Origin of the sequence: Devosia alba (assembly GCF_039938915.1) — a bacterium.
GTDB classification, from domain to species: domain Bacteria; phylum Pseudomonadota; class Alphaproteobacteria; order Rhizobiales; family Devosiaceae; genus Devosia; species Devosia alba.
On the sequence record NZ_JBDUUI010000010.1, the window covers coordinates 1 to 56,808 of the forward strand.

At 62.4% G+C, this 56,808-nt stretch carries 51 protein-coding genes, 2 tRNA genes and 1 pseudogene (1 of these 54 only partly in view); 34 read left to right on the plus strand and 20 right to left on the minus strand.

Features of this window, described 5'->3' with window-relative positions; genetic code table 11:
• Window positions 1-576 precede the first annotated feature (576 nt).
• Together hisN and ABFY71_RS14300 are read right to left on the minus strand one after the other, a co-directional pair.
• On the minus strand, window positions 577-1,365 hold the full coding sequence (gene hisN, locus ABFY71_RS14295; RefSeq protein WP_347946693.1) for a histidinol-phosphatase: 789 nt from the start codon (window positions 1,363-1,365) through the stop codon (window positions 577-579).
• Window positions 1,366-1,454: 89 nt separating this feature from the next.
• The gene (locus ABFY71_RS14300) at window positions 1,455-2,351 is read right to left on the minus strand and encodes an N-formylglutamate amidohydrolase (protein WP_347946694.1); all 897 of its coding nucleotides are present in this window, start codon (window positions 2,349-2,351) and stop codon (window positions 1,455-1,457) included.
• 191 nt (window positions 2,352-2,542) lie between these two features.
• Between ABFY71_RS14300 and cpdR the strand changes: the two genes are divergently transcribed.
• The 3 genes from cpdR (at window position 2,543) to ABFY71_RS14315 (ending at window position 3,313) form a co-directional block, all read left to right on the plus strand.
• Entirely contained in the window at window positions 2,543-2,902 is a 360-nt protein-coding gene (gene cpdR / locus ABFY71_RS14305; protein WP_046105558.1) for a cell cycle two-component system response regulator CpdR, read from the plus strand.
• A gap of 232 nt (window positions 2,903-3,134) precedes the next feature.
• A tRNA-Val gene (locus tag ABFY71_RS14310) sits at window positions 3,135-3,209 on the plus strand.
• Window positions 3,210-3,238: 29 nt separating this feature from the next.
• A tRNA-Val gene (locus tag ABFY71_RS14315) sits at window positions 3,239-3,313 on the plus strand.
• A 62-nt stretch (window positions 3,314-3,375) separates the two neighbouring features.
• Here ABFY71_RS14315 and ABFY71_RS14320 read toward each other — a convergent pair.
• Window positions 3,376-3,990 (minus strand): pyridoxamine 5'-phosphate oxidase family protein, encoded by a 615-nt coding sequence (locus ABFY71_RS14320; protein ID WP_347946695.1) that lies wholly within the window; start codon window positions 3,988-3,990, stop codon window positions 3,376-3,378.
• A 103-nt stretch (window positions 3,991-4,093) separates the two neighbouring features.
• On the opposite strand from ABFY71_RS14320, the gene msrB reads away from it, so the two are divergent.
• Window positions 4,094-4,498 (plus strand): peptide-methionine (R)-S-oxide reductase MsrB, encoded by a 405-nt coding sequence (gene msrB / locus ABFY71_RS14325; RefSeq protein WP_347946696.1) that lies wholly within the window; start codon window positions 4,094-4,096, stop codon window positions 4,496-4,498.
• Window positions 4,499-4,537: 39 nt separating this feature from the next.
• On the opposite strand, the gene hrpB is transcribed toward msrB, so the two are convergent.
• The gene (gene hrpB, locus ABFY71_RS14330) at window positions 4,538-6,994 is read right to left on the minus strand and encodes an ATP-dependent helicase HrpB (RefSeq protein WP_347946697.1); all 2,457 of its coding nucleotides are present in this window, start codon (window positions 6,992-6,994) and stop codon (window positions 4,538-4,540) included.
• 48 nt (window positions 6,995-7,042) lie between these two features.
• A complete protein-coding gene (locus ABFY71_RS14335; RefSeq protein ID WP_347946698.1) occupies window positions 7,043-8,554 on the minus strand; it encodes a helicase HerA domain-containing protein in 1,512 nt (503 codons plus the stop codon).
• A gap of 243 nt (window positions 8,555-8,797) precedes the next feature.
• Here ABFY71_RS14335 and ABFY71_RS14340 point away from each other — a divergent pair, with 243 nt between their 5' ends.
• The 4 genes from ABFY71_RS14340 (at window position 8,798) to ABFY71_RS14355 (ending at window position 13,872) form a co-directional block, all read left to right on the plus strand.
• Entirely contained in the window at window positions 8,798-10,420 is a 1,623-nt protein-coding gene (locus tag ABFY71_RS14340) for an ABC-F family ATP-binding cassette domain-containing protein (RefSeq protein WP_347946699.1), read from the plus strand.
• 199 nt (window positions 10,421-10,619) lie between these two features.
• Window positions 10,620-11,921: a Gfo/Idh/MocA family protein gene (locus ABFY71_RS14345; protein ID WP_347946700.1), complete on the plus strand. Its 1,302-nt coding sequence runs from the start codon at window positions 10,620-10,622 to the stop codon at window positions 11,919-11,921.
• A 105-nt stretch (window positions 11,922-12,026) separates the two neighbouring features.
• The gene (locus tag ABFY71_RS14350; RefSeq protein ID WP_347946701.1) at window positions 12,027-12,704 is read left to right on the plus strand and encodes a GntR family transcriptional regulator; all 678 of its coding nucleotides are present in this window, start codon (window positions 12,027-12,029) and stop codon (window positions 12,702-12,704) included.
• A 193-nt stretch (window positions 12,705-12,897) separates the two neighbouring features.
• Window positions 12,898-13,872: an aldo/keto reductase gene (locus ABFY71_RS14355; RefSeq protein WP_347946702.1), complete on the plus strand. Its 975-nt coding sequence runs from the start codon at window positions 12,898-12,900 to the stop codon at window positions 13,870-13,872.
• Window positions 13,873-13,874: 2 nt separating this feature from the next.
• Here the strand turns inward: ABFY71_RS14355 and ABFY71_RS14360 are convergent, their stop codons facing one another.
• Together ABFY71_RS14360 and ABFY71_RS14365 are read right to left on the minus strand one after the other, a co-directional pair.
• Window positions 13,875-14,108 carry a BrnA antitoxin family protein gene (locus ABFY71_RS14360; RefSeq protein WP_347946703.1) on the minus strand — a complete coding sequence of 78 codons (234 nt, stop codon included), beginning with the start codon at window positions 14,106-14,108 and terminating at the stop codon, window positions 13,875-13,877.
• Window positions 14,098-14,394, minus strand: a complete 297-nt coding sequence (locus tag ABFY71_RS14365) for a BrnT family toxin (protein WP_347946704.1) — start codon at window positions 14,392-14,394, stop codon at window positions 14,098-14,100. The genes ABFY71_RS14360 and ABFY71_RS14365 overlap by 11 nt, the downstream gene beginning before the upstream one ends.
• 197 nt (window positions 14,395-14,591) lie before the next feature.
• Here ABFY71_RS14365 and ABFY71_RS14370 point away from each other — a divergent pair, with 197 nt between their 5' ends.
• From ABFY71_RS14370 to ABFY71_RS14390, 5 genes are all read left to right on the plus strand, one after another.
• On the plus strand, window positions 14,592-17,501 hold the full coding sequence (locus tag ABFY71_RS14370; protein ID WP_347946705.1) for an insulinase family protein: 2,910 nt from the start codon (window positions 14,592-14,594) through the stop codon (window positions 17,499-17,501).
• Window positions 17,502-17,572: 71 nt separating this feature from the next.
• Window positions 17,573-18,160 (plus strand): exopolysaccharide biosynthesis protein, encoded by a 588-nt coding sequence (locus tag ABFY71_RS14375; RefSeq protein WP_347946706.1) that lies wholly within the window; start codon window positions 17,573-17,575, stop codon window positions 18,158-18,160.
• Between the two features lie 3 nt (window positions 18,161-18,163).
• Window positions 18,164-19,159, plus strand: a complete 996-nt coding sequence (locus ABFY71_RS14380; RefSeq protein WP_347946707.1) for a ligase-associated DNA damage response exonuclease — start codon at window positions 18,164-18,166, stop codon at window positions 19,157-19,159.
• A complete protein-coding gene (locus ABFY71_RS14385) occupies window positions 19,156-20,733 on the plus strand; it encodes a cisplatin damage response ATP-dependent DNA ligase (RefSeq protein WP_347946708.1) in 1,578 nt (525 codons plus the stop codon). Before ABFY71_RS14380 ends, ABFY71_RS14385 begins: the two co-directional genes overlap by 4 nt.
• Window positions 20,734-20,744: 11 nt before the next feature.
• Window positions 20,745-21,032 (plus strand): UvrB/UvrC motif-containing protein, encoded by a 288-nt coding sequence (locus tag ABFY71_RS14390; protein ID WP_347946709.1) that lies wholly within the window; start codon window positions 20,745-20,747, stop codon window positions 21,030-21,032.
• Here ABFY71_RS14390 and ABFY71_RS14395 read toward each other — a convergent pair.
• Together ABFY71_RS14395 and ABFY71_RS14400 are read right to left on the minus strand one after the other, a co-directional pair.
• A complete protein-coding gene (locus ABFY71_RS14395; RefSeq protein ID WP_305576922.1) occupies window positions 21,029-21,421 on the minus strand; it encodes a MerR family DNA-binding protein in 393 nt (130 codons plus the stop codon). The genes ABFY71_RS14390 and ABFY71_RS14395 overlap by 4 nt on opposite strands.
• Window positions 21,418-23,127 (minus strand): long-chain-fatty-acid--CoA ligase, encoded by a 1,710-nt coding sequence (locus ABFY71_RS14400; protein ID WP_347946710.1) that lies wholly within the window; start codon window positions 23,125-23,127, stop codon window positions 21,418-21,420. The genes ABFY71_RS14395 and ABFY71_RS14400 overlap by 4 nt, the downstream gene beginning before the upstream one ends.
• Window positions 23,128-23,473: 346 nt before the next feature.
• On the opposite strand from ABFY71_RS14400, the gene ABFY71_RS14405 reads away from it, so the two are divergent.
• The 9 genes from ABFY71_RS14405 (at window position 23,474) to ABFY71_RS14445 (ending at window position 35,528) form a co-directional block, all read left to right on the plus strand.
• Window positions 23,474-26,029 (plus strand): acyl-CoA dehydrogenase, encoded by a 2,556-nt coding sequence (locus tag ABFY71_RS14405; protein ID WP_347946711.1) that lies wholly within the window; start codon window positions 23,474-23,476, stop codon window positions 26,027-26,029.
• Window positions 26,030-26,185: 156 nt separating this feature from the next.
• A complete protein-coding gene (locus tag ABFY71_RS14410) occupies window positions 26,186-28,147 on the plus strand; it encodes a 3-hydroxyacyl-CoA dehydrogenase NAD-binding domain-containing protein (protein WP_347946712.1) in 1,962 nt (653 codons plus the stop codon).
• A gap of 118 nt (window positions 28,148-28,265) precedes the next feature.
• Entirely contained in the window at window positions 28,266-29,549 is a 1,284-nt protein-coding gene (locus ABFY71_RS14415; protein ID WP_347946713.1) for an acetyl-CoA C-acetyltransferase, read from the plus strand.
• Window positions 29,546-29,707, plus strand: coding sequence for a hypothetical protein (locus ABFY71_RS14420; protein ID WP_305576932.1), 162 nt, complete (start codon window positions 29,546-29,548; stop codon window positions 29,705-29,707). The genes ABFY71_RS14415 and ABFY71_RS14420 overlap by 4 nt, the downstream gene beginning before the upstream one ends.
• A gap of 253 nt (window positions 29,708-29,960) precedes the next feature.
• Window positions 29,961-31,577, plus strand: a complete 1,617-nt coding sequence (locus ABFY71_RS14425) for a peptide ABC transporter substrate-binding protein (RefSeq protein ID WP_347946714.1) — start codon at window positions 29,961-29,963, stop codon at window positions 31,575-31,577.
• Window positions 31,578-31,682: 105 nt separating this feature from the next.
• Window positions 31,683-32,606: an ABC transporter permease gene (locus ABFY71_RS14430; protein ID WP_347946715.1), complete on the plus strand. Its 924-nt coding sequence runs from the start codon at window positions 31,683-31,685 to the stop codon at window positions 32,604-32,606.
• A complete protein-coding gene (locus ABFY71_RS14435; protein WP_347946716.1) occupies window positions 32,606-33,526 on the plus strand; it encodes an ABC transporter permease in 921 nt (306 codons plus the stop codon). The genes ABFY71_RS14430 and ABFY71_RS14435 overlap by 1 nt, the downstream gene beginning before the upstream one ends.
• A gap of 2 nt (window positions 33,527-33,528) precedes the next feature.
• Window positions 33,529-34,512, plus strand: coding sequence for an ABC transporter ATP-binding protein (locus tag ABFY71_RS14440; protein WP_347946717.1), 984 nt, complete (start codon window positions 33,529-33,531; stop codon window positions 34,510-34,512).
• Window positions 34,512-35,528, plus strand: coding sequence for an ABC transporter ATP-binding protein (locus ABFY71_RS14445; RefSeq protein ID WP_347946718.1), 1,017 nt, complete (start codon window positions 34,512-34,514; stop codon window positions 35,526-35,528). The genes ABFY71_RS14440 and ABFY71_RS14445 overlap by 1 nt, the downstream gene beginning before the upstream one ends.
• Here the strand turns inward: ABFY71_RS14445 and ABFY71_RS14450 are convergent.
• Window positions 35,525-36,025 (minus strand): HIT family protein, encoded by a 501-nt coding sequence (locus ABFY71_RS14450; protein ID WP_347946797.1) that lies wholly within the window; start codon window positions 36,023-36,025, stop codon window positions 35,525-35,527. The genes ABFY71_RS14445 and ABFY71_RS14450 overlap by 4 nt on opposite strands.
• Window positions 36,022-36,528 carry a response regulator gene (locus ABFY71_RS14455; protein ID WP_347946719.1) on the minus strand — a complete coding sequence of 169 codons (507 nt, stop codon included), beginning with the start codon at window positions 36,526-36,528 and terminating at the stop codon, window positions 36,022-36,024. The genes ABFY71_RS14450 and ABFY71_RS14455 overlap by 4 nt, the downstream gene beginning before the upstream one ends.
• A gap of 209 nt (window positions 36,529-36,737) precedes the next feature.
• Between ABFY71_RS14455 and ykgO the strand changes: the two genes are divergently transcribed.
• Together ykgO and ABFY71_RS14465 are read left to right on the plus strand one after the other, a co-directional pair.
• On the plus strand, window positions 36,738-36,863 hold the full coding sequence (gene ykgO, locus ABFY71_RS14460; RefSeq protein ID WP_046105532.1) for a type B 50S ribosomal protein L36: 126 nt from the start codon (window positions 36,738-36,740) through the stop codon (window positions 36,861-36,863).
• A 279-nt stretch (window positions 36,864-37,142) separates the two neighbouring features.
• A complete protein-coding gene (locus tag ABFY71_RS14465) occupies window positions 37,143-37,541 on the plus strand; it encodes an SRPBCC family protein (protein WP_305576955.1) in 399 nt (132 codons plus the stop codon).
• Window positions 37,542-37,610: 69 nt separating this feature from the next.
• On the opposite strand, the gene pyk is transcribed toward ABFY71_RS14465, so the two are convergent.
• Window positions 37,611-39,047, minus strand: coding sequence for a pyruvate kinase (pyk, locus tag ABFY71_RS14470; protein ID WP_305576957.1), 1,437 nt, complete (start codon window positions 39,045-39,047; stop codon window positions 37,611-37,613).
• Window positions 39,044-39,652: a DUF1036 domain-containing protein gene (locus ABFY71_RS14475; RefSeq protein ID WP_347946720.1), complete on the minus strand. Its 609-nt coding sequence runs from the start codon at window positions 39,650-39,652 to the stop codon at window positions 39,044-39,046. Before ABFY71_RS14475 ends, pyk begins: the two co-directional genes overlap by 4 nt.
• 129 nt (window positions 39,653-39,781) lie before the next feature.
• On the opposite strand from ABFY71_RS14475, the gene ABFY71_RS14480 reads away from it, so the two are divergent.
• Complete coding sequence (locus ABFY71_RS14480; protein WP_137153141.1) at window positions 39,782-40,042, plus strand: DUF2312 domain-containing protein; 261 nt, start codon at window positions 39,782-39,784, stop codon at window positions 40,040-40,042.
• 64 nt (window positions 40,043-40,106) lie between these two features.
• Here ABFY71_RS14480 and ABFY71_RS14485 read toward each other — a convergent pair whose 3' ends face one another.
• Window positions 40,107-40,334, minus strand: coding sequence for a hypothetical protein (locus tag ABFY71_RS14485; RefSeq protein ID WP_347946721.1), 228 nt, complete (start codon window positions 40,332-40,334; stop codon window positions 40,107-40,109).
• 120 nt (window positions 40,335-40,454) lie between these two features.
• A complete protein-coding gene (locus tag ABFY71_RS14490; RefSeq protein ID WP_347946722.1) occupies window positions 40,455-41,000 on the minus strand; it encodes a dihydrofolate reductase family protein in 546 nt (181 codons plus the stop codon).
• A 127-nt stretch (window positions 41,001-41,127) separates the two neighbouring features.
• On the opposite strand from ABFY71_RS14490, the gene ABFY71_RS14495 reads away from it, so the two are divergent.
• The gene (locus ABFY71_RS14495; RefSeq protein ID WP_347946723.1) at window positions 41,128-41,610 is read left to right on the plus strand and encodes a winged helix-turn-helix transcriptional regulator; all 483 of its coding nucleotides are present in this window, start codon (window positions 41,128-41,130) and stop codon (window positions 41,608-41,610) included.
• A 141-nt stretch (window positions 41,611-41,751) separates the two neighbouring features.
• Here the strand turns inward: ABFY71_RS14495 and dxs are convergent, their stop codons facing one another.
• The 3 genes from dxs to ABFY71_RS14510 form a co-directional block, all read right to left on the minus strand.
• Window positions 41,752-43,683, minus strand: a complete 1,932-nt coding sequence (gene dxs, locus ABFY71_RS14500) for a 1-deoxy-D-xylulose-5-phosphate synthase (RefSeq protein ID WP_347946724.1) — start codon at window positions 43,681-43,683, stop codon at window positions 41,752-41,754.
• Window positions 43,684-43,820: 137 nt separating this feature from the next.
• Window positions 43,821-45,473, minus strand: a complete 1,653-nt coding sequence (locus tag ABFY71_RS14505) for a peptidoglycan L,D-endopeptidase MepK (RefSeq protein WP_347946725.1) — start codon at window positions 45,471-45,473, stop codon at window positions 43,821-43,823.
• A gap of 190 nt (window positions 45,474-45,663) precedes the next feature.
• Window positions 45,664-47,358, minus strand: a complete 1,695-nt coding sequence (locus ABFY71_RS14510) for a L,D-transpeptidase family protein (RefSeq protein ID WP_347946726.1) — start codon at window positions 47,356-47,358, stop codon at window positions 45,664-45,666.
• 337 nt (window positions 47,359-47,695) lie between these two features.
• Between ABFY71_RS14510 and ABFY71_RS14515 the strand changes: the two genes are divergently transcribed.
• On the plus strand, window positions 47,696-47,926 hold the full coding sequence (locus ABFY71_RS14515) for a hypothetical protein (protein ID WP_305576969.1): 231 nt from the start codon (window positions 47,696-47,698) through the stop codon (window positions 47,924-47,926).
• 66 nt (window positions 47,927-47,992) lie between these two features.
• On the opposite strand, the gene ABFY71_RS14520 is transcribed toward ABFY71_RS14515, so the two are convergent.
• Window positions 47,993-49,477 carry a sigma-54-dependent transcriptional regulator gene (locus tag ABFY71_RS14520; RefSeq protein ID WP_347946727.1) on the minus strand — a complete coding sequence of 495 codons (1,485 nt, stop codon included), beginning with the start codon at window positions 49,475-49,477 and terminating at the stop codon, window positions 47,993-47,995.
• 255 nt (window positions 49,478-49,732) lie between these two features.
• Between ABFY71_RS14520 and ABFY71_RS14525 the strand changes: the two genes are divergently transcribed.
• From ABFY71_RS14525 to ABFY71_RS14545, 5 genes and pseudogenes are all read left to right on the plus strand, one after another.
• Entirely contained in the window at window positions 49,733-51,535 is a 1,803-nt protein-coding gene (locus tag ABFY71_RS14525; RefSeq protein ID WP_347946728.1) for a M3 family oligoendopeptidase, read from the plus strand.
• Window positions 51,536-51,599: 64 nt separating this feature from the next.
• Entirely contained in the window at window positions 51,600-51,767 is a 168-nt protein-coding gene (locus tag ABFY71_RS14530) for an aa3-type cytochrome c oxidase subunit IV (protein WP_347946729.1), read from the plus strand.
• A 64-nt stretch (window positions 51,768-51,831) separates the two neighbouring features.
• A pseudogene (locus tag ABFY71_RS14535) lies at window positions 51,832-53,094 on the plus strand (Re/Si-specific NAD(P)(+) transhydrogenase subunit alpha); the annotation flags it as partial.
• A 261-nt stretch (window positions 53,095-53,355) separates the two neighbouring features.
• The gene (locus ABFY71_RS14540) at window positions 53,356-53,718 is read left to right on the plus strand and encodes a proton-translocating transhydrogenase family protein (RefSeq protein ID WP_305581097.1); all 363 of its coding nucleotides are present in this window, start codon (window positions 53,356-53,358) and stop codon (window positions 53,716-53,718) included.
• 4 nt (window positions 53,719-53,722) lie between these two features.
• Window positions 53,723-55,153 (plus strand): NAD(P)(+) transhydrogenase (Re/Si-specific) subunit beta, encoded by a 1,431-nt coding sequence (locus ABFY71_RS14545; RefSeq protein ID WP_371136226.1) that lies wholly within the window; start codon window positions 53,723-53,725, stop codon window positions 55,151-55,153.
• Window positions 55,154-55,210: 57 nt separating this feature from the next.
• Here the strand turns inward: ABFY71_RS14545 and ABFY71_RS14550 are convergent, their stop codons facing one another.
• A complete protein-coding gene (locus ABFY71_RS14550) occupies window positions 55,211-55,417 on the minus strand; it encodes a SlyX family protein (RefSeq protein WP_305581095.1) in 207 nt (68 codons plus the stop codon).
• Window positions 55,418-55,649: 232 nt separating this feature from the next.
• On the opposite strand from ABFY71_RS14550, the gene ABFY71_RS14555 reads away from it, so the two are divergent.
• A complete protein-coding gene (locus ABFY71_RS14555; protein WP_347946731.1) occupies window positions 55,650-56,216 on the plus strand; it encodes a tryptophan-rich sensory protein in 567 nt (188 codons plus the stop codon).
• A gap of 73 nt (window positions 56,217-56,289) precedes the next feature.
• Window positions 56,290-56,808, plus strand: the 5' portion of a protein-coding gene (locus tag ABFY71_RS14560) for a DsbA family oxidoreductase (protein ID WP_347946732.1). Its footprint extends 120 nt past the window's final position; only the first 519 of its 639 coding nucleotides appear in the window; its start codon is at window positions 56,290-56,292; the stop codon falls past the right edge of the window.

Below are 56,808 nucleotides of genomic sequence, written 5' to 3' on the forward strand. Positions count from 1 at the left end.
TGAAACCGAGACCACGCCGCACCCGCCCTCCCGCGAAGCGGGTTCGTGCATGGGGTCGTTTGCTGCCGTCCCTCCCATTTCGATCCCGATATCGCGCCACCCACCGGTCGTTACCCTCGGGCTTGACCGGAGGGCCATGGACTTCAAGGTGCTCGGATGAGAAGCGGTCCGAAAGCCACGAAAAGCCACGAATGGCGCAATCTCCGCGTTGGCATCGGCACGTGAAGACCCCTCGGGTCAGGCCCGAGGGTGACGCGCGGTGGGGTAGCAGGCAATCGAAATTGCGGCAGGTTTCAGCGCACCAAAGAATGCTGCAAGCCGAAACGGGGTCGGCAGTTGCTGTTAGCACTCATGTTGACATGGTCACGCAGGCATCTCGGGATGGAATCCGGGCTGCGCCGGAATGACCCGGCGGGCGGGCGTCTTGAGCGCGCTCCGCCTTCTTTGCTTGCGGGCAGACTTGTGGGGGGATGTGTGACCACCGGCTGCGCTGTTGCATCCCCAATACGCCCCCTGCGAGGCCACCCTCCCCGCACGGGAGAGGGATTGTGGCGGCGGGTTCGAAGCGGGGCAGCGCTAGTTGGCGTTGACCAGCGCCAGTGCCTTTTCCAACAGCTCAGGCGTGGCGGCGGCCACGACATTGCCGCCGCCGGTGGGCTCGCTGCCGTCCCAGCAGGCGATGGCGCCGCCGGCCTGGCGGATGATCGGCACCAGGGCGGCGATGTCATAGGTGTTCAGGGACGGCTCGATGACGATGTCGGCGTGACCGGCGGCGAGCAGGGCGTAGCCATAGCAGTCGAGGCCGAAGCGCTGCAGGCGCGTAGCGGCCTCCAGCGCCTGCCACTTGGCCAGCAGTTCAGGCGAATTGAACAGCGATGGCGTGGTGGTAAACACCCGGGCTGACGCCAGTTCGGTCAGGCCGCTGGCGCGCAGGGGTTGGGTCTGTCCGTTGCGGCGATAGGTGGCGCCGCCGGGCGTGGCCAGAAAGGTCTCGCCGATGAAGGGCTGGCTCATCAGGCCGGCAATGGCGACGCCATTGTGGGCAAAGCCGATCAGCGTGCCCCAGACCGGCGCCCCGGTAATGAAGGCGCGGGTGCCATCGACCGGGTCAATGATCCAGGTGAATTCGCTCTCGCCGGAACTGCCCCATTCTTCGCCGATAATGGCGTGGTCGGGAAAGGCCTGGGCGATGACGGCGCGAATGGCGGTTTCGGCGCTGCGGTCGGCCTCGGTGACCGGATCAAAGCCGGCAGCCAGCTTGTTGTCGATGCCCAGATCGGTGCGGAACAGGGGCAGGGTAACAGCGGCGGCGGCGTCTGCAGCGGCCAGCAATGTGGTCTGGATCTTGGCGATGTCGAGGGTCATGGGGCAATCATAGCAGGGGCCTACACCGTGCCACGACCGCGTGGTTCGACAGGCTCGCCATGAGGTCTACTGAAATATGGTGACGTTGACTACTCGGCGGCGGCCTTTTCGGGCGGGGCCCGGCGGCCAACCAGCGAGACCAGATCGAGGCCGATCAGGGCGAAGATCAGCCGTTCCACCACATCGCGAATGGCCTCAAAGCCCTCGTTCTTGTTCAGGGTGACTTCGTTCATATAGAGGTGGCGGCTGATTTCGATCTGCAGCGCGTGCACGCCATGCTGAGGGCGGCCATAGGTGCGGGTGGCAAAGCCGCCGGCATAGGGGCGATTGCGGGCGACGCGCAGGCCGGCGCTGGTGAAAATGGTTTCCGTCAGCTCGACCAGACCGGGAGCGCAGGTGGTGCCATAGCGATCACCCAGCACGATATCGGGCGCAGCCTTGTCATGGGCGCGGGTAATGCGCGGCATGGAGTGACAATCGATCAACAGGGCCACGCCAAAGGCATTGACCGCTTCGCTGAGCAGGCGTTGCAGGGCGGCGTGATAGGGATGGTAGATGCCATCGATGCGCATGTGCGCATCTGCCATGCTCAGCCGGTCGCGATAGATCGGCTTGTTCTCGGCGACGACGCGCGCCAGCGTGCCCAGCCCAGCGGCTACGCGGGGCGAGGTGGTGTTGAAGCGATCCGATAGCGGCTCGATAAACATGGTGGGATCGAGTTCCCACGGTTCGCGATTGACGTCGAGATAGGCGCGCGGGAAATGCGCCCGCAGCATGGGGGCGCCAAGATGGGGGGCCCGGGCAAACAGCTCGTCAACCCAGGCATCTTCGGATTGGCGGATCGACAGGTGATCCAGCCGGGTCATGGCCAGAAAGCGCTCGGGATAGACGCGGCCGGAATGGGGTGAGTTGAACACCAGTGGCGCCAGCAGCCGGCGTGGCCGGATGGTTTCAAATGCCGGCCGATCCCAATAGTCAGACCGCATATGCCTCCCCGAACTGGCGCGAAATAGCTGCGCGTCGCTGATTTGCCGGCCCAGTGTCGCCGTTTGTGACAGAATTGTCCACAATTGCGGTATTTTACCAACGGGAATCGGGTTGATGTTGCAGAAGCGCAAACTTCGCTTAAACATCCCGCTCTAGAATACGACTCATGCCCAACGGCCGGAGAGACTTGATGAAGCGAATTCTGCTCGCAGAAGACGACAATGACATGCGCCAGTTTCTGACGCGCGCTCTGAAGAATGCGGGCTATGAGGTCGTTTCCTTCGACAATGGCCTGTCGGCCTATGAAAGGCTGCGCGAGGAGCCGTTCTCGCTGCTGCTGAGCGATATCGTGATGCCGGAAATGGATGGTATCGAACTGGCACGCCGCGCCACCGAGCTCGATCCCGACCTCAAGGTGATGTTCATCACCGGCTTTGCCGCCGTGGCGTTGAACCCCGATAGCGACGCCCCCAAGGACGCTTCGGTGCTCAGCAAGCCGTTCCATCTCAAGGACCTGGTCAATGAGGTCGAGCGGCTGCTTGCCGCCTGAGACCACGCGTAGACTCTCCTGTGGCGACCACCTGAAGCGGGCTTCTGCGCTTCCGCTATTCACGTAGCGATGTACGCTCCGCTCCGGTTCTCGAACCCCGTTCCATCTGACTCGCTACAGCGAGTTTCCACATGATCTCAGAAGTTCAAATAGAGTACTTGACCCCCCAGCGGGTTTCATGGTCTATCCGCGCCACTGGCAGAGCTTTACGGTTCTGCCTTCCCGGAGAGATGGGCGTATAGCTCAGCGGGAGAGCACCTCGTTGACATCGAGGGGGTCACAAGTTCGATCCTTGTTACGCCCACCATCTCTCTGAACAAACTCGCCAATGGCGATGGGAGTATAGCTCAGCGGGAGAGCATTCGCTTCACACGCGAAGGGTCACAAGTTCAATCCTTGTTACTCCCACCATTTGCCTTCGATCCCGGTGAAGGCGGTCTGCAAATACCACATTGCTGCGCTTCTTGTGCACATCACCACATGGTCTGTCTGGCACGTTCGGGCCAGGCGGTGTCATAGGCCTGGCCGCCGACCTGGTTGTCGGTCATGGCGGCGAGGATCTCGCCGGGGCTCGGCAGCGTGGCGGGATCGATATGCCGGTCCGGGTTCCACAGCTCGCTGCGCACGATGGCGCGGGCGCACTGGAAATAGAGTTCGTCGATTGCCATGACGATGACCGAGCGTGGCGGCTTGCCCTCGACGGCAAAGCTGTCGAGCAAGTCGGGATCGACACTGATATGGGCCCGGCCCTGGGCGCGGAAAGTGGTGCCGCTGCCCGGCAGGAGGAAGAGAAAGGCGCAGCGCGGATCGCGCACGATATTGCGCAGCGAATCGATGCGGTTGTTGCCGCGCCGGTCGGGCATCATCAGCGTCTGGTCATCATGGATGCGGACAAAGCCGGGCTGATCGCCTCGGGGCGAGCAGTCGATGCCTTCCGGGCCAACCGTGGCCAAGGCGGCAAAGGGGCTGGCTTGGACCAGGCGCCGGTATTGCGGCGTCATCTGTCTGGCCACTTTGACGGTCGAGGCGGCGGCCGGAGCCGGCATGTAGAGCGCTTCAAGCTGCGCGATGGACGTGACAATGGTCATGGTATGTCCCAAGAGGGGGACACGCTTTCGCGTGCATGGTTTCGTCGCTGTGTAACTGATCCTATATTGCGCGCGAATGACAGGGTGACAAAGGAGTAAAGCGATGGATAGCCATGCCTTCAAGGTAACCCGCACGGATGCAGAATGGCGGGCCAGGCTGAGCCCGGAGCAGTATCAGGTGATGCGCCAGCATGGTACGGAGCGGCCTGGCAGTTGCGCGCTGCTGCACGAGACGCGCCAGGGCGTGTTTGCCTGTGCTGGCTGCGATACGCCGCTGTTTCAATCAACGCTGAAATTCGAGAGCGGCACCGGCTGGCCGAGCTTTAATGACCCGCTGCCGGGTTCGGTGGAAACCTCCACTGACACCAGCCACGGCATGAGCCGCACGGAATGCCATTGCGCCATCTGCGGCAGCCATCTGGGCCATGTGTTCCCGGACGGCCCACCGCCAACCGGCCTGCGCTACTGCATCAATGGCGTGGCGCTGAATTTTCTGCCAGCCGAATAGACCAGAGGCCCCGGCGTGATCCGGGGCCTTTTTTCCGTCCTAGGTTCCCCTTGGCTTGGCCCGCGCCGTGGGGCGGGCTTTGGCGGGGTCGTCGGGCCAGGGGTGGCGCGGGTAGCGACCCTTGAGATCCTTGACCACGTCGGCCCAGGAACCGGACCAGAAGCCGGGCAGGTCGCGGGTGGTCTGGATGGGCCGGTGGGCGGGCGAGAGCAAAACCAGCAGCAGGCGAATGCGGCCATTGGCGATGGAGGGGTGGCGCGTGAGGCCGAAGAGTTCCTGGACGCGGATCTCTATCGCGGGGCCGCCTTCGACCGCATAGTCGATGGGCACGGCGTTGCCGGTGGGGGCGGTGAAATGGCTGGGCAGCAGGGCCTCGATAGCCTGGCGTCGGGCATAGGGCAGCAGCAGGTCGAGCGCGCTGCGCAGATTTTCGCCATTGATTTCAGAGAGTTTGTTCAGCCCAAACAGGGCGGGGGCGAGCCACTCGTCCACCCGCGGTGCCAGGGCCTGAGCGCTCAGGTCGGGCCAGTCCTCGCCCAACGTGGCGTGGAGGAAACTGGCACGGGCGCGCCAGGCGGCCTGGTCGCGGCTCCAGGGCAGCCCATCAAGACCGCGGCGGGCGGCAGCCTGGGCGAGCAGCCGCGCGGCGGCCTCGGGATCATCGACGGGCACGGGCTCGTCGGCCAGCTTGAGCGCATCAAGCTGGCGGCTGCGTCGGGCGCGGACGCTGGCGGATGCCGGATCGTAGGTCAGCGTCGTGGTGGAGGTGATGCGGTGGGCGAACAAGGTTTCAAGCTCGGCACGATCCAACGCGGCGGCGGCGCGAATGCGGCCGGTGGCGGCGGCGCCGGTGATGTCGGTGACGACGAGAAAGGGTTGGCCGGCAAGCGCGTCAGTGGTCTCGAGGCTCGCCTGGCGGCCATTGGCGAGGCGGAAGCGGCCCCGGGGCCCGGCGGCCTGGGCGATGCGGTCGGGGAAGGCGCGGGCCAGATGGTGGCCGGGCGATTGCGGATTGTCATTGTTGCCGCCAGCGGCCCTGGCCCAGCGCTGCGCGAGGCTTTTGGCATCGGCGGCGCGCTTGCCGGAATCGCGGCGGAAGCGTTCCAGGCGGTGTGCCAGATCGGTGCCGTCGCCACCAAGACCGCGCTCCCCGATCAGCATGGCGAGCTGGGCGGCGGTCAGGGCGTCGTCCTCGGCAGCAGCGGCGACCACCATATGGGCAAGGCGGGGATGCAGCGGCAGGCGGGCCAGCGCCTTGCCCTCGGGCGTGAGATGGCCGCTGGCGTCGAGCGCATCCAGACGCTGCAGCAAGGCGGTGGCTTCGGCCCAGGCGGGGGCGGGCGGAGGATCGAGAAAAGGCAGTTTGGCCGGGTCGCTGACGCCCCAATTGGCGAGGTCGAGCACCAGATTGGCCAGATCGGCGGCGAGAATTTCGGGGGTGTCGAAGGGCGCCAGCGCCGCGGTCTGGCCTTCGTTCCACAGCCGGATGCAGATGCCGGGGGCGGTGCGGCCGGCGCGGCCCCGGCGCTGATCGGCGCCGGCGCGGGAGACGCGGCGGGTGTCGAGGGTGGTCAGGCCCGTCCCTGGCTCATAGACCGGGATGCGGCGGAAGCCGGAATCGATGACGATGCGGACGCCATCAATGGTGAGCGAGGTTTCGGCAATCGCGGTGGCGAGCACGATCTTGCGGCGACCGGGTTCGGCGGGGCGGATGGCGCGGTCCTGTTCGGCCGGGGTGAGCTGGCCATAAAGCGGCGCAATATCGGTATTGGCTGGCACGCGACCAGTCAGGCGTTCGGCGACGCGGGTGATTTCGCCCTGGCCGGGCAGAAACACCAGTGCCGAGCCGTCATGCTCACGCAGCGCGGCGAGAATGGCGGCGGTGACCTGATCCTCGAGGCGTTGCAGCGGATCAGGCTCGCGGTGGATGGTCTCGACCGGAAAGGCGCGGCCGAGGCTCTCGATGACCGGGGCATTGTTGAGCAATCTGGCGACGCGGGCGCCGTCAATGGTGGCGGACATCACCAGCACGCGCAGATCGGGGCGCAGGGCAGCGGCGTCCAGCGTCAGGGCCAGCCCCAGGTCACCATCAAGGCTGCGCTCGTGGAATTCGTCGAACAGGACGGCGGCGGTGCCGATGAGCTCGGGATCGTCGAGCAGCATGCGGGTGAAGACGCCTTCGGTGACGATTTCGACGCGAGTCCTGGCTGAGACCCTTGTGTCCATGCGGACGCGATAGCCGATGGTCTGGCCGACCTCCTCGCCGAGCAGCCGGGCCATCTGGCCAGCTGCGGCGCGGGCGGCGAGGCGACGCGGTTCGAGCATGATGATGCGCTTGTCGCCCAGCCAGGGGGCTGTGAGCAGCGCCAGGGGGACCCGCGTGGTCTTGCCGGCGCCGGGCGGCGCGACCAGCACGGCATAGGGACCAGCCACCAGCGCCGCCTGCAGGGCGGGCAGGGCGTCATCGATGGGCAGGGGCGGCAGTGAGAGGCGCATTGCCGGTTCATGGCGGATCGGCGCAGGCAGGGCAAGAGGCCGCGTCCGCTATTCGGCGGCGCCGCGTTCGTCGGTCATGGTATCGGGGCCGTTGGGGTCGCCGGGGGCGGTTTCTGCGTTGAGATCGGGGAAGGCGACGACGCGATTGTTGCGGAAATCGAGCCGCACGACGAGCAGGCCGCGCTCCTCGAACCAGGTGAGCAGGCGGCGGGCGCGGCTGGCCGAATGGGTGCCGTAGAGCCGGGCCAGGGTGGCGTCGGAGGGACAGGGCGCGCCGCTGAGGGCGGCCTGGGCCAGGACGAGGAACACGCCCTGCACATCGTCAGTGAGGGTTTCGGACAGAATCAGGGCCTGCTGCCAGCCAGCGGACTGGGCGGTTTCGGTGTCGGGGGCAACGCGGGCCACGGCCAACTTGCGCTTGAAGGCCGGCAGGGCCGGCGGTTCGCCGGGCACCCGGCGAATGCGGCAGCGCACCAGAAAGTCCTGATACAGGACGGCCACGGTGCGGAAGCTGGCATCGGGATCGCCCAGCAGTTCGGCCATGATGGCGTCGATCTGGCTATTGCGCTCAGCCTCGTCGATCTCGGGGAACAGCGATTGCGGCGCGGCCTCGGCTTCGGGCCTGGGGCGCGACAGTTGAGCCAGCAGTTCATTGGTCGAGGGCGGGGCGGGCGGCGGCGGACGGCGCACGACTGGACGGGCGATCTCATCGGCAGAGGCGGTGAAGATCAGGTCGGCAGCGTCAACCGGCGCCTCGGGCAGCGGGGTCAGCTTGGGGCTGGTGGAGCGGGCCTGGGTTTCCACATCGCCAACGGTGACGGGCAGTGGGCGGCGGGAAATGGCGGGGCCCAGCGCAATGAAGTGGCCCCGGGCCAGATCGCGGAATTGCTCGGCGGTGCGCTTTTCCATGCCCAGAAGATCGGCGGCGCGGGCCATGTCGATATCGAGAAAGGTGCGGCCCATCAGGAAATTGGAGGCTTCGGCGGCGACGTTCTTGGCCAGCTTGGCCAGACGCTGGGTGGCGATAACGCCGGCTAGGCCACGTTTGCGGCCGCGGCACATCAGATTGGTCATGGCGCCGAGCGAGAGTTTTCTGGCCTCGTCGCTGACTTCACCACCAATAGCGGGGGCAAACAGCTGCGCCTCATCGACGACGACAAGCACGGGATACCAGAAGTCGCGGTCAGCATCGAACATGCCGCCGAGAAAGGCCGCGGCGGCGCGCATCTGCTGCTCGACATCGAGCCCTTCGAGATTGAGCACGACGGAGACGCGATGCTGGCGCACGCGGGCGGCGATATTGGTGAGTTCGGCTTCGGTACGGGTGGCGTCAATCACCAGATGGCCAAACTTCTCCGAAAGGGTGGTGAAATCGCCCTCGGGATCGATAATGCACTGCTGCACCCATGGCGCGGATTGTTCAAGCAGACGGCGCAGCAGGTGGGATTTGCCGGAGCCGGAATTGCCCTGGACCAGCAGTCGGGTAGCCAGCAATTCTTCGAGGTCGAGCGTGGCGGGCGTGGTGCCAGCGCTCATGCCCATGTCGATTGCTACCTTCATCTGGTCTCCGGAGGGCGGCCAGTGCCTCATTTGATCGGGCGGCCGCAGGTTGGTCAAAGTGCTGGCCTGTGCGTTAGCACATTGGCGGCCCGATTCGGGGCAGGTGCGCTGATCAAACCACAGCTTTGGATTTTGGGCGCCTGCACCGTTGTGCCGACTTGCGCGGACGCGCCGTGGATGCTTAACCCAGCGCCATTCGTCAGCCGCACCATCGCGCGGCCGCCAGCCCAGGTCCATACAAGCATGATTCGTCTCGAGAGCATTGGCAAGCAGAACGGCAAGCAGATTGTCTTTATCGAGGCGTCGGCGGCGCTGCAGAAGGGCGAGAAGATCGGCCTGGTCGGGCCCAATGGTGCCGGCAAGACCACATTGTTCCGCATGATCACTGGCGAAGAGCAGCCTGATGAAGGCCAGGTCTCGGTGGATCGTGGCATCCAGATTGGCTACTTCAGCCAGGATGTCGGCGAGATGGCCGGCCGCAGCGTGGTCGCCGAAACCATGAATGGCGCTGGCCCGGTCAGCGAGTTGATGGCCGAAATGCGGGTGCTGGAAGCTGATATGGGCGATCCGGACAAGGCCGACGAGATGGACGCCATTATCGAGCGCTATGGCGAGGTGCAGGCTCGCTTCGAGGAATTGGACGGCTATTCGCTGGACGGCCGGGCGCGCGAAGTGCTGGACGGGCTGGGGTTCAGCCAGGAAATGATGGATGGCGATGTCGGCGCGCTGTCGGGTGGCTGGAAGATGCGGGTGGCGCTGGCCCGCATTCTGCTGATGCGGCCGGATGCACTGCTGCTGGACGAACCGAGCAACCATCTTGATCTGGAAAGCCTGATCTGGCTCGAAGCGTTCCTCAAGAATTACAGCGGTGCCCTGCTGATGACCAGCCATGACCGCGAGTTCATGAACCGCATCGTCAACAAGATCGTCGAGATCGATGCCGGGTCGCTGACAACCTATACCGGCGACTATGAATTTTACCAGCAGCAGCGGGCCATCGCCGAGAAAAACCAGCAGGCGCAGTTCGATCGGCAGCAGGCCATGCTGGCCAAGGAAATTGCCTTTATCGACCGCTTCAAGGCGCGGGCCAGCCATGCGGCACAGGTGCAGAGCCGGGTGAAAAAGCTCGACAAGATCGACAAGGTGGAGCCGCCCAAGCGGCGGCAGACCGTGGCGTTCGAGTTCCGTCCGGCGCCACGCTCGGGCGACGACGTGGTGGTGATCAAGAGTGTGGACAAGGCCTATGGCAGCCGGAGCATCTATGATGGCCTCGACTTCCACGTCCGCCGCAAGGAGCGCTGGTGCATCATGGGCGTCAATGGCGCCGGCAAATCGACACTGCTCAAGCTGGTGGCGGGTGAATCCAAACCCGACAATGGCACGGTAGCGGTCGGCGCCAGCGTGAAGATGGGGTATTTTGCCCAGCACGCCATGGATGTGCTCGATGGCGACCGGACGGTGTTCCAGAGTCTGGAAGACCATTTTCCGCAGGCCGGGCAGGGGCCGTTGCGGGCGTTGGCGGGCGCGTTCGGGTTCTCAGGCGACGAGATGGAAAAGAAGTGCCGGGTGCTGTCGGGCGGCGAAAAGGCCCGGCTGGTGATGGCGCTGATGCTGTTTGATCCGCCCAATTTCCTCGTGCTGGACGAGCCGACCAACCATCTCGACATTGCCACCAAGGAAATGCTGATCCAGGCGCTCAGCAGTTTTGAGGGCACCATGCTGTTTGTCAGCCATGACCGCCATTTCCTGGCGGCGCTATCCAACCGGGTGCTGGAACTGACGCCCGAGGGCGTACATACCTATGGCGGCGGCTATACCGAATATGTGCAGAGCACGGGCCAGGAAGCGCCGGGGCTGCGGAGCTAGGTTTTTTTTGGCGCTGGCGTGCTGGGCCATCCTGCCTTGGCCAGTGCATCACGGGTGCGATGTCGACCTGTGGCGATTGCGGTGAGGCGGCTCTACTTTGGTCAATCCAACATTGACACCAGCGGTCATATGGCCGATCTTGTATGGAAGATGTAGCGAGCCGGTTCGGCTTTTTTCCAGCAGCAAGAATTAGCAGTATATGACCAAGAAATTTGCCATTGTCGGCACGGGTGGCCGCCATCAGATGTTCCGTGACGCGGTTGCCATCACCCATGCCCAGAGCGCCGAACTGGTCGCCTTGTGCGACGTCAACCAGAGCCGGCTGGCACTATCGGCGCACAAGGTGCCCGACAGGACCGGCAATGGCATTGCCACTTATCTGGCCGAAGACTTCGACACCATGCTGGCCGAGCAGGACCCCGATACGGTGATCGTGACGGTGCCCGACTATCTGCATGACGAATATATCGTGCGGTCGCTCGAGGCCGGCCGCAATGTGATGACCGAAAAGCCGATGACCATTGATGTGGCCCGGCTCAAGCGCATTCTCGACGCGCAGCAGGCCAGCGGCAAAAAGGTCACCGTCACTTTCAACTATCGTTATTCGCCGGCCCGCACCCAGCTCAAGGACATCTTGCAGAGCGGGGTGATCGGCGAGATCACTGCGGTGGACTTCCGCTGGTATCTCGACCGGGTGCATGGCACCGACTATTTCCGCCGCTGGCACCGCTACAAGGACAAATCCGGCGGCCTGCTGGTGCACAAGTCGACCCATCATTTCGATCTGCTGAACTGGTGGGTGGGCTCAACGCCCAAGAGCGTCTCGGCCATCGGCAAGCGCGATTTCTATACCCCGGAAATGGCAATCCAGCTGGGTCTGGAAGGCCATGGCGAGCGTTGTCACACCTGTCCGGTAGCGCACAAATGCGCCTTCCGCATGGATCTGGAGGCCGACGAGGCGCTCAAGGAGCTCTATCTCGACGCCGAGGAGGATGACGGCTACTGGCGCGACAAATGCGTATTTGCCGCTGACATCACCATCGAGGACACCATGCAGGTGCAAGCGCAATATGCTTCGGGCGCCTCGCTGAACTACACGCTGGTGGCCTATTCGCCATGGGAAGGGCTGGAAGTGAAGTTCCACGGCACCAAGGGCGAACTGACGCACAAGCATATCGAAGTGCATGGCGTGTTTGCCGGTGGCCATCGCGAGCGCGACGAGACCGAGGCGATGTTCACTGAATTGCATGTCGCCGGTGGATTGCCGCAGAAGATCGATGTTTGGACCGGCAAGGGCAGCCATGGCGGCGCCGACCCGATCATGCTGGGCTATCTGTTTGATCCGGACAATATGGAAGCGGATAAATATGGCCGTGCCTCCGACCAGATAGCGGGCGCCTGGTCGATCCTGACCGGCATCGCGGCCAATCAGTCGATTGCCCAGAATGGCGCGCGGGTGTTTGTCGATGCCATGCTGGCCGAGGCGGGAATCGTGCTTTAGCCACAGCCCTGGGGGCCGCAAGCCTGCAGAAATCTGTGGATGGCACTCAGTCGGGGGGCGTAATCGCCCGCTTATCCGGCCAATGGTCGGAGAGGGAAAACAATAATGGTGTCTGCCCAGGTGCTTGATGTGACCGAACAGACCATGGCGATGCGCGTGGTCAGCGCGCTGCGCGACGAGATTGTGACGATGGCGCTCAAGCCGGGCGACATCATCTCCGAGAGCGATATTGCCGGCCGCTACGGCGTGTCGCGCCAACCGGTGCGCGAGGCATTTATCCGGCTGGCGCAGCAGGGACTGCTGATGATCCGCCCCAAGCGGGCGACCGTGGTCAAGAAAATATCGCCCGAAGGGGTGCGGCAGTCGCGCTTTATCCGCGAATCCATCGAGGTGGAGATTGTGCGGCGACTGGCCACCAATCCGGGCGATGCGGCCGATGTGCTCAAGGGGTTGATCGCCGATCAGGAAGAGGCGTCGGCCGCCAATGACAGCCGGCGCTTTCATACGCTCGATGAATTGTTTCACCGCACCATGGCTCGCCTGGCGGGCGTGGAATATGCGTGGCAATTGATTGACGATCACAAGATGCAGCTCGACCGGGTGCGCTATCTGACGCTGGGGGCATCCTCGTCGCGGGTGGCCACTGACGAACACGTGCTCATCACCAAGGCCGTCGCCGCGGGCGATGTGGCGGGTGCCGAAGCGGCGATGCGGGCGCATCTGGCACGGGCCGAGGTGCTGCTGGCTCAAACCATTGCCGAGCACCCGGACTATTTCGAGTAGCGCCGACGGCGCGGCTTGACCGGCGTAACCTGGCGCGTCAGGTTCGGGTCGTATGGGGCCACATGCGCTGCGCCGAAATCTGGCTGGCTGCGGATCGGTTGGCTATTCTGCACATTATCCAGGCGTGACGGGCGTAAGGCGCCTGTCGACGCGGCCGATGCGCTGGACCAGCAAGCAACAAGGATTGTACGGCATGAAGAAGCGGCGATTGGGCAAGACGGGCTTTGAGGTTTCCGAAATCGGGCTGGGCTGCTGGCAGTTGGGCGGGGATTTCGGGCCGGTGGGTGACGAAACCGCGACGGCCATTCTGGATGCGGCCAATGCGGCTGGCGTGACCTTCTGGGACACGGCGGACGTCTATGGCGACGGCCTGAGCGAGAGCCGGATCGGCCGCCACGCCAAGGGCGCTGGCGTGCATGTTGCGACCAAATTGGGCCGCGGCTCCGGGCTCTATCCCGATCACTATTCCAAGGACGGGATTCGCAGGAGCCTGGAAGGCTCGGCCGAGCGGCTGGGTTTGACGGCGCTCGACCTAGCGCAACTGCATTGCGTGCCGACGGCCGTGCTGCAGGATGGCGCCATCTTTGGCTGGATGGATGAGCTGAAGGCCGAAGGGCTCATCCGCCATTGGGGCGCCAGTGTGGAAACCATCGAAGAAGGGCTGCTGTGCCTGGAGCAGCCCGGGTTGGCGACGCTGCAGATCATTTTCAACCTGTTCCGGCAGGACGCGGCCGAGGCACTGCTGCCCATGGCAGCGGAAAAAGATGTCGGCATAATCGTGCGCCTGCCGCTGGCCAGCGGATTGCTCAGCGGCAAGTACGACAAGGATACGCGCTTCGATGCGACCGACCATCGCAATTACAATGCCGACGGGCAGGCATTTTCGGTGGGCGAGACGTTTGGCGGCATCGAGTTTACGCGCGGCATTGAACTGGTGAACGAGCTCAGGGGGCTGGCGCCGAGCGGCATGCCGATGAGCCAGTTCGCGCTGCGCTGGATTTTGGACCACCCGCAGGTGTCGAGCGTCATTGCCGGGGTGAGCAAGCCGGAACAGCTGGCCGACAATGTCGCCGCCAGCGAGCAGAAAGGTCTGTTCCCGGCGCTGATGGGGCAGTTGATGGCGTGGTATAAAAAGGAAGTGAAGCCGGAAATCCGCGGCGGGGTGTGAGGCTACTTGCCGTGGCCCTGATGGGCTTTGACATAGGCCTTGAGGACTTCCTGCATACGGGTGATATGGCCTTTTCCCTGACTCTTGAAGTAGGCGAAGACTTCGGGGTCGAGCTTGAGGTGGACTGAGGTTGTTCCCTGAGGTTCCACCCAGACAGCGTTGGCCCAGAAATCGGGGCCGAGTTCGGGGCCATCAGGGGCATTGTGACTGTCGTAAAAGTCACCTTCATCCTTCATGCGACGAAGGTCTTCCAATGTGTACCGCTTGATATTTTCGTCGGTCACGGCGACCACCTTTCCACGCAGAAATAAGCCTGACAACGTTGTCGCGTTCCGTATGAACCACGACAAAATACTCGTCCTCAACGAGGCCTATGCTCAAATACCGTTGCTCGCCATAATCCCGACGCGTGTCGGGAATTTTGAGCACAGGGCCCTCAAAGATAAACGCTGCAATACGAAAATCGACGCGATGCTTGTCGATATTCGTCTGCCGCTTGTTCTCGTCCCACTCGTATTCCACAGCGAGCTCCGATTGGCTTGATTCTCCGCATCACCGTTTCTCCGTAAAATCATGTCAATCGTCGCGGACGAGGCACGTTACCTCAAGTGTCGTGTACACTAAAAGTGTACACTTGTCAAAAGGCCCAACGCCCCCTAGCGCACCCAGCTGCGCGTCCCTACGTTGGGCGCAACAACAAAACACTGCCGAGTATTGTCATGAGCTATCACGAAGCCTTCGAACTGATCCGCGACGAGCATATCGCGGAGGCCAATTCGCGGGCGCAGTTGTTCCGCCACAAAAAGACCGGGGCGGAGGTGCTCAGCCTGATCAATGACGACGAGAACAAGGTGTTTGGCATCACCTTCAAGACGCCGCCGACCGATTCCACCGGCATTGCCCATATCCTTGAGCATTCAGTGCTGTGCGGCAGCCGGAAATACCCGGTCAGGAAGCCGTTTGTGGAGCTGATCAAGGGAAGCCTGAACACGTTCCTCAACGCCATGACCTTCCCGGACAAGACCGCCTATCCGGTGGCCAGCCAGAATTTGAAAGATTTCTACAATCTGGTGGATGTGTATCTGGACGCGGTGTTTTTCCCGCTGCTGACCGAAGAGACCTTTCTGCAGGAAGGCTGGCACTACGAGCTTGAGGATACCAGTGCGCCGCTCGTCTACAAGGGCGTGGTGTTCAACGAGATGAAGGGCGTGTTCTCCTCGCCCGACGCGGTGATGCGCGACATTGCACAGCGCTCGCTTTATCCCGACGTGACCTATGGCAAGAGCTCGGGCGGCGATCCCAAGGCCATTCCCGACCTGACCTACAAACAGTTCCGGGATTTTCACGCCAAGTACTACCACCCGTCCAACACAAGGGCGTTCTTTTCCGGCGATGACGATGCTGGCGAGCGGCTGGCGATTCTGGACGCCTATTTTTCCCAGTTCGAGCGGGCGCCGGTGGATGCCGAGGTCAAGCTGCAGCCGCGCTTCAACGCGCCGCGGCAGATCGAGGCCAGCTATGCAGGCACCAGAGAAGTGGGCAAGGCGCGCGACGGCATGGTGTCGGTGAACTGGCTGATTGATCCGCCGGTCGACCGCACCGAGGCGCTGAGCAATGGCATGCTGAGCTATCTGCTGGCCGGCAATCCGGCGGCGCCACTGCGCAAGGCGCTGACCGAGAGCGGGCTGGGTGAAGGCATGACCGGGGGCGGCATTGGCAATGGCCTGCGCCAGCCCATGGCCAGCTTTGGTATGAAGGGGATCGACCCGACCGAGGCTGGCAAGGTGGAAGCGCTGATCCTCAATACCCTCGAAGAGCTTGCCGAAACCGGCTTTTCATCCGAACAGCTCGAAGCGGCGGCCAATACGTTCGAGTTCTCGCTGCGCGAGAACAATACCGGCTCCTATCCACGCGGCATGGTCTACATGTTCAACGCGCTGGGCAGCTGGCTGCATGAGGGCGACCCGATCGCGCCGCTGGCCTTTGAGGAGGCGCTGAGTGCGCTCAAGGACAAGGCCGGGCAGGGGCACTTTGCCAGGGAAATCCGTCGGCTGTTCCTCGACAATACCCACCGTACCACGGTGACCCTGCGCGCCGACCCTGAACAGGGGGCGCGCGAAGCGGCTGATGAAGCAGGCATTCTGGCCAAGGTGCGGCAGGGATTTGATGCCGAGGCGCTGGCGGCCACCAAGGCCGAGACCGATCGGCTGAAGGCACTGCAGGAAACCGTGGATGATCCGGCGCTGCTGGCTAAAATTCCAACGCTGACGCTGGCCGACCTGCCGCGCGAGAGCCGCACCGTGCCGATCGATATCGGTACACTGGCCGATACCCGGTTATTCTACCATGACCTGCCGACGCTGGGGATCGTCTATCTCGATCTGGGGTTTGACCTGCATGTGCTGGACAAGGGCCTGCTGCCCTATCTGCCGCTGTTCGGCCGGGCGCTGCTGCAGACCGGCACCAGCAAGGAAGATTTTGTCAGCCTGACGCAGCGCATTGGTCGCTCGACCGGTGGGATTGCCCAGCACCGCGGACTGTCTTCGCGCCAGGGCGACAATGGCAGTGCCGCCTGGTTCTTCCTGTCGGGCAAGGCCGTGCCGGACAAGATCGCGGAAATGCTGGCGATCGTGGGCGACCTGCTGGGCGATGCCCGGCTGGATAATCGCGCCCGCTTCAAGCAGCTGGCGCTGGAGGAGAAGGCCGGCTTTGAAGCGCGGATGATCCCTTCGGGCAATGCAATGGTTGATACGCGGCTGAAGTCGAGCCTGACCGAGGCGAGCTGCATTGGCGAACAGATTGGCGGGGTGAGCTATCTGCAGTTCCTGCGCGAACTGGTGGCGCGGATTGACAGTGATTGGGATAGCGTGGAAGCGGCGCTGAAACGCATTCGTGACACGCTGTTCAATCGCGGTCGCATGGTGGTCAATGTGACCGCCGATGGTTTGCTGTGGAACCGTGCCAAGGGCGAGATCGAGGGTTTTCTCAAGACCCTGCCCGACGCCAGGCATGATTTTGCTGACTGGAATGTGGATTTTGCGCCGAAGTCAGAAGGGCTGATCATTCCGGCGCAGGTCAATTATGTCGGCAAGGGCGCCAATCTGAAAGCGTTGGGGTTTGAGCTGACCGGCGCTTCAAGCGTGGTGCTGAAGTTCCTCAACACCACCTATCTGTGGGACAAGATCCGTGTCCAGGGCGGGGCCTATGGCGGCTCGGCCCGGTTCGACCTGACGAGCGGCAATTTCAGCTTTCTGAGCTATCGTGACGCCAATCTGCTCAAGACGCTGGACGCCTATGACGGGGCGAGCAAGGCGCTGCACGCGGCGATTGGCGCTAATGATCTGACGCGCTCGATCATCGGGGTGATCGGCGATGTCGATGGCTATGAATTCCCCGATGCCAAGGGCTATTCTTCAATGTGGCGGCAGCTGACCGGCACGACCGATGCGCTGCGCCAGCAGCGGCGCAATGAAATTCTTGGCACGACCGCCGCGGACTTCAGGCGCATGGCGGAAGCGGTGGAGGCGGTGGCCCGGCATGGACATGTCGTGGTGCTCGGTGGCGAGGCGGCGATCGCTGCAGCAAACGAGAAGCGGCCGGGACTGCTCGCAGTCAGCAAGGTGATGTAGCGTCCGGCCAAGGCACGCGCGGAACGCGGTGCATCCGGCAGGCGTTACTATCGCAAAGGAGCGCTTTGTGAATGGGAAATGCCAGGGATGGGGCGTTGGGCGAGATTGTTGCCAAGGTAGAGCAGCGGGTCGCAGACGGCGAAAAAATCTCCATCGGCATGATCCAGGCCGTTGCCGGGCAGCGGATGGCCGGACCGATGCTGCTGTTTCCTGCCCTCATCGTGGTGTCGCCGCTCAGCATTATTCCGGGATTGCCGAGCCTTGTGGGCCTCACCACAATCCTGGTCGCCGGCCAGGTGGTGTTGGGTCATGAAAAGATCTGGCTGCCGCGCTGGCTGACAGAGCGTTGCCTGTCCTCGCGCCAGGCGGAGCGGTTGATGAGCTTCCTCAAGCCGGTGTCAGCCACCATAGATGCGATGTCGAAGCGGCGCTGGCATGCACTGGTGTCCCAGCCGATACGGCGCGCAGGTGCGGTCGTCTGCGTGCTCGTCGGTGCGATCATGCCCTTCCTCGAACTCATTCCCTTCACCTCGACCGGCGCTGGCGCGATCATCGCTCTGTTCGGGCTGGCGCTGACCGCAAGGGACGGAATGGTGGCACTGGCCTGGATCGGGCTGGTCACTGGCATGATTGGCGTTGCCGCCTTACTTCTGGTGTGACCGATGCTGCTGGACCGTAACCTTCACATCCGTGCCATCGACACCTTCATCGACCCGAGCGTGCCACGCGAGCGGGCGATCATCACCCATGGCCATGCCGACCATGCGCGGAGCGGGCATGGCGCGGTGCTGGCGACCCCGGACACTATTGCCATCATGCAGACGCGCTATGGCGTCGATTGTGCGGGGCGGTTCCAGGCGCTCGATTTCGGCGTTCCGCTCCTGATCGACGATGTGTCCATCACTCTTTATCCGGCCGGACACATATTGGGCTCGGCGCAAGTGCTGGTAGAGCACAAAGGGCAACGGGTGGTGGTGACGGGCGACTATAAGCGCCTCGCCGACCGCACCGCGCAGCCCTATGAGCTGGTCAGATGCGACCTGCTGGTGACCGAGGCGACATTTGGCCTGCCAGTGTTTCAGCACCCGCTGCCGCAGACCGAAATTGCGCGGTTGCTGAAATCGGTGCGGGACAATCCCGAGCGCAGCCATCTGGTGGGATGCTATGCGCTGGGCAAGGCGCAGCGGGTGATCGCGCTGCTGCGCGATGCGGGGTGGGACGCCCCGATCTATCTGCATGGAGCGATGCTCAAGCTCTGTGGGCTCTATGAAGAACTGGGGGTGAAGCTGGGCGATCTTCGTCCGGCGCTGGATGTGCCCAGGGCGGACTTCGCGGGGCAGATCGTGATCGCGCCCCCCTCGGCCATTCGTGACCGCTGGAGCCGACGCTTTCCGGATCCGGTGGTGTGCCAGGCTTCGGGCTGGATGAGCGTGAAGCAGCGCGCGCGGCAGGCGCTGGTGGAACTGCCGGTGGTGATTTCGGACCATTGCGACTGGGGCGAGTTGCAGCAGACGGTGCACGAAACCGAGGCGGCAACTGTGTGGGTAACGCACGGCCGCGAGGATGCGCTGGTCTATTGGTGCCGGCAGCAGGGCCTCGAAGCCGAGCCGCTGCATTTGCAGGGGTTCGAGGATGATGGCGGGGAGGAGGCGGCGTGAAGCGCTTTGCCCAATTGCTCGAGCTGCTGGCGCTGACCTCATCGCGCACCCGCAAGCTGGCGGCGTTGACGCAGTATTTCCGCGACACGCCGGACCCCGATCGGGGCTATGGGCTGGCAGTGCTTACCGGCGCGCTGAATTTTGCCAATGTGAAGCCGGCGCTGCTCAAGGAAACGGTGCTGGCGGAGGTGGACGCGACGCTGTTTGCCATGAGCTATGACTATGTCGGGGATCTGGGCGAGACGATTGCGCTGATCTGGCCACATCACGGCGGGACGGGGGAATTGCCCTCGCTGACCGAGCTGATCGAGTTGTTCAATACCACCTCCAAGCGCGACTTGCCCAAGCTGATCGGCGGGCTGCTGACGCGAGCTGAAATCAATGAGCGCTGGGCGCTGGTAAAGCTGGCTACGGGCGGGTTGCGCGTCGGCGTTTCGGCGCGACTGGCCAAGACGGCACTGGCGGAAATGAGTGGGGTGGAGCTGCAGGCCATTGAGGAAGTCTGGCATGGTCTCAAAGTGCCCTATGGGGCGCTATTCGACTGGCTCGATGGCAAAACGGGGCGGCCGGACATCGATCAGTCGGCGCGGTTTCATCCGTTGATGCTGAGCAATCCGATCGATGAAGAAAGGGATCTGGCCAGGCTGGCGCCCGAGGATTTCGCCGCCGAGTGGAAATGGGATGGCATTCGGGTGCAACTGGTCATGGGCGCCGGTACTGTGTCGCTGTTTTCGCGAACTGGCGATGATATTGCCAACGCGTTCCCCGATATTGTCGACAACGCGCAGGGACGGGCGGTGCTGGACGGCGAATTGCTGGTGGGCCAGGATTTCGATCCGGGCTCGTTCAACGATCTGCAGCAGCGGCTGAACAAGAAGGTCGCGAGCGCCAGGCACCTGAGGGAAAGCCCGGCGTTCATTCGCGTCTATGACCTGCTGTTTGATGGTGACGTGGATGTGCGGGCGCTGCCCTGGTGCGAGCGGCGGGCGCGACTGGAAGCGTGGTTTGCGGCCAATCCGCAGACCCGGCTGGATCTTTCCGAAGTATTGCCGTTTGCCGATTGGGACGATCTGGCGCAGCAGCGGCGGCAGGGCGCCGATGAACACGGCCATGAAGGGGTGATGATCAAGCCCAGGCAGGCACCCTATGTGCCGGGGCGCCCGAAGGGCTATTGGTATAAATGGAAACGCGACCCCAATGTGGTCGACGCGGTGCTGATGTATGCGCAGCGCGGGCATGGGCGGCGCAGTTCATTCTATTCCGACTACACATTCGGGGTGTGGAAGGGCAATGAAATCGTGCCGATCGGCAAGGCCTATTTCGGCTTCACGGATGAGGAGCTCAAACTGCTCGACAAATGGATCCGCACCCATACGATCGGTTCGTTCGGGCCGGTGCGCGAGGTAAAAAAAGAGCTGGTGTTCGAAGTGGCTTTCGACTCGGCGCAGGAGAGTGCGCGACACAAATCGGGCGTGGCACTGCGCTTTCCGCGTATCAGCCGCATTCGCTGGGACAAGCCGGCGGCCGAAGCGGCGACGCTGGCGGATATGGCGGTGTTTGTGGCGGCAACCTAGGAGGCATTTTGATGTCATCACGATCAAATCACGAGCGGTTGCTGGCGCTGAGCAAGCAGATGGAGGAAGCGGCCGCAGCGATGGATTTTGAGAAGGCAACGGTGCTGCGCAACGAGATTGCCCGGCTCAAGGGCGAGGCGCCACTGACTGAGGGCGATGCCGATACGGTGACGGTGGGTCAGCCGCCGCCGGGCGCAATGGGGCTGGGCACGCAGGTGCCGGTTCGGCAGCCACCCAAGGGCTGGGTGAAGCCGAAAAAGCCGGACCCGCTGACCCGGAATGTGAAGGGCAAGCGCTAGCGTGACCTGGCGGGTTGCTCGCTGGTGAGTTTCTTGATTTCGCGCAGTTCGTTGATGGTGGTTTCCAAATCATCGCGCTGTCGTTCCAGTGAGGCCAGGCGTTCGTCGACCTTGTCGATGAGCAGATGCACCTGCTGGCTGCGATTGGCGTCATAAAGGCTGAGATAGTCCGAGATATCGCGCAGCGAAAAGCCCAGCCGCTTGCCGCGCAGGATCAGGATCAGACGGGCCCGGTCGCGGCGCCGGAAAACCCGAGTGGCGCCGACCCGCTCGGGGGCGAGCAGACCCTTGGATTCATAGAAGCGGATGGCGCGGGTGGAGATGCCGAACTCCTTGGCGAGGTCAGCAATGGCAAACAGATCACGGCTCTCGGTTGTTGCGGGGCTCACGTGGTTGCCGTTGACTGCGCATATTCTTCGCGCAGTTCCTTCTTGCTGAGCTTGCCGATCAGGGTTTTCGGCAGCGTGTCCTTGAAGATGATTTCCCGTGGCATTTCGATCTTGCTGATGCGCTCGGCCAGGAAGACCTTGAGCTCATCGGCCGTGATGGACGCGCCATCGCGGAGTTTGACGAAGGCGATGGGCGCTTCGCCGCGATAGTCGTCCGGCACGCCGATCACATTTGCTTCCTCGACGGCGTCATGGGCCATCAGCGCTTCCTCGATGGTGCGCGGATAGACATTGAAGCCCGAACTGATGATCAGATCCTTGATGCGATCAACGAGAAAGACATAACCGTCCTCGTCCATGTGGCCGACGTCGCCCGTGCGCAGCCAGCCATCCATGAAGGCATCCGCCGTGGCCTGCGGCTCGTTGTAGTAGGCGAGCATGACCTGGGCACCCTTGACCTGGACTTCGCCGTCTTCACCGATGCCAACCGGCGTATCGGTCTCGAGGTTGACGAAACGAATGTCGGTGCCCGGCAAGGGCAGGCCGATGGACAGGGGCTTGGAGGGTACGCGCAGGGCGGCGCAGCAGACCACGGGAGAGGCCTCTGTCAGGCCGTATCCTTCGGCGAGGATGGCCGAGGACTTCTTGCCGAAGGCCGCCCGAATTTCGTTGGACAGGGCGGCACCGCCGGAAATGGCGACCTCGATACTGGCCAATTGCTCGGATGTGGCGCCTTCGGCGCGGGCAACGGCATTGAGCAGGGTGGGTACGGCGGGTAGTACATTGGCGCGAGTGCGGGTGAGCAGGTTGAGCAGCGCCTTGAGTTCAAAACGCGGCAGCATGACAACCTGGGTGCCGTTGCAGAGCGGTACGTTCATGCAGACCGTCATGGCGAAGATGTGAAAAAACGGCAGCACCGCCACAATCTTGGCGGGGGGCAGGAACAGGCCACAGCCCCAGTGGTTGATCTGGCTCATATTGGCGGCGATATTGGCATGCGTCAGCTGGGCGCCCTTGGGCAGGCCGGTGGTGCCGCCGGTATATTGCTGGACGGCAATATCGGTCTGGGCGTCGATGACGACGGCGGTGGGCGGCTCGCCGCGTTCGACCATGGTGTGAAAATGGCTGATCCGGTCGGCAATGGGCGAGGCCTTGAGCCGGGCCAGGTCCCGGCGCTTGGCCACCGAGAACAGGATCTTCTTGACCAGCGGCAGGGCATCGGGGAAGTGGCAGACCACCAGCGACTTGATGTGGCCGGCCTGCACCAGCTTTTCGGCCTTCTCGAAGATCTGCTGCAGGTCCAGCGTCACCATGACCTCGGCGCCCGCGTTCTCGGCGATGTGGCTGAGTTCATGCACGGTGTAGAGCGGGTTGCAGTTGACCACCGTGCCGCCGGCGCGCAGCACGGCGTAATAGGCAATGGGATAGAACGGCGTGTTGGGCAGCATGAGGGCGACACGGCTGCCCTTCTTGACGCCAAACTCGCGTTGCAGGGCACCGGCAAAGGCGATGATCTTGCTGGCCAGCTCACCGAAGCTGGTTGTGCCACCCAGAAAGTCGAGTGCGACAGCGGACGGGTTTTTGGCACAGGCGGCCAGCACCTGCTCGTGTACCGGGCGAATGTCGAGCTCGACAGCCCAGTCAATGCCCTCGGGATAGCTGGCGATCCAGGGACGCACATGGGGGGCGGGACTCTTGGATGCCATCGTTTCCTCCGTTTGCCGGGTACCGGCTGGGCTTTGCGCCTTGCTGCAATGAATATCCCACGGCTTTACGTTAGCGTCAAACAACTGTCCGAGGTTTTGGACAGGCGCCAGGACGGCGTGCGGTGAAAAGGCATGTAACCCCGGGCGCTGACCTGAATAGCCGTTAACGGCGATTGGTTGACGTATACGTCAAGCATGCTAGACTGACCCTCAACAATGAGAGCATGCCGCGCTATGATCCCTGGCGCGACGTGCCTGTAACAGCGGAACGATTCGGCGAGCAGGCTGACGTTTCGGGATTGAGTTGCGTGGTGCCGTGCGCCAGCAACGCCTTGGAGGGCATGCCGTGACCATTGCGCTGATCTTGATTGCACTTATAGCCTTTGCCGTGTTGGCGCTGCGCGAATCCTCGCTGCGCGACTGGGGCCTGGTGGCGTTGGTCATCGGTATCCTGTCGCGGTTCGGCATCGATGATGGCGGCCTTGTCATGGCGACGGGCGTGATCGGCTGGGTGCTGGCGCTGTTGCCGGGGGCGATCCTGGTGCTGCTCAGCATTGCGACCATCCGCAAGCCGCTGCTGACGACCCCGATCTATGGGGCGGTCAAGTCCATCCTGCCGCGCGTCAGCCGTACCGAACAGGAAGCGCTCGATGCTGGCACCGTGGGTTGGGATGCGGAGCTGTTTTCCGGGCGCCCGGACTGGACCAAGCTGAATGCGATCCGGCCGCTGACCCTTACGGCGGACGAACAGGCTTTCCTTGATGGTCCGACTGAAGATGTCTGCGCCATGATCGACGATTGGGACACCCGCAATAACCGCGCCGATCTCAGCCCCGAAGTCTGGCAGTTCTTCAAGGACAAGGGCTTTTTGGGCATGCTGATCGGCAAGGAGCATGGCGGGCTGGGCTTCGGCGCTCAGGCGCAGTCGATGGTGGTGTCCAAGATCTCCAGCCGCTCGGTGGCCGCTGGTATTACCGTGATGGTACCCAACTCACTCGGGCCGGGCGAGTTGCTGGAAAAATACGGCACGCCAGCGCAGAAGGAAAAATATCTCGGTCGTCTGGCCAAGGGGCTGGAAGTGCCGTGTTTTGCGCTGACCGGCGTGCATTCAGGTTCGGACGCGGGCGGTATGCGCGATATCGGCGTGGTCACCAGGGGCAAGTATCAGGGCAAGGATGTGCTCGGCGTCAAGCTGAGCTGGGACAAGCGCTATATCACGCTGGCGCCGATCGCCACATTGGTGGGGCTGGCTTTCATTCTCAAGGACCCCGACAACCATCTCGGACGCGGCGAAGATATCGGCATCACGCTCGCATTGGTGCCACATGACCATCCGGGTGTCGAAATCGGACGCCGGCATTTCCCGGCGCGGCAGGCGTTTATGAACGGGCCGGTGCGCGGCACCGATGTGTTCATTCCGATGGAATTTCTGATCGGTGGTACCGATTATGCGGGGCAGGGCTGGCGCATGCTGATGGAGTGCCTGTCGACGGGGCGCGCCATTTCGCTGCCGGCCATTGGCACGACATCGATCAAGCAGGCGCTGCGCGTCACCTCGGCCTATGCCAGGGTGCGGCGGCAGTTCGGCATTCCGGTGGGCCTGATGGAAGGCGTGGCCGAGCCGCTCGGCGAGATGGTCAAGCGCGCCTACACCTATGAGGCCTCGCGCCGCCTGACCGCCTCGATGGTGGATGAAGGCCAGCGCCCGGCGGTGATTTCGGCGCTGCTGAAATATCGCACGACTGAGGCGATGCGCGACAGCGTGGATGACAGTTTTGACATCCATGGCGGCCGCGCCATTCAGGACGGGCCCGGCAACTATCTGTTCGGCGGCTATATGGCCACCCCGGTGGCTATCACCGTGGAAGGCGCCAATATCCTGACACGGACGCTGATGACCTTTGCCCAGGGCGTGCTGCGGGCACATCCTTTCCTCTACAAGGAAATCGAAGCGGCCCAGAACAAGGACAAGAAGGCGGGTCTGGATCAGTTCGATGCGGCCTTTGGCGGGCATACCAAGTTCATGCTGCGCAATATCGTGGCCAGTTTCGTGTTTGGCGTCAGCAATGGCGCGTTTGCCTCGACGCCGGTCGATACGGAAATGGCCGGCTGGTACCGCAAGCTGCACCGCTATGCGCAGGCCTTCGCCCTGACCGCAGACTGGACCACGGTCATCCTGGGCGGTCAGCTCAAGCGCAAGCAGAAACTGAGTGGCCGCATGGCCGACATTCTGGGTGATCTCTATCTGATGTCGGCGACATTGCGCCGGTTTGAGGATGAAGGGCGCATTGCCGAGGACAAGCCGCTGGTCGACGCGATCATGGCGGACCGGATCGCGGCAATGGAACATACCTTTGGCGAAGTGTTCGCCAATTTCCCCAATGGCGTTGCCGCCAATGCCATGCGCTTCTTGTGCTTCCCGCTGGGGCGGCATGCCAGGCCGGCCAGCGATCGGGTCAATTATCGTTTCGTGCGCGATGTGTTGCGCCCCGGCGCGTTCCGCGACCGGCTGACCACCGGCCTGTACGTGTCGATGGATGCCGATGACGTGACCGGTGTTCTGGAAGATGCGCTGATCAAGGTGACCGAGGCCGAGGAGATCGAGGCCAGATTCATCAAGGCGGCGCGCAAGGGCGTGATCGAGCGGCGGCTGGATCGCGATGCGATTGACGATGCGGTGGCTGCGGGCGTGCTGAACGGCAATGAAGCGGGCATTATGCGGGCCGCAGATGAAACCACAGACCGGGTGGTCGAGGTGGACGACTTTGCGCAGGACGAACTGGCGATAGAGCCCAAGAAGGCGGTGGCCAAGCCCAAACGTGAGACGGTCGCGCCGAAGCGCAAGCCGGCCCCAGCAAAGAGTGCGGCAGCGACGGCAAAGGCCAAAGCAACCGCAAAATGATCTTGAGCGTTGGCCATCGATAACCCGTCGATTTGGGGATGGAAGATAATGGGCGCTGCAGCGAACATATCGGGTGCAGCGCCTGGTTAGCCCACATAATGGGTGCCGCCCGGCACCGGGTGGGTGAGGCGCAAGCCCGAAATTCGAGGAGACACAATGATCCAGCCGCAGATGCCCGAGAGCACAAACTGGCGCTTTGAAATAGACGTGGAGGGCCTGGGCTGGCTGACAATCGACACGCCCAATTCGCCGGTCAACACGCTGAGCCGGCTGGCCATTGAAGAACTGGAACTTCTGGTGATCCGGTTCGAGGAACTGGCCAAGAGCGGTGACCTGGTCGGGGTGATTCTGCTCAGCGGCAAGGATAGCGGGTTTATCGCTGGCGCCGATGTCAGCGAGTTCGATGCGATGAGCGACTTCTCGGTTCTGCCGGGGGCGCTGCAGCGCACGCATGCACTGTTCAGCCGCATCGAAGCGCTGAAAGTTCCGATGGTGGCGGGCATTCACGGCTTCTGCCTGGGCGGCGGGCTGGAGCTGGCGCTCGCCTGCCACTACCGCGTGGCGGTGAATAACGACAAGACGCGAATTGGCTTCCCCGAGGTCAATCTGGGCATCTTCCCCGGCTTTGGCGGCACGGGCCGCTCGATCCGCCAGGCCGGACCGGTCGATGCCATGGGGATCATGCTGGCGGGCCGCCTGCTCAAGGCCGGCGCGGCGCGCGGGATGAACCTAGTCGACAAGCTGGTGCGTCATCGCGACAATCTGCGCTGGGAAGCGCGCAAGGCCGTGCTGCAGAAGCGCGGTTCGACCCAGGCGGGCTTGCTCAAACGGGTGGTGGCGATGGGGCCGCTGCGCGGCTATGTGGCCAACAAGATGCGCGCGCAGGTGGCCAAGAAGGCGCGCCCGGAACACTATCCGGCGCCCTATGCGCTGATCGATCTGTTCGAAGAGCACGGCAATAACTGGCAGGCGATGAGCCATGGCGAAATCGACCGCTTCGTGCCGCTGATGGGCAGCGATACCGCAACCAATCTGCGCCGGGTGTTCTTTGCCTCCGAGGCCCTCAAGAAGCAGGGCAGCAAGGGCGTCAAGTTTTCCCGGGTGCATGTGATTGGCGCGGGCGTGATGGGCGGCGATATCGCGGCCTGGTGCGCGCTGCGCGGCATGAGCGTGACGCTGCAGGATCTGGATATGGCGCGGATCCAGCCGGCGCTGGATCGCGGAAAGAAGCTGTTCAAGAAACGGCTGAAGAAAAAGCGCGAGGTGGACGCGGCCATGCTGCGGCTGGAGGCCGACCCCGAGGGCAAGGGCGTCAGCCGCGCCGATGTGATCATCGAGGCGGTGGTGGAGAAACTTGACGTCAAGCAGTCCATCTTTGGCGAGCTCGAATTCAAGGCCAAGCCCAACGCTATTCTGGCGACCAATACCAGTTCGATCGAACTTGAGCGCATTGCCGAAAAGCTCAAGCAGCCGGAGCGACTGATCGGGCTGCACTTCTTCAACCCGGTGGCACAGCTGCCGCTGGTGGAAGTGATCCGCTCCAGTTTCAATGCCGATGCCGAGATCGGCAAGGGCGCCGCCTTTGCGCTGGCCATCGGCAAGTCGCCCGTGGTGGTCAAATCGGCGCCGGGCTTTCTCGTGAACCGGGTGTTGATGCCTTATATGCTGGGCGCGGTGGAACGGGTGGAGCGCGGCGAGAGCAAGGAATTGCTCGACGCCGCTGCCGTGGCGTTCGGCATGCCGATGGGTCCGATCGAGCTGATGGATACTGTCGGACTCGATGTCGGCAAGTCGGTGGCGACCGAACTGGGCCATGCGGTGCCCGAAGGCAGCAATTTCGACACGCTGGTCAAGGCCGGCAAGCTGGGGCGCAAGACCGGCGAAGGCTTTTACAAATGGAGCGAGGGCAAGGCGCAAAAGGGCGAAGTGCCCGCGCATGCTGACCTCGCAGCCCTGGGCCGCGACCTGGTCAAGCCGCTGGTCGACATGACCGAAGTGGTGCTGGCCGAGGGCGTGGTCGCCAATGCGGGGCTGGCCGATATCGGAGTCATCATGGGTACAGGCTTTGCGCCGTTCCTCGGCGGACCGCTCAAGGCAAGACAGGATGGCAAGGCATGATCGTTCGAGAGCCCCGATATTCGGGCCAAACGCCCCCCTCCCTGACCCTCCCCGCAAGGGGGAGGGTGTCGACTGCACCATCGTGCGCAACATTGATCCAGACTGACGAGGATGCCAAATGACTGAACTTCGCAGAGTGGCCATTGTCGGGTCGGCACGCCTGCCGTTTGCGCGCGGCAATACCGCCTATGCTGATGAAACCAACCTTTCCATGCTCGGCGCCGTGCTGGGTGGGCTGGTCGACAAATTTGGCCTCAAAGGCACCAAGATCGACGAGGTGGTGGCCGGTTCGGTGATTGCCCATAGCCGCGATTTCAATATTGCGCGCGAAGCGAGCCTGGATGCCGGGCTGTCGCCGCGCACGCCGGCCACGACACTGCAGATTGCCTGTGGCACGAGCCTGCAGGCGGCGCTGATGCTGGGCGCCAAGATTGCCAGCGGCGAGATCGACAGCGGCATTGCCGCCGGGTCGGACACGGTGAGCGACAGCCCGATCGTCTTTGGCAACAAGTTCCAGCACCGCATGATCAATCTGGGCAAGGCGCGGACCACCGGCGACAAGTTCAGGGCGTTCAAGGGATTTTCCTTTGGTGAGTTGACGCCGGTGGCGCCCTCGGTCAATGAGCCGCGCACGGGTCTCAGCATGGGGCAGCATTGCGAACTGATGGCCAAGGAGTGGGGTATCACCAGGCAGGCGCAGGACGCGCTGGCGGTGGCCAGCCATACCAATGCGGCCAAGGCCTATGACGAAGGCTTCCATGACGATCTGCTGGTGCCCCGCGCCGGGCTGGTACGCGACAACAATGTGCGCGCCGACGCCAATATCGAGAAGATGGCGACGCTCAAGCCGGCCTTCGACAAATCCAGCGGCAAGGGCACGCTGACGGCGGGCAATTCGACGCCACTGACCGATGGCGCGTCGGCGGTACTGCTGGCCAGCGAAGCATGGGCCAGGGAGCGCGGCCTGCCGATCCTGGCCTATCTCAGCATGGGCCGGGTGGCCGGCAATGATTTCGCGCATGGCGAGGGACTGCTGATGGCGCCGACCATTGCAGTCAGCGAACTGCTGGCGCGGGCTGGGCTGGGCTTTGACGATATCGACTATTTCGAACTGCATGAGGCCTTCGCCGCGCAGGTGCTGTGCACGCTGGCAGCCTGGAATGACCCTGCCTACTGCAAGGATGTGCTGGGCCGCGACAGCGTGCTGGGGCCGATCGATCCGGCCAAGATCAATGTGAAGGGCTCCAGCCTGGCCTATGGGCATCCGTTCGCGGCGACCGGGGCGCGCATTCTGGGGCTGACAGCCAAATTGCTGGCCGCTGAGCCAGGCAAGCGCGCACTGATTTCCGTGTGCACGGCGGGTGGGCAAGGCGTGACCGCTCTGGTAGAGGGCGCGGCATGAGCGATAATGTTGTCAAATTCCGCAAGATCGAAAAAGAGCCCGAGCCCAAGCCGCCGCGCCAGGAACTGGTATTGCCCGGCTGGGTACCGTTCGCCGTGCTGATCGGGCTGGCGCTGCTGATCTATGGTGTGCAGCAATCGGGTTTGCTGGCCGGCTAGACGCGTTTTCCACAGATCGTGAACCGCCCGCAGAGGCGTTGCCGCATTGCCCGGCACGGCAATGCTTGTCACTGCACGCCCCTGTTGACGCATAGGTCAATCTTTTGCTTGTCAGTAGGCGGAATTGCGTAATACCGTCCATTAATCTTGCCCGGCCGGCTCCAAGCTCCGGCCACAAGCCAAATAAATCCGCGGCGCCATGATCGCGGAAACAATGATGTTTTCAGGAAGTCCGCAAGGAGATGGAACGCGCATGAAAATCACTCAAACCCTGACAGCGGTCGCAACCGCCGGCGCCATGGCGCTGCTGATGAGCACGGCCGCTTCGGCCGTCACGCTCAACATGATGAACGGCTCCGAGCCTGGTTCGATCGATCCGCACCAGGCATCGGGCGACTGGGAAAACCGCATCATCGGCGACTATATCGAAGGCCTGATGACCGAAGACGCCGATGCGCAGGCCATTCCCGGCCAGGCCGAGAGCCATACCGTTTCCGACGATGGCCTGGTCTATACCTTCAAGCTGCGTGATGGCATCCAGTGGTCGGACGGCACCCCGGTGACCGCCGGCGATTTCGTCTTCGCCTTCCAGCGCCTGTTCGATCCCAAGACCGCTTCGGACTATGCCTATCTGCAGTTTCCGATCAAGAACGGTTCGGAAATCGCCGAAGGCACCGTGACCGATTTCGACGAACTGGGCGTCAAGGCCCTCGACGACAAGACCGTTGAAATCACCCTCGAAGGCCCCACGCCGTTCTTCCTGCAGGCGCTGACCCACTACACGGCCTATCCCGTGCCCAAGCATGTGATCGACAAGGTCGGCACCGAGTGGACCAAGGTCGAGAACATCGTTTCGAACGGCCCCTACACGCCTATTGAATGGCTTCCGGGCAGCTACATCAAGTCGGTGAAATCCGAGACCTACTGGGATGCCGCCAATGTCCAGATCGACGAAGTGAACTACTTCGTGCAGGAAGACCTGGCCGCCGCCCTGTCGCGTTATCGCGCCGGTGAATATGACATCCTGACCGACATTCCGTCGGACCAGGCCGAGTGGATCAAGACCAATCTGCCCGGCCAGGACTATTTTGCCCCGTTCCTGGGCATCTATTATTACGTGATCAACCAGGAGAAGCCGCCGTTTGACAATGCCGAGGTCCGCAAGGCGCTGTCGATGTCGATCAACCGCGACGTGATCGGTCCCGACGTGCTGGGTACCGGCGAACTGCCAGCCTATGGGTGGGTTCCCGAAGGCACGGCCAACTATGAAGGCGTGACCCCCTACCAGCCCGAATGGATCGGTCTTTCCTATGAAGAGCGCGTGGCAGAAGCCAAGGCGATCATGGAAGGGCTGGGCTATACTGCGGATTCGCCGTTGCCCGTGCAGCTCAAGTACAACACCAATGACAACCATCAGCGGATCGCCGTGGCGATCAGCTCGATGTGGGAACAGATTGGCGTCAAGACCGAGCTGTTCAACTCCGAAACCGCCGTGCACTACGACGCCCTGCGCGCCGGTGATTTCGAAATCGGTCGTGCCGGCTGGCTGCTGGACTATTCGGACCCGTCCAACACGCTTGATCTGCTGCGCACCGGCATCATGCAGGACGGCGCGATGAACTGGGGCAATAACTATGGCCGCTACGCGAACGAAGAGTTCGACGCGCTGATGGATCAGGCCACCACCGAGCAGGACCTCGTGGCACGCGCCGCGATGCTCGGCGAGGCCGAAAAGATCGCGATGGATGAAACCGCCGCGTTCCCGATCTACTGGTACATCGCCCAGAACGTGGTGTCCCCCGAGATCAGCGGCTTCGTCAGCAACGCATCGGACATTCACCGGACGCGTTGGCTCTCCAAGGCCGAGTAGCCGCCGAAACCGTGTGGCGTCGCCCCCAGGAGGGGCGGCGCCGCAGTTTTATCCACCAGGCCTCTGACCTGAGGGCGCGGTGGATGTGAAAGGTCCAAAAAATCCATGTTTGGCTATGTGACGCGGCGTGTGCTGTCAGCGATTCCGGTAGCGTTGATTGCCGTTACTGCCTGTTTCTTCATTCTGCGGCTGGCGCCTGGCGGCCCCTTCGACGGTGAACGCGCGCTGCCCCCGACAACGCTGGCCAATTTGCGGGCGCACTACAATCTCGACCTGCCGCTGATCCAGCAATATTTCATCTATGTCAGCCGTCTGCTGCAGGGCGATTTTGGCCCCTCCATGGTGTATAATGACTTCACCGTCGCCCAGATGCTGTGGATCGGGCTGCCTTTCACGCTGACGCTGGGCCTGTCGGCCTTCGTCATCGGTACGCTGGTGGGGCTCGTGGCCGGCGCGCTGTCTGCCGTCAACCAGAACAAGTGGCCGGACTATCTGTTGGTCATGATCGTGGTGATCGGGCTGGTGGTGCCCAACTTCCTGATGGCTGCCATCCTGCAACTGGTTTTCGGTGTCTATCTCAACTGGGTGCCAGCAGGGGGGTGGCAGAGCGGCTCGATTCCCCATCTGGTGCTGCCGATCACCGTGCTGGTGCTGCCCCATGCGGGACGGACGGCACGACTGATGCGCGGCTCGATGGTCGAAGTGCTGAGTACCAATTATGTGCGCACCGCCAAATCCAAGGGTCTCGGCCAGCGGCTGATCCTGGCGCGCCACGCCATCAAGCCGGCACTATTGCCGGTGGTGTCCTATCTCGGCCCGGGGCTATCCTATCTGCTCACCGGCTCGCTGGTGGTGGAGCAGATCTTTGCGCTGCCCGGCATTGGCCGCTACTTCATCAGCGCCGCACTGAACCGCGACTATGGCCTCGTGCTGGGAACAACCATTTTGTACATGTTCGTTATCCTGGCGGTGAACCTATTGGTCGACATTCTCTATGCCTGGCTCGATCCGAAGGTGAGGTACAGCTGATGGCTGGGATTACTGGCAAGGACGCGGTACTCACCGAGTATGCGCACAGGCTCGAAACGCTCGACGCGCCCAAGGGTCGGTCGCTGACCCAGGATGCCATACGGCGCCTGGTCCGCAACAAGGCCGCGGTACTATCGGTCTTCGTGGTCGGCTTCATCATCATCTTCGCGTTTGCCGGGCCATATTTCCTGCCCTGGACCTATGACAAGATCGACTGGAGCGGCATCCGCAAGCCGCCCAATTTCGAGGCCGGGCACTATGCCGGCACCGACCAGAATGGCCGCGACATGCTGGCCCGCATCATGCAGGGCACGCAGATGAGCCTGATCGTGGCGGGCGTCGCGACGCTGGTCTCGGTGATCATCGGAGTGATCTACGGCGCCGTTGCCGGCTATTTCGGTGGCAGGGTCGATGCGGTGATGATGCGCTTCGTCGACATCATGTATGCGCTGCCCTACATTCTGTTCGTCATCATTCTGGTGGTGATCTTCGGGCGCAATCCAGTGCTGCTGTTTGTCGGCATCGGCTTTCTCGAATGGCTGACCATGGCGCGGATCGTGCGCGGACAGACCATGTCGATCAAGCAGCGCGAGTTTGTCGAGGCGGCCAAGGCGGGCGGGGCCAAGCCCTGGACCATCATCTTCCGCCATATCGTCCCCAACCTCACCGGTCCGGTGGTGATCTATGCCACGCTGACCGTGCCCGAGATCATTCTGACCGAGAGCTTCCTCTCCTATCTGGGCCTGGGCGTGCAGGAGCCGCAGACATCATTGGGCACGCTGATCTCGTTCGGCGCGCCCGTGGCCGAGACGCTGCCCTGGATGCTGATCGGGCCGGCGGTGGTTCTGGTGAGCCTGCTGCTCTGCCTCACCTATATCGGCGACGGCCTGCGCGACGCCCTCGACCCCAAGGATCGATAGATATGACAGAAGTCCTCAAAGTCGAAGACATGTCGGTGACCTTCGAGCTGCATGACAGCGAGGTGCAGGCCGTGCGCGAGATGAATTTCAGCCTGGCCGAAGGCGAGACGCTGGCGGTGGTGGGTGAATCGGGTTCAGGCAAGAGCCAGGCGTTTCTCGCCATTATGGGCCTGCTGGCCAAAAATGGCCGGGCTGGTGGCCGGGTCATGATGGGTGACGTGGACTTGCTGGCCCTGGATTCGAGGCAGCTCGACAGGTATCGCGGCAAGGATATCGCCATGATCTTCCAGGACCCGATGACCTCGCTGAACCCGACGCTCAAGGTCAAGACCCAGCTCAGCGAAGTGTTGGTCAAGCATCGCGGCTTCTACCAGCAGGATGCTGTCACTACCTCGATCGAGATGCTCGAGCGGGTGGGCATTCCCGAACCCGTCAAGCGCGCCAATGCCTATCCGCACGAACTCTCGGGTGGCATGCGGCAGCGCGTGATGATCGCCATGGCCCTGCTGTGCCAGCCCAAGATCCTGATTGCCGACGAGCCCACCACGGCGCTGGACGTGACGGTGCAGGCGCAAATGCTGGATCTTTTCAAGTCGCTGACCGAGGATTTCGGCACCTCGCTGGTGCTGATCACCCATGATCTGGGTGTGGTCGCCGGCGTGGCCGACCGGATGATGGTGATGTATGGCGGGCGCGTGGTGGAGAAGGGGGTAACCGACGACCTGTTCTACGATCCGCGCCACCCCTACACGCTGGGCCTGCTGCATTCGACGCCCCATATTGCCAAGCGCGCGGTGCGGCTCGACCCCATTCAGGGCCTGCCGCCGAGCCTGGAAAACCTGCCCAAGGGCTGCGCGTTCCACCCGCGCTGCGCCTTTGCGTTTGATCGTTGTCTGGTCGAGCGACCGCCGTTGCGCGATGTCGGTGATGGCCGGCAGAAGGCGTGCTTTTATGAAGGCCCGCTGGCTTATGGCGAGGTGGCATAATGGCCCACACCACCACCCTGCTCGAAATCAAGGATCTGAAAAAGACCTTCTCGATCGCTACGGGGTTGTTTGCGCGCCCGCTGACATTGACGGCGCTGGAAGATATCAACTTCACCATCCGGCAAGGCGAGACCCTGGGTATTGTGGGTGAAAGCGGCTGTGGCAAGTCCACGCTGGGCCGCTGCATCCTTCAATTGCTGGCGCCCGATGAGGGCCAGGTGCTGTGGCTGGGTCAGGATCTGACCAAGCTGCCGGCGGAAGAAATGCGTCAGCGCCGGCAGGATTTGCAGATCATCTTTCAGGATCCGCTCGCCTCGCTCAATCCGCGCATGACGGTGGGCGAGATCATCGCCGACCCGCTGCGTACGCTGCGCCCGGAGCTCAACAAAACCGAGCGTCGGGCCCGGGTGCTCAAAACCATGGAATCGGTAGGGCTGCTGCCCGAGATGATCAACCGCTATCCGCACGAATTTTCGGGCGGACAGGCGCAGCGCATCGGCATTGCCCGGGCGCTGATCACCGAGCCCAAGCTGATCGTCTGCGATGAGCCGGTTTCGGCGCTGGACGTGTCGATCCAGGCGCAGATCCTCAACCTTCTGGCCGAGCTCAAGGATGAGTTCGGGCTGACGCTGATCTTCATCTCGCATAATCTGAGCGTGGTGCGGCATGTGTCAGACCGCATCCTGGTGCTGTATCTGGGGCGGATCGTCGAACTGGCGAGCGGCGACGAGATCTATGAGGACCCCAAGCATCCCTATACGCGAGCGTTGCTGACGGCGGTTCCGATCCCCGATCCCAAGCTGGCGCGGTTGCGCAATATTGATGCGCTGAAGGGCGAAATTCCTTCGCCGATCAACCCGCCTTCGGGCTGTACCTTCCGCACGCGGTGCCGTTTTGCCAAGCCCTATTGCGCCGAAAAGCGCCCGCCGCTGGAGATCATCGAGAATGGCCGGCTGGTGGCGTGCCATCGCTGGCGCGAAATCGAGGTGCCGGCAGAAGCCGTGCTGAACGGCTAGTCGGTCAGAGCGTCATAGGCCGCCGCGATCCTCGCGGCGGCTCTTGCCATCTCAACGTCTGAAAATTCCAGCACGCCGTGTTCGGCCATCAGCGCGTGATATTGCTGCTGTTCGTATGGGACGCCCTTGGGCAGGGGTACAACGTGCCAATGCAGATGGCTGTTGCCCAACTGGCTGCCCAATGAGAGCACATAGATGCGTTCGGCATTGTAGACCCGCTTGAGCGCACGGGAGAGGCGGTGGACCACCGTCTGCAGGGCCAGGTACTGGGCGGGCGAAAGGTCCTCTGCGAGGTCCTCACAGTGGCGCTTGGGGCAGACCAGCGCATAGCCGGGCTGGGTGGGGTATTTGCTGAGAAAGACGATGGTCTCGTCATCCTGGGCGATCAGATGATGGGCATAGTCAGGATTGCCGGCAATCATCTCGCAGATGAAACAAGGGCCGCGCTGGGCGCGCTCGGCATAGGCCCGCAGATCGAAAGCCCGGCGGCTCATCAGCTGGCTTCGGCTAGACCGTCAACGCTCCGCCGCGCCTTCTTGCCGACACTGACTGTCTTGCGGCGGCGGTCGGGGCCGACAAATTCGGCCGATTCGATGAAGCTGCGCGGGTGGGCCGTGATGTTATCCAGCCGAGTCAGCAGGTGATTGGCCGCAAATGGCTTGCGCAGGAACTCAGTAATGCCGGCATCGCGAGCGTCGGCTATGCGCTTGGCATCGGGTGCGGCACTCATCATGATGATGGGAATCAGCCGATTGCGGCAGTCGCTATTGGCGCGCAGTTTGCGGGTAAAGGCCACGCCGTCCAGGCCGACAAGGGCGTCATCGATGATCAGCAGGTCAAAGCTGCGGTGGTTCAGCTCGAACATGGCCTTGCTGGCATCACAGACTTCGCGAATGTCCTTGCGACCGAGACTGCGCAGCATGACAGCGACCAGCGCCGCCATATGGGCCGACGCATCGGCGACCAGAACGCCCCGCTTGGTGATTTCCTCGTTGGCCATGGTGATCCCACATAATAGCGTGACTGGAGCATAGCTTAGCTTTGCCTATGAGCCGTTAATGGGGCTATGGGTATGCCGGCTTGGCTTTTCACGACATTTGGGTGAAAACTCCGGCCATGCCGCGTTGACAGGGGGGGGCATTTTCCCTATGTATCCCCCAAGTTTCCGGGCGCCAAGGCGCCCCTTTTGTTTGACCAAGGAATCGTCCGATGAAGATCCGCAACTCGCTGAAGGCGCTGATGACTCGCCACCGCGCGAACAAGCTCGTCCGCCGTCGCGGTCGGGTTTATATCATCAACAAGGTAGACAAGCGTTTCAAAGCCCGCCAGGGCTGAGCTTGGCTCGACTGCTGTTTGAATAATAGGGCCCGCGCAAGCGGGCCTTGTTGTTTTGTCTGCCGCCCGGGCGCTGCAGAGAGCGGGCAGCAAGGTCAAGGTGGCCTAGGGAGGCGATGCTGCCCTCCTACCCTGACTACTGGCGAACGGTACTGATCCCGTGCGCACTCGCCTTTGGCGCAGAACTATTTGTTAAGCAATTTATTAACTGAATTTCCACGGCGCGAACCATTCTGATTTTGGTGGCTGTAAGTTCCAGCGTCAATTTGAGGTTGTGACATGCTGCAGGCCCGGACCCTGACCGTCCTGATCAAACGACCAATCGAGGAGGTGTATGCCTTCGTGGTTGATCCGGCCAATCTGGCGCGCTGGACGATGAGCGGTCCTGGCCGTCCGGAGCCTGAGCAAGGACCGCTGATCTGGTCGTTCGGCCATCCGCAAGGCCGTGCCATGGTGCAAGTTACCCCACCGAACCCGTTCTTCGTGCTCGACTATACGGTGCGGGTGGGGGTTCAGGTGATGCGCGCGGCCAGTGTCAGGTTGATCCGCAATGGCAATGGCACGGTGCTGACTCACACCTCGGTGCAGCAGCCGCTGGTCTCGGATGCGGTCTTCGCCTCAGAAGAAGAGTGGCTGCAGGCTGACCTGATGGTGCTCAAGACCCTGATGGAGCGCTAGTCTGCGAGCATCCGGACAAAGAAAAGCCCGCGACGCTGCGCGGGCTTTCTTGTTGGAGACAGGGGGCGATCAGCTGGAGCCAGCGCCGTCCTGACGGACGAAGGCGATGCGCAGCATATTGGTGGCGCCAGGCGTGCCCAGCGGGATGCCGGCGGTGATGGCGATCCGGTCGCCGGGGCGGGCAAAGCCTTCCTGATAGGAAATCACGCAAGCGCGGTCGACCATGTCTTCGAGATTGACCGCATCTTCGGTCTGCACGCAGTGCACACCCCAGACCACCGACATGCGGCGAATGGTGCGCATATTGGGTGACAGCACGATGATGGGCTTGGAAGGCCGTTCGCGGGCAGCACGGATGCCGGTGGAGCCCGAAGCGGTGTAGGTGACGATGGCGGCCAGATCGAGCGTCTCGGCCACCTGGCGGGTGGCTGCCGAGATGGCGTCGGCCGCAGTGGCTTCCGGCTCGGTGTGGGCGGCGCGAATGATGTTGCGATAATTGAGATCGCCTTCGACGGCAATGGCCACCTTGTTCATGGTGGCGACAGCCTCAACCGGGTACATGCCGGAAGCCGATTCGGCCGACAGCATCATGGCATCGGCGCCTTCGAATACCGCAATCGACACGTCCGAGACTTCGGCGCGGGTGGGGACAGGCGCGGTGATCATCGATTCCAGCATCTGGGTGGCCACGACCACCGGCTTGCCGTAGCGGCGGGCCATGCGGATCATGCGCTTCTGCAGGCCGGGAACCTGCTCAAGCGGCAATTCGACGCCCAGATCGCCACGCGCCACCATAATGGCATCGCTCAGCTTGATGATCTCTTCAAGGCGCTCAATGGCCTGCGGCTTTTCAATCTTGGCCATGACGCCGGCGCGACCCTGAACAATCTTGCGCACGTCGATGATGTCTTCGGGGCGCTGTACGAAGGACAGCGCAATCCAGTCGGCGTCAGCGGCCAGACCGGCCAGCAGATCGGCATGGTCCTTTTCGGTCAGGGCGCCGGTCGGCAGCAGGGTATCGGGGAGCGAAACGCCCTTCTTGTCGCTCAGCTTGCCGCCATAGACCACTTCGGTCTCGATGGCGCCATTGCCCACCTTGGTGGCCTTGAGCGACAGTTTGCCGTCATCGATCAGCAAGCGATCACCCACTGAAACGCTCTCGATAATTTCGGGATGAGGCAGGAACACGCGCTCGGCAGTACCGGGTGTTTCATTGCTGTCGAGGGTGAATTTCTGTCCGGCAAGCAGTTCGACGGCGCCGTCGGCAAACTTCCAGACGCGCAGCTTGGGGCCCTGCAGATCGACCAGAACGCCCAAGGGGTGGTTCAACCGCTTCTCGACATTGCGGATGCGCTCGACCGTGGTGCGGAGCACCTCATGGCTGGCATGGCTCATATTGATGCGGAACACGTCTGCGCCGGCCTTGGCCAGTTCCTCGATCATCTTTTCCTCGTGGCTGGCTGGCCCGAGGGTGGCGACGATCTTTGCGCGTCTCATGCGTCTCATTGCGTGTCCGTTTCTTGTAGCGTTATGTCGTCCTGCGGTGCGTCCACATCGTCGGGATCGACAAGGAAAGTAGGATCTTCAAGGTCTTCGCTGCCGTCGGGGCCGACGACGGCAGGGCCGGCGGCGGTCTCGGTCAGCTGCAGCGTCCAGTCGGAACGGTTCTGGGTATCGATTTCGAAGAAACCGGTGCGCTCATAACCACGGGCAAGGCAATCCTCAACCCCAAATATGGTGAAGGTTTCGTCGCGCGTACACATGAATACCGATCCGTCCCAAGCCCCGCCGGCCACATCATCTGCTACAAAGATGTAAAAGAAGCGACGCTGCAGTTCGCCTTGAAACAGGACGCGGCAATCGCCCGGAGGCGCTTGCCACCAGCCTTCGCTCATCCAGCCGCGCTCAGCGCGATAGCCAAGGGCCACTGAAACAAGATTGGCAGTCTCATTGCAGATGCGCAGGTCGGCCTTGGCCGGCGTTGCAAAGAACGCCAAGCTGGCAAGCGTTGCGCCGATCAGAGTCGTGCCGAGACGAGTGGTTTGCAAAAGCGAGCCGGAAATCATCGGGAAAACGTGCCTTCTTTGAGCCCATGGTGATGGATTGGTCAATGGCTAATGACCCGTTTTGGCGGAATTGCGGGCATGTGCTGATGTCATGATGGGGATTGGGTCACAAAGGGGTTGAACCGGGGGTGAGTCTGAGGTTCAAGCAGCGCTTGAAACAACGAGGTAAGACCCATGGCTGAAGACAGCGTTGCCCAGGACCAGCTCCGGGCGTTCATCGAGCGCATCGAGCGGATGGAAGAAGAGAAGGCAGCGATTGCCGCCGACATCAAGGAAATTTACGCTGAAGCCAAGGGCAACGGCTTTGATACCAAGATCCTGCGCAAGATCGTGGCCATTCGCAAGCAGGACGCCAATGAGCGTATGGAGCAGGAAGCCCTGCTTGAGCTGTATATGAGTGCTCTGGGCATGGTGGCGGCGCCATCTGACGACTAAACCGCGGCACCGTTAGCGATTTGCATCCGCCCAGTTGTCCGAAAGGCTGCTGGGCGGTGCGCGTTCAGGCCAGGATATCGATGGTCGATTTCGTCATGCGGTCGGTGGCACGTATCACGGTGGCGGCAGCCTTGAAGTCGGTCTCTGCCATCATGACCTCAACCAGCTCGGTGGAAAGGTCGGTTTCGCTCGGGCCAGTGCCGAAACGGGCCACCCGACTGGCGCTGGCATCAAGGCGATCGGCGGCCCGATACATGCCGGCGGTGCCCGATGCGATGGCGGAAATACTCATGATACTGGCCTTGGTGGATAATCCGTGCAGCGCCTAGCCTAGTGCCCGTGGCCTTGAGGTTTCCTTTAGGACGAAAGCTGCAATACCGTTCAAAGGCGAGATAAGTCGGCGCGGGGTGGATCAAGACGGAACGTAGGTTAACCTGATTGCGTGCTCGCCAATCCGATCATGTGCCACCAGGCGGAGCGGCGGGCGGGCGGCCGCGAAATATGGTTTGCCTCCGCCAAGCACGACCGGTTGGAGGTACAGCCGATATTCATCGATTAGCCCAAGCTGGGTCAGACAGCCCGCCAGCTCCGGTCCGGCGACGTCAATCTCGCCGTCGTAGTCGGCTTTCAAGGTCTGAACGAATTCTCCCAGATCGTTGTTCACCAGGGTGGCATTTGGGCCGACTGCCTTCAGCGTATGAGATACAACCCATTTCGGCGTGGCGCGCCAGGCCGCCGCGAAGTCGTTCCCGATGTCGTCCTGTCCCGGCTGATCCACGTCCCAATAGCGCATCATCTCGTAAATGCGCCGACCGTACAGGCAGCCAACGACCCCGCGCACTTGGTCGTTGAAGTGGCGATGCAGTTCATCGTCCGGCATCGGCAGGCTTGGCCCGCCATCAGGGCCGGCTACATAGCCGTCGAGTGACTGCATCATTCCATAGACAAGCTTGGCCATGGGCTGGCTCCTGTCGACCGGGCGGCGATCCGGTCGGATCGCATTCATTTACGCCGTGCCCCATGTTAAAGGTCGATCGAGCCAGGAAACCACCTCTAAATTGCAACCAGTCTGACGGACGGATCCGATGAACCGGCGACGCTCAGGATGCCCAATAAACCTCACGCTGGAAACCTTTGGCGACCGCTGGAGCCTGATTGTCCTGCGCGACATCATGTTCGGCGGTCGCCCTCGCGGCTTTCGGTCTCTGCTTGCCGAGAACATCGAGGGTATCGCGTCCAATATTCTTGCGGACCGGCTGAAACGCCTGACCGGCAATGGGCTGCTTACACGGGGCGATGATCCCGGTCACAAGCAGAAGATCATCTACGGCCTGACGGAAAAGGCGATTGATCTCGTCCCATTACTGGCGGTCGTGGGTAGCTGGGGGCTGCGCCACACACTCCCCTCGACAACGCTCGCCATACGGGCGCAGGTACTCGAAGACGGTGGCCCACAACTCTGGTCCGCGTTCATGGAGGAATTGCGGTATATCCACTTGGGCGCAGCGGCGCCCGAGGTCTCTGCCCTCGCCAAGATGCAATCGGCTTATGCAGCGGCCATTGCGTAAGTGACGCTCATGACCGGGCGTGACCCAAGCTTCGCAATTTGCACGCGATTTTGCTTCCCGTCCTGAGCCGCGTGTCGGTCCAGATCTTTCGCGGGTCGCGTCTTCGAACCCCAAAGTGGAGCCAGTCTTGCCGAGAAGGCCCTAGCGGGCCTTGCCCAGGGCGGCGACCATGGCCGCTTCGTCGTAGCCCAGCGTGCTCAGTGCGGTGGCGACGATGCCGGCGCGGTCGAGGCCTGCATCGGCATACATGTCGGCCTGGCTGGCATGCTCGACGAAACGATCAGGGATCATCAGCGGGCGGAAGCGCAGCTTGCCGTCGAGCAGGCCATTGCTGGCCAGGAAAGTTGCGACGTGGCTGCCAAAGCCGCCAATCGAGCCTTCCTCGGCGGTCAGCAGCACATCGTGGGTGCTGGCCAACTGGGCAATCAGTTCTTCGTCGAGTGGCTTCATGAAGCGGGCGTCGGCAATGGTCGGGGTGAGGCCCAAAGCGGCCAGCTTGTCGGCAGCGGCGAGCACTTCGCCCAGGCGCGTGCCGTAGCTGAGAATGGCAATGGTGGCGCCCTGACGCACGATGCGACCCTTGCCGATGGGCAGTATCTGGCCGCGAGCGGGCAGGTCGACGCCCATGCCGTCGCCGCGCGGATAGCGGAAGGCAATGGGGCCGTCGTCATAGGCGGCAGCGGTTGTCACCATATGGCGCAGTTCGGCCTCGTCGGCGGCGGCCATCTGCACGATGCCGGGGATGGCGCCGAGATAGGCGGCGTCGTAATTGCCGGCATGGGTGGGACCATCGGCGCCGACATAGCCGGCCCGGTCGATGGCGAAGCGCACCGGCAGGTGCTGGATGGCCACGTCGTGGATGACCTGGTCATAGGCGCGCTGCAGGAAGGTCGAATAAATGGCGCAGAACGGGCGCATGCCCTCGCTGGCCATGCCGGCGGCGAATGTCACGGCGTGCTGCTCGGCAATGCCGACATCGAAAATGCGGCTGGGGTGGATTTCGGCAAATTTGTCCAGACCGGTGCCCGAGGGCATGGCGGCGGTGACGGCCACGATGCGCGGATCGTCATGGGCTTCCTGGATCAGCGTATCGGCGAAAACCGACGTATAGGACGGCGCATTGGAGGGCGTCTTGGTCTGCGCGCCCGTGATGACGTTGAACTTGGAGACGCCGTGATATTTGTCGTCCGAATCTTCGGCCGGGCCGTAGCCCTTGCCCTTTTTGGTGACGACATGCACCAGGATCGGGCCTTCGGCTGCGTCGCGCACATTGTCGAGAATGGGCAGCAAGTGATCGAGATTGTGCCCATCAATCGGGCCGACATAGTAGAAGCCGAGTTCTTCAAACAATGTGCCGCCGGTGAAGAAGGAGCGGGCAAATTCTTCGGTGCGGCGCGCCGGTTCGTGCAGGAACTGCGGCAGCTTGCTGACCACGGATTTGGCGGCCTCGCGGGCGCCGCGATAGACCGGGCTGGAGACCAGGCGCGCCAGATAGGCGCTCATGGCGCCGGTGGGCGGGGCGATCGACATGTCATTGTCATTCAGCACGACGATCAGCCTGGCATCCATGGCGCCGGCATTGTTCATCGCCTCATAGGCCATGCCGGCCGACATGGCGCCGTCGCCGATGACGGCGATGACATTGCGTGGCTTGTCCATCAGCGCACTGGCGACCGCCATGCCCAGGCCGGCCGAGATCGAGGTGGAGGAGTGGCCGGCGCCAAACGGATCGTATTCGCTTTCGGCGCGACGGGTGAAGCCGGACAGACCATCCTTCTGGCGCAGGGTGCGAATGCGGTCGCGGCGTCCGGTCAGGATCTTGTGCGGATAGGCCTGATGGCCAACATCCCATATGATCCGGTCATGGGGAGTGTCGAACACGGCATGCAAGGCCACGGTCAGTTCGACAACGCCCAGGCCGGCGCCCAAATGGCCACCGGTGACCGAGACGGCGTCGATCATCTCGGCGCGCAATTCATCGGATAACTGCCGCAAATCCTCGCGCGGCATGGCGCGCAAATCAACGGGTGAATTGACAGTATCGAGCAGGGGTGTCGAGGGCTTGTCGGCCAAACGGGCAGTCCTTCGCCAAAACGGGCAGCATCACGCTTGTTTAGGCGCGCCGGCGGCGCTTTGCAACATTGGCGGGCAGGCTGCGCCAATTGGCGCAACGGCGACGCTGCAGGGGAAGCCGGCCTGGTTGCGACCGGTCAGTTGATGACGTTCGCCACCGGCTGGGCACCGACGAAGCGGGTGTGGGAAAGCCCTTCGGGGAAATCGCCAGCGCGCAGGACAGTGACGTAGCGGCCCATTTCGGTCGCGGGGCTGAAATCAGCCTCGTCGTGATCCCAGATTGCGGCGAAATATTCCGAACTCAGCGCCGTTGGGGCGCTGAACACCTCGGCGACATGCTCAAGATCGGGCGCGATCAGTTCGGGATGGCGCATGGTGCTGGTGGTTGGCCGCTTGGCGATGTGGTCGGCGAGTGCCTGAGCCACTGGCTCGTCCTGACGCGCGGCGCCAAAGGTGCCGCGGAACAGATTGGCCAGGGCCCCGGTGACACCGCTGCCGCCGCCCAGCGAAGCTGTGCGCAGCGTGGTGACACCGGACAATGGCGGCAGTGCGGGCAGGCGGGTGGCGGGAATGGCAGCCGTTGTGGCCGGAGCGGTTTCGCGCTTGATGATCATTTCGAGCGCCCGCTGGGCGTTCGGGTCCTGCGGCATGGGCTGCAGATAGGCTGTCATCATGCTCGGCTCTTTGGCCGCGGTCATGTGCAGACGTGGCTGTGGCAATGGCGCCGTCAGGGCAGCGATTGCGGTTACTGCGTCGCTCGAGGGCAGGTTCGCGGCAGTTGCCATCAGCAGCGTCGGGGATTTGCGCATGGGCAGGGGCGCGCTGGCCGTGGTGGTCAATTCGGCTGCTTCGAGCGGGGCGCTGCCGGCAGTGGCAAAGGGCAGGGCGGGTGGCGCAGCAGGCGCAACCGCAGCACCCAAATTGGCTGAGCGCATTGCCGGAATCGGTGCGGATTTTGGCGTGGTTGCCTGGGGCGTGAGCGAGGCCATCTGTACCGGCGCCGCCTGGACTGCTGCGGGCTGGCTATTATTGCCACCAAACAGCATGTCGACCAGCGTGCGGCCGCTGCCGCCGCTATCAGCGATCTGAGTGCCCGAGGAACGGCCATCGCAGGGATAGGCGTGGCACTTTTTCCATTCGGCCATGGCGGTCTGGTAGCCCTGCTGCGACAGCGGCTTGCCATCGGAGGGCAGGTGCATGGTCTTGCCGTCGGGGAAAATATCCTTGAGCTGGGCGCGAGTCATACGCGGCCAGGCGCGCACAGAGCCGGTATCGAGATGTACGAACGGGCTGCCCGAAGTGGGGTAATAGCCGACGCCGCCAACCTGTTTCTTCATGGCAATGGCGCGCAGCTTGGCCAGCGGCACGCCGGGGATGAAGAAATCCATGGCATTGCCCTTGGTGTGCTGACTGTTCTCAGCAACGCCAGAGGATTTGGAGCGCAGCATGTTGTTGGTGGCGGGCGAGCGATAGGCCGAGACGACGTTGATGGGCTGGCTTGCACCAACCGCCTGATAGACATCCCAGATCAGATCGAACAGGCGCGGGTCCATCTTGGTGGGCTCGTTGCGACGCCAGTCGCGCAGGAAATAGTTGAGCTCATTGAGACCAGACTGGACGAATTGTCCGTTGCGCTTGAAGACGATGCGCGCGGTCTCTTTGGTGTGGGTGTAATGCAGGTAGATGGCGCGCTCGGACGCTGCCGCGGCAGGCACAACGGCCTGTGGCATGATGAGGGTAAGGCTGATCAGGGCAGCGAGAAAAATCCGCCCGATACGATAGTGTTGCAAGTAGGAAGCCCCCGTCACGCTAAACTCTGTCCGGTATGCCAGTCTATCGTCGCAAAATAGCGTAAAATCCCATGGATTTGATTAACGCCAGCCCGCTGTCAGCAGATCCTAAGCCCGCTCACGCCGATGTTATTACGATCAAAACCCGGCACAACCAAGGCGAAATTGTAAACGCGGGGTTAAGACCGGCTCACGGAGAAATGGTGCCGTCACCGGCTTCGGCGACGATTTCAGGCATGGGCGCCGGCGTCGCCAGACCCATGGCCGCGATCAGCGCGGCGTTGTGACCATAGATGTCACTGAAGGACCGCAGGGTGCCGTCAGGTGCCACGCGAACCGTGAAATAGGCAAGATGCACGGGAATCTGGTGCTCGGGGTTCACCCAGCGCTCGGCACTGCCAAACATGTCCTCCAGCGAGCCGCGGCTGATTTTGGTTTCGTTGGCCAGCAAGGCCCCGGCAAACTCCAGCGGGTTCTGCACACGCACGCAGCCATGGCTGAGGGCCCGGGAGTCGCGGGAGAATAGCGATTTGGACGGGGTGTCGTGCAGGTAGACGTCGTGCTTGTTGGGAAACAGGAACTTGATCTGACCCAGGGCATTGCTGGTGCCGGGGCGCTGCCGCACCCGGAACGGGAAATTGCTGGCGCTGACCTGGTTCCAATCCACTGACCATGGGCTGATCGGGCTGCCCTGGTAGAGCAGATCGTAATTGTGGCTGTCGATGTAGCCGGGATTGTTCAGTACAGCCGGGGCAATCTCGGCTTTGACGATCGAGCTGGGCACATTCCAATAGGGATTGACCACGATGTGGCGAATGCTGTCGGAAAACACCGGCGTCTGGTTCCTGACGGTGCCGACCACGACCCGGGTGGTGTACTCCTCCTGGTTGTCGCGATTGATCGATAGCCGGTATTCGGGAATGTTGACCAGCACGTTGAACGCGCCCAGATCACGCGGCATCCAGCGCCAGCGCTCCATATTGGCGAGAATATCGGCCTTGGTCAGCGCCGCGCCGCCATTGAGTTCGCGCAGCGTAGCCGGCCCCATGACACCGTCGACGGCCAAATTGCGGGCCTGCTGAAACGCCTTGACGGCTGCGACGACGCTGTCGTCATAGAGCGTGTCCTGGGTCGTGGCGAGTTCGAAACGCTGGCGTAGTACCGGGACGCGTGCGTCCTTCATGCCGGGACGCAATGTGATGCCGGCGTCGATCTGCACGGGGCGGTCGGTCTGGGTCTCGTCAAAACTGGCCAGGGCCGCCTTGAGCGCGAGAAATTCGGGGTGGGTCGGCTCCAGCGCTGTCAGCACCGTGACCGGATCAGGGCTGGTGGCCAGTTGCACCAGCAGGGCGCCCTCGTCGAGCCGCTTGGGCGCGACATCGAAGGTCTTGCTGATCGAGCCGGGCACGATGCGACCGGTATAGATATGGGTGGCGTAGCGCATGGTGGCGCGTGAGAATGCCGTCTCCAGCGCTGCCATTTTGGCGGGGTCGTTGCCCACAGCGGAAACGTCGAGTTCGGGCGTCAGATAGTCCTGCGGGCGCAGGCCCTCGCTGGTCGCGGCTGCGAACAAGGTGCGGATCTTTTCGGCCGGGACTGAGAAAGCCACCTGTCCCGTGGCGGTTTCATCGAGCCAGATGGGCTCGAAATGGCGGGCGCCATAGAAGAAATACAGCTTCTGCGCTTCGGCATAAGCCGCGCTGTCTTTTCTGGCGCCGTAATAGGCAGCAGAAAGCCCCTGCTTGATGATCTGGGCCAGGGGTGTCTGGGGCGGGGCGATGAAGATGGGGCCGGCCGCATTGCTCGCCACATCCTGCGCCAGGGCGGGCATAAGACTGACGGAGCTCGCGAGAGCGGCAATCAGGGTGACCAGAAACTTGTTCATTCGGGCTCCAGCACGGCGGCGTCTTGATCGATGCATCACCCCCATTCCATCGCGGAATCGGCAGGCATATCGTTAAAAATCATTAGCCAGAAATCCTTAACAGGAACAATTGCTCGCAGCTTTGTGAGTGGGATTTGTGTTCCCTTTGCCACGGCAGCAGGGACCTGAGAACATCGCCTCGCTGCCTCTTGCCCAAAGCGGGCGGGCGATCGGGTGGTCTGGCGCCAGTGTGCCGGTCAGGCAAGAAATATCACGCCGTGGCCTTTGACTTGGCAAAGTGTAATGCGGGTACTGTCGGGCCCTGCTAGAGCAATGGCTTTTTGCAGGAGCCTCGCCCATGACCAGTTACCGGATTGTCGATTGCCGGGCGGGCGACAGCGCAGGGCAGGAGATCACCATCGCCAGCGCCGCCTCACCCGAGGATGCGGCGCACAAGGCGATCGGCGAGACGCTGGTGCGCAGTGGCCGCAAAAGCGATTTGCGGGTGCGCGTCTACTATCAGTACAGCGGGCAGACGCTATCGATGGTTCGACTCTACGCCAAGGCGATTGATCGGGAACAGCTCTGACCGGCCAGATCCTGTCGATGGAGCAACCAACCAGGTCTGGTCCGGGTCGATCAGATCACACCAGTGCTACGCCGCGTCGCTGAGCAGGTCTTCGGGCAGGCCGTATTCGTGCAGTTTGCGGTAGAGGGTAGAGCGGCCGATCTTGAGGGCGCGGGCGACGCGTGACATGCGGCCGCCATGGTGCTCGATGGCAAAGACGATGGCGGCGCGCTCGATCTCGGCCAGCGCGGCAATGTCGCCGGCGGGATCAAGGAAACGGTCGGGCGCGGCGGGCATGCTGGAATCGATGCGCTGGCGGGCGGTGGCGGAATCGATATGGGTGGGGGAAGCGGCCATGGGCGCCGCCTGGATTTCCTTGATGGCGCGGTCGCGGCCATTGGCCTGGGCGATAATCTGCGGAAAATCGATGGTTTCGAGGAAAGCGCCATCGCTGAGGATGACGGCGCGATAGACGGCGTTTTCCAGCTGGCGGACATTGCCCGGCCAGTCATAGGCGGCCAACAGGTCGAGCGCGGCCGGCGAAATGCCCAGAATGCGCTTGCCGGCCTCGGCTGCGAAGCGGGCGATGAACATGGCGACCATGGCGTTGAGGTCTTCCATGCGCTCACGCAAAGGCGGGGTATAGATGGGGAAGACGTTGAGCCGGTAGTAGAGATCCTCGCGGAATTCGCCGGTTTTCGCCAGGTTCAGCAGGCGCCGATTGGTGGCCGAGATGAGCCGGACATTGACGCGCTCGGGGCGCGAGGCGCCAACCGGTTCGATCTCGCCTTCCTGCAGTGCCCGCAGCAGCTTGACCTGCATGTCGAGCGGGAGTTCGCCAATTTCGTCGAGAAACAGCGTACCATTATGGGCTTCGGCAAATTTGCCGGTCTGATCGGCCAGGGCGCCGGTAAAGGCGCCTTTCTTGTGTCCGAACAGTACTGATTCCACGAGATTGGGCGGGATGGCGCCGCAATTGACGGTGACGAAGGGTTTGCCGGCGCGGTCGCCCGAGCCCTGAATGATACGGGCGATCAGTTCCTTGCCGACCCCGGTTTCGCCCTCGATCAGTACCGGGATGGTCGATTTGGCGGCCTTGGCGCAGAGGCTGAGCACGCGGGCCATGGCTGGCGCCTTGGCGATCATGTCGCTGGCCGTGAAGGTGCCGGACTTGCGGGCGCGTTCGGCGCGAATGGTGGCTTCGAGCGCATCGAGTTTCATGGCGTTGCGCAAGGAGATGACCAGGCGCTCAGGGGCGACGGGCTTGACGAAATAGTCGGCAGCACCGTTGCGCATGGCCGAAATCACCGTCTCGAGGGAGGCATTGGCGGTCTGGATGATGACCGGGGTGGTTAGCCCTTCGCGGCGCATGGCATCCAGCACGCCCATGCCATCGAGGTCGGGCATGACCAGATCGAGAATCATCGCGCCGATATTGCGGTCGTCGCGCAAAATGGCCAGAGCCTGTTCCCCGCCGGTGGCGATGAGCGGCTTGAAACCGGCCTTGTTGGCGACTTCCGCCGTCAGGCGCAGTTGAACCGGATCATCATCAACTACCAGAATACGCGTCATCCAAACCCCGGCTATTTGCGACGGCATCGAATCGTGTGCCGTTTTGGGAACACGATGAGCGGATGGGGTTAAGGGGCGATTAATCATGGAGAATCTGGCGGCCGTTTATGCCGGCCAATTGCGTCCTGGCCTTCCAGGTCTCGCCTTTGATGCGGCCTGGGAGGGGCGAGGCAACGCGCCTTGGACGCCGCACTTCCCAAGCTTGGTCCCGCTCGGCTAAGGTCCGCGCCAAATCAGATCCGCCGGAGAGACCGCATGACCGCACCCGTTCAGAAGAGCCACAATCAATATGGCGCCCTGCCGGTGTGGGATCTCAGCGATCTCTATCCTGCGGCCGACAGCCCGCAGTTCAAGGCCGATCTGGAACGGGCCAAGGCTGACGCAATCCGCTTTGAAGCCGATTACAAAGGCAAGCTCGTGGCGCTGACCCAGGCGGGCCAGTTGATCAAGGCGATCAAGGACAGCGAGGCCCTGGGCGATCTGACCGGCCGCATCGGCTCGTTCGCCTTTCTGCAATATGCGCAAAAAGCCACTGATCCTGATCGGGCCAAGTTCATGGGCGACACCAATGAAGCGCTGACCAATCTGTCGACGCGCGTGTTGTTTTTCGAGTTGGAACTGAACCGGCTCGAGGATGCGGATCTCGAAGCGGCGCTGGCTGCCGATGCCGAGCTGGCGCGCTATCGCACCTGGTTTGATGAGTTGCGCAAGGCCAAGCCCTACCAGCTCGACGACAAGCTGGAAGAACTGTTCCACGACAAGTCGACGACGTCGTTTGCCGCGTGGAACCGTTTGTTTGACGAAACGCTGAGCAGTCTTGAATTTGACGTGGCAGGTGAGACGCTGACGCTGGAAGCCACGCTGCATCTGCTGTCAGAAAAAGACGAGGCCAAGCGCGAAGCCGCGTTCCGGGCGCTGGGCAAGACGCTCAAGGCAAATGGGCGGCTGTTTACGCACATCACCAATGTGCTGGCCAAGGACAAGGAAATCTCTGATCGCTGGCGCGGCTACCAGGACATCGCCGATAGCCGCCATATGGCCAATTCGGTGGAACGCGAAGTCGTCGATGCGCTGCAAAAGGCGGTGGAGGAGGCCTATCCGCGGCTGAGCCATCGCTACTACCGCATGAAGGCCAAATGGTTCGGCAAGGACAAGCTGAACGCCTGGGATCGCAATGCGCCGCTGCCGACCAGTGATGAGCGGGTGTGGGACTGGGACAGTGCGGTATCCACGGTGATGGAAGCCTATGGTCAGTTTTCCCCCGACCTGGCGGCCTATGCCGCGCCATTCTTCAACTCGGGCTGGATCGACGCGCCCAGCGGCGACGGCAAGCTGTCGGGGGCCTTTGCCCATCCGACCGTGCCGAGCGCGCATCCCTATCTGATGCTCAACTATATGGGGCGGTCGCGTGATATCATGACGCTGGCCCATGAATTGGGGCATGGCGTGCATCAGCGGCTGGCCGCGGCGCAAGGGCCGATCCTGGCCAATACGCCGCTGACCCTGGCCGAAACGGCGTCCGTATTTGGCGAAATGCTGACCTTCCGCTCGCTGCTGAACAAGACCACCGACCCCAAGCAGCGCTTTGCCCTGCTGTCGAGCAAGGTCGAGGACATGCTCAATACGGTGGTACGGCAGATCGCGTTTTACACCTTTGAGCGGCGCATCCACACAGCGCGGCGCCAGGGTGAACTCAAGACCGAACAGATCAACCAGATCTGGCTGGATGTGCAGCAGGAATCGCTGGGCGATGCGATCATCACCAATGACGGCTATGAAAGCTTCTGGGCCTATATCCCCCACTTCATTCACTCGCCTTTCTATGTCTACGCCTATGCCTTTGGTGACTGTCTTGTGAACTCGCTCTACGCACAGTATGAGAAGTCCAGTGAAGGCTTTGCCGAGCGCTATTTCGAGCTGCTCAAGGCTGGGGGAAGCAAGCACCACACCGAACTGCTCGCGCCGTTTGGACTGGACGCCAAGGATCCCCAATTCTGGTCGCTGGGTCTCTCGATGATCGAGGGGCTGATCGACGAGCTGGAAGCAACGGCTCCCTGAGCATTGTTGCGGCGACCGACTTCGGGCACTTAGACTTTTGAACACTGGACTTGCGAGGACGATAATGGCCACCAAACACCGCCCCGAACATCATTCCGAGCCGCGGCTTGAGTCGCCGATGGATTATGCCCAGCACGAGGGCACCTATGAAGGCTTCATCACTGGCGTCAAATGGGTCGCCATCATCTCGGTCATCTCGATGGTCATTCTCTATTTTCTGATCCAGCCCTGATTTCAGCGCAGGTCCACGCATTCCATTCGAGCCTGTCCGCCGGACGGGCGAGCAGGAGATTTTCATGAAAATTGCCATCGTCCGCGAACGGGTCGAGGGAGAGAACCGCGTCGCGGCCACCCCCGAAACGGTCGGCAAACTCATTGCGCTGGGCGCCAGCGTTCAGATTGAAAAGGGTGCCGGGCTGGGCTCGCGCATTCTGGACAGCGACTATCAAGCGGCAGGCGCAGTCATTGCTGCGACGGCGCCGGCAGCGCTCAAGAATGCCGATATTGTGCTGACCGTGCGTCGCCCCGAGGCGGCGGCATTGGCCGGCGTCAGCAAGGGATCGCTGCTGATCGGCGCGCTGGACCCCTATGGCAATGACAAGGAAGTGGCGGCGTTGGCCAAGGCTGGCGTCACGGCGGTCTCCATGGAATTCATGCCGCGCATTACCCGCGCGCAGGTAATGGACATTCTGTCCAGCCAGGCCAATCTGGCCGGCTATCAGGGCGTTATCGAAGCCGCAGCGGCGTTTGACCGCGCCCTGCCGATGATGATGACCGCCGCTGGGACGGTGCGTCCGGCCAAGGCCTTCGTGATGGGCGCCGGTGTTGCCGGACTGCAGGCTATTGCCACCGCCAAGCGTCTGGGTGCGGTGGTATCGGCCACCGACGTGCGGCCAGCCGCCAAGGAACAGGTTGAGTCACTGGGCGGCAAGTTCGTTGCTGTCGAGGATGAAGAATTCAAGCAGGCCGAGACTGCCGGCGGTTACGCCAAGCAGATGAGCGCCGAATACCAGGCCAAGCAGGCCGAACTGACGGCGCAGCACATTGCCAAGCAGGACATCGTCATCACCACGGCGCTGATCCCGGGGCGCCCGGCGCCACGGCTGATCACCAAGGCGATGGTTGAATCGATGGCGCCGGGTTCGGTGATTGTCGATCTGGCCGCCGAGCGCGGCGGCAATGTCGAACTGACCGTGCCCGGCAAGGTGATCGAGCACAAGGGCGTGACGATCATTGGCTACACCAATATGCAGGGTCGCATTCCGACCACAGCGAGCCAGCTCTATGCGCGCAACCTGCTGGCATTCCTGACTACGCTGATCGATGCCAAGGAAAAAAAGCTCGCCATCAACTGGGACGACGAGCTGGTCAAGGCGACCGTGCTGACGCGCGATGGTGCGGTGGTGCACCCCAGTTTTGTCGCTGGCGACGCCAAGCCGGCGTCGCCTGCCAAGGCAGCTGCAGGCAAGACTGCGGCACCGGGCAAGACTTCTGCCAGCAAGCCTGCGGCAAGCAAAAAGGCCGCAGCAAGCAAAACTGCCGCAAGCAAGACCCCCAGTGCCGCCAAGCTGGCAGCCAAGGCACAGGCCACGGTCGTCATGGATGCGGCCGCTGCCCCCAAGCCAACCACACCCAAGCCGCTGCAAACCAAGCCCGCTGCAAAGAAAACTGCGGCACCTGCAGCCGCCAAGCCCGCCGCCGTCAAAAAGCCAGCTGCCGCCAAAAAGCCTGCTGCGGTCAAGAAACCGGCGGCAGCCAAGTCGCCAACCGCCAAGACTACTACAGCCAAGATCCCCGCAGCACCCAAGGGAGACCAGTAAATGGAAGCCACGGCAGAACAGACCGCCGATGTGGTCGCCGCCGCCGCCCACGCGGCAATTGGGGGCGCTATCGACCCCTTCACCTTCCGGCTGGCAATTTTCGTGCTGGCGATCTTTGTCGGCTATTTCGTCGTCTGGTCGGTGACCCCGGCCTTGCACACGCCGCTGATGAGCGTGACCAACGCCATTTCGTCGGTGATCGTGGTGGGCGCCCTGCTCGCTGTCGGCGTGCATCTGGCGGCTGACGGGAACTGGGTGTCCAAGGCCTTCGGCTTCATCGCCCTGGTGTTTGCCAGCGTGAATATCTTTGGCGGGTTCCTCGTCACCCAGCGCATGCTGGCCATGTACAAGAAGAAGGGCTGAGCCAATGATCTCTGCGGATATTGCAGCCCTTCTCTATCTGGTCTCCGGCGTGCTGTTCATCATGGCGCTGCGCGGCCTTTCCAGCCCCCGGACAGCCCGGCAGGGCAATACTTATGGCATGGTGGGCATGGGCATCGCCATCCTCACCACGCTGGCCGTTGCCGCGCCCAGTGATCTGATCAGCTGGGTGCTGATCATTGGCGGTATTGCTCTGGGTGGCGGCATTGGTGCCTATATGGCCCGTACCGTCAAAATGACCGATATGCCGCAATTGGTGGCGGCATTCCACTCGCTGGTCGGCTTGGCGGCGGTGTTCGTGGCCGCTGCAGCGCTCTATGCGCCCGAAGCCTTCGGCATTATCGACATCGATCCCGCGACCGGTCTGGCTGTGGGCCTGATCCATGCGCAGGCACTGGTGGAAATGAGCATTGGTGTGGCCATTGGCGCCTTCACCTTTACCGGCTCGGTCATCGCCTTTGCCAAGCTGAACGGCAATATGAGCGGCAAGCCGATCATCCTGCCGATGCGTCACCTCATCCATATCGCGATGGCGGTGGTATTGCTGGCGCTGGTCTGGGCCTTCACCGTCTCGGCTGACCCCATGCTGTTCTGGCTGATCACCATCATTGCCCTGATCCTGGGCGGGTTGATGATCATCCCGATCGGTGGCGCGGACATGCCGGTGGTGGTGTCGATGCTCAACTCCTATTCGGGGTGGGCTGCGGCCGGTATCGGCTTTACGCTGGGCAATACGGCGCTGATCATCACCGGCGCGCTGGTGGGTTCCTCGGGCGCGATCCTGAGCTACATCATGTGCAAGGCGATGAACCGGAGTTTCATTTCGGTGATCCTGGGCGGCTTTGGTGGCGATAGCGGCAGTGCTGCCGCGGGCGTCGAAGACGAACGTCCGGTCAAGCAGGGGGCGGCCGATGACGCAGCCTTCCTGATGAAGAACGCCGGCAAGGTGATCATCGTGCCCGGTTACGGCATGGCGGTGGCCCAGGCCCAACATGCGCTGCGCGAAATGGCCGACCTGCTCAAGGCAGAGGGTGTCACGGTCAAATACGCCATCCATCCGGTGGCCGGTCGTATGCCCGGACACATGAACGTGCTGCTGGCAGAGGCCAATGTGCCTTATGACGAAGTGTTCGAACTCGATGACATCAACTCCGAATTTGCCCAGTCTGACGTGGCGTTCGTGATTGGCGCCAATGACGTGACCAACCCGTCAGCCAAGACCGACAAGACCTCGCCGATCTACGGCATGCCGGTGCTCAATGTCGAAGACGCCGGCACGGTGCTGTTCATCAAGCGCGGCATGGCAGCGGGTTATGCCGGGGTGCAGAACGAGCTGTTCTTCCGCGACAACACTATGATGCTGTTCGGCGATGCCAAGAAGATGACCGAGGACATCGTCAAGGCGCTCGGCCACTAGGCTGGTTCGAAGATTAAAAAGGGCCCGCTTCGGCGGGCCTTTTGCATTCCGGATGCCTCAATAATGCGGCGGCGGCTGTTCGCTGGAAGGATCGGCGATGTGGACGCCGGAGCGGACCTGCTGCTCGATGGTGTCGAGCTTGCGCTTGAGCAGGTCAATCTGCTGCCACTGCGCCGTGATGGTCGCGTTCAGCTCATCGATGGTCTGGTCCTGATAGGCAATGCGGGTTTCCAGCGCGTCCAGGCGGTCGGCGAAATCGGTCATCAGGTCACTCCGGGCTGGACAAACGGGCCGCTGCCAGTGTGGGCCCCTGCGCTGGTCTCTGGCGCCGAGGGGGAAGGCGAGCCGATGTGCATCACCCCTGCCGATACAGTTGCTGATGCTGTTGCGCAAGAGGGGTGACGCGGCACGAGGGCGGGTGGAATTGACCCATACGGAACTCTATTGCCGCAAACGCCGTTACTTCTGCAGTTAGAGGCAACGGCGGGAGCCGACCATGGCGACCAGCAGCGCAATCTCAGTTCCAGTTCAATCAGGTTTTTTGGGCTTTGCTGCCTTTGACAGCAATCGGCGCGACACCCTTGGACTGGTGCTCAGCATCTGTCTGCCGCTTAGCGTGTTTGTCATCGCCAATGGGCTGGCCGAACTCAACGGCGTGTTGCCGCTGTTCTTTGCCCCGTTCGCCTTGCCCGGTTGGCTGGGCGCGGCCCTGCATATCGGTAGCCTGCCGCTGTTTGGCGTCGCCCGCTGGATGGTCGCTGGCCGCGGAACAGCCGGGCGGCGCGCTGGCTGGTGGCTGGTGGCGCTGATGGCCGGCACGATCGGCTTCCCCTTTGTCGTCTTCTTGCTCGATTCCTTTGCCTTGGCCGTGCTGTCGATGCTGCTGTTGCTGGTCGGCCTGTCTACCGTCGTGCGCGTGGCACAGATTTCGCCGCGCGCCGCGGTGATCATGGCGCCGGGACTGGCCTGGATGGGGCTCAGCGCCTTTATTGGCCTCAGTCTGGCCGCTGGCTGGACGCCGCCCTTCAGCCTCACCAATGCACAGGGTCAGGCCACGCAGTAGAGCCGGTTACATCGGGGTGCGTTCTTGCAGTTGCCTGCGTTCCGCGCCATGTGGGGAGCAAAAGGGAATTACCATGACCAAGATGCTCAAGATTGATGTGTTCACCGATGTCGTCTGCCCGTGGTGCGTGATCGGCTCGGCGCGGCTGGACAAGGCGATTGCCGCGCTGCCCGACGATGTCGAGGTGGTGGTTGAAAACCATCCATTCTATCTCGATCCCAATACGCCCGAGGAGGGCGTCAACGTGTTCGAGATGCTGCGCGAGAAATATGGTCGTGACCCGCGCGAGATGTGGGAACGGATCGAGGGCGAAGCCAAGCGACTGGGCATTGATCTTGATCTCAGCAAGACCGAGCGCCGCTATCCGACCAACAAGGCGCATACTGTGACCCGTCTGGCCAAGCCGCTGGGCATTCAGTTTGAACTGTCCAAGGCGATCGCCAACGCCTATTTCCTCGAGCATCGCGATATCCATGATGACAATGTGCTCGCTGACATCGCCGTAGAATACGGCATGGAGCGCGGCGAAGTGCTCGATGCGATAAACGACGAGAACGAGCTGGCGATCACCGAGCAACTGGCCACCGACGCT

Bases quoted from the DNA above. Each gene is read 5' to 3' on its own strand.
- ABFY71_RS14300 (WP_347946694.1), bottom strand. From the start codon at position 2,351: ATGCGGTCTGACTATTGGGATCGGCCGGCATTTGAAACCATCCGGCCA.
- ABFY71_RS14555 (WP_347946731.1), top strand. From the start codon at position 55,650: ATGGCGACCAGCAGCGCAATCTCAGTTCCAGTTCAATCAGGTTTTTTG.
- ABFY71_RS14440 (WP_347946717.1), top strand. From the start codon at position 33,529: ATGACAGAAGTCCTCAAAGTCGAAGACATGTCGGTGACCTTCGAGCTG.
- ABFY71_RS14370 (WP_347946705.1), top strand. From the start codon at position 14,592: ATGAGCTATCACGAAGCCTTCGAACTGATCCGCGACGAGCATATCGCG.
- ABFY71_RS14415 (WP_347946713.1), top strand. From the start codon at position 28,266: ATGACTGAACTTCGCAGAGTGGCCATTGTCGGGTCGGCACGCCTGCCG.
- ABFY71_RS14340 (WP_347946699.1), top strand. From the start codon at position 8,798: ATGATTCGTCTCGAGAGCATTGGCAAGCAGAACGGCAAGCAGATTGTC.
- ABFY71_RS14485 (WP_347946721.1), bottom strand. From the start codon at position 40,334: ATGAGTATTTCCGCCATCGCATCGGGCACCGCCGGCATGTATCGGGCC.
- ABFY71_RS14345 (WP_347946700.1), top strand. From the start codon at position 10,620: ATGACCAAGAAATTTGCCATTGTCGGCACGGGTGGCCGCCATCAGATG.
- ABFY71_RS14435 (WP_347946716.1), top strand. From the start codon at position 32,606: ATGGCTGGGATTACTGGCAAGGACGCGGTACTCACCGAGTATGCGCAC.
- ABFY71_RS14455 (WP_347946719.1), bottom strand. From the start codon at position 36,528: ATGGCCAACGAGGAAATCACCAAGCGGGGCGTTCTGGTCGCCGATGCG.
- ABFY71_RS14540 (WP_305581097.1), top strand. From the start codon at position 53,356: ATGGAAGCCACGGCAGAACAGACCGCCGATGTGGTCGCCGCCGCCGCC.
- ABFY71_RS14465 (WP_305576955.1), top strand. From the start codon at position 37,143: ATGCTGCAGGCCCGGACCCTGACCGTCCTGATCAAACGACCAATCGAG.
- ABFY71_RS14520 (WP_347946727.1), bottom strand. From the start codon at position 49,477: ATGACGCGTATTCTGGTAGTTGATGATGATCCGGTTCAACTGCGCCTG.
- ABFY71_RS14480 (WP_137153141.1), top strand. From the start codon at position 39,782: ATGGCTGAAGACAGCGTTGCCCAGGACCAGCTCCGGGCGTTCATCGAG.
- hrpB (WP_347946697.1), bottom strand. From the start codon at position 6,994: ATGCGCCTCTCACTGCCGCCCCTGCCCATCGATGACGCCCTGCCCGCC.
- ABFY71_RS14490 (WP_347946722.1), bottom strand. From the start codon at position 41,000: ATGGCCAAGCTTGTCTATGGAATGATGCAGTCACTCGACGGCTATGTA.
- ABFY71_RS14545 (WP_371136226.1), top strand. From the start codon at position 53,723: ATGATCTCTGCGGATATTGCAGCCCTTCTCTATCTGGTCTCCGGCGTG.
- pyk (WP_305576957.1), bottom strand. From the start codon at position 39,047: ATGAGACGCATGAGACGCGCAAAGATCGTCGCCACCCTCGGGCCAGCC.
- ABFY71_RS14410 (WP_347946712.1), top strand. From the start codon at position 26,186: ATGATCCAGCCGCAGATGCCCGAGAGCACAAACTGGCGCTTTGAAATA.
- cpdR (WP_046105558.1), top strand. From the start codon at position 2,543: ATGAAGCGAATTCTGCTCGCAGAAGACGACAATGACATGCGCCAGTTT.
- msrB (WP_347946696.1), top strand. From the start codon at position 4,094: ATGGATAGCCATGCCTTCAAGGTAACCCGCACGGATGCAGAATGGCGG.
- ABFY71_RS14400 (WP_347946710.1), bottom strand. From the start codon at position 23,127: ATGGCATCCAAGAGTCCCGCCCCCCATGTGCGTCCCTGGATCGCCAGC.
- ABFY71_RS14320 (WP_347946695.1), bottom strand. From the start codon at position 3,990: ATGACCATTGTCACGTCCATCGCGCAGCTTGAAGCGCTCTACATGCCG.
- ABFY71_RS14380 (WP_347946707.1), top strand. From the start codon at position 18,164: ATGCTGCTGGACCGTAACCTTCACATCCGTGCCATCGACACCTTCATC.
- ABFY71_RS14420 (WP_305576932.1), top strand. From the start codon at position 29,546: ATGAGCGATAATGTTGTCAAATTCCGCAAGATCGAAAAAGAGCCCGAG.
- ykgO (WP_046105532.1), top strand. From the start codon at position 36,738: ATGAAGATCCGCAACTCGCTGAAGGCGCTGATGACTCGCCACCGCGCG.
- ABFY71_RS14355 (WP_347946702.1), top strand. From the start codon at position 12,898: ATGAAGAAGCGGCGATTGGGCAAGACGGGCTTTGAGGTTTCCGAAATC.
- ABFY71_RS14530 (WP_347946729.1), top strand. From the start codon at position 51,600: ATGGCCACCAAACACCGCCCCGAACATCATTCCGAGCCGCGGCTTGAG.
- ABFY71_RS14350 (WP_347946701.1), top strand. From the start codon at position 12,027: ATGGTGTCTGCCCAGGTGCTTGATGTGACCGAACAGACCATGGCGATG.
- ABFY71_RS14445 (WP_347946718.1), top strand. From the start codon at position 34,512: ATGGCCCACACCACCACCCTGCTCGAAATCAAGGATCTGAAAAAGACC.
- ABFY71_RS14515 (WP_305576969.1), top strand. From the start codon at position 47,696: ATGACCAGTTACCGGATTGTCGATTGCCGGGCGGGCGACAGCGCAGGG.
- ABFY71_RS14425 (WP_347946714.1), top strand. From the start codon at position 29,961: ATGAAAATCACTCAAACCCTGACAGCGGTCGCAACCGCCGGCGCCATG.
- ABFY71_RS14525 (WP_347946728.1), top strand. From the start codon at position 49,733: ATGACCGCACCCGTTCAGAAGAGCCACAATCAATATGGCGCCCTGCCG.
- ABFY71_RS14390 (WP_347946709.1), top strand. From the start codon at position 20,745: ATGTCATCACGATCAAATCACGAGCGGTTGCTGGCGCTGAGCAAGCAG.
- ABFY71_RS14495 (WP_347946723.1), top strand. From the start codon at position 41,128: ATGAACCGGCGACGCTCAGGATGCCCAATAAACCTCACGCTGGAAACC.
- hisN (WP_347946693.1), bottom strand. From the start codon at position 1,365: ATGACCCTCGACATCGCCAAGATCCAGACCACATTGCTGGCCGCTGCA.
- ABFY71_RS14375 (WP_347946706.1), top strand. From the start codon at position 17,573: ATGGGAAATGCCAGGGATGGGGCGTTGGGCGAGATTGTTGCCAAGGTA.
- ABFY71_RS14510 (WP_347946726.1), bottom strand. From the start codon at position 47,358: ATGAACAAGTTTCTGGTCACCCTGATTGCCGCTCTCGCGAGCTCCGTC.
- ABFY71_RS14335 (WP_347946698.1), bottom strand. From the start codon at position 8,554: ATGAAGGTAGCAATCGACATGGGCATGAGCGCTGGCACCACGCCCGCC.
- ABFY71_RS14360 (WP_347946703.1), bottom strand. From the start codon at position 14,108: ATGAAGGATGAAGGTGACTTTTACGACAGTCACAATGCCCCTGATGGC.
- ABFY71_RS14430 (WP_347946715.1), top strand. From the start codon at position 31,683: ATGTTTGGCTATGTGACGCGGCGTGTGCTGTCAGCGATTCCGGTAGCG.
- ABFY71_RS14550 (WP_305581095.1), bottom strand. From the start codon at position 55,417: ATGACCGATTTCGCCGACCGCCTGGACGCGCTGGAAACCCGCATTGCC.